The sequence below is a fragment of the Flavobacterium nitrogenifigens genome, from assembly GCF_003254565.1.
Taxonomy (GTDB): domain Bacteria; phylum Bacteroidota; class Bacteroidia; order Flavobacteriales; family Flavobacteriaceae; genus Flavobacterium; species Flavobacterium nitrogenifigens.
Genome location: NZ_QJRI01000173.1, coordinates 1 through 57,671, shown reverse-complemented (window position 1 = coordinate 57,671; position 57,671 = coordinate 1). Strand labels below are relative to the sequence as shown.

At 33.0% G+C, this 57,671-nt stretch carries 58 protein-coding genes, 2 tRNA genes and 1 pseudogene (1 of these 61 running past the window's edge); 36 read left to right on the top strand and 25 right to left on the bottom strand.

All coding sequences use genetic code 11. The features are described from left to right. Positions 1–151: the start of a cytochrome c oxidase assembly factor Coa1 family protein gene (locus DM397_RS24215; RefSeq protein WP_394364556.1), read on the bottom strand. Its footprint begins 152 nt before the window's first position; 151 of the gene's 303 nt are visible here — the first part of the coding sequence; the start codon lies at positions 149–151; its stop codon lies beyond the left edge, outside the window. 142 nt (positions 152–293) lie between these two features. Continuing rightward, positions 294–1,982: an Ig-like domain-containing protein gene (locus tag DM397_RS10420; protein WP_111377475.1), complete on the bottom strand. Its 1,689-nt coding sequence runs from the start codon at positions 1,980–1,982 to the stop codon at positions 294–296. Between the two features lie 273 nt (positions 1,983–2,255). Here DM397_RS10420 and DM397_RS10415 point away from each other — a divergent pair, with 273 nt between their 5' ends. From DM397_RS10415 to DM397_RS10380, 8 genes and pseudogenes are all read left to right on the top strand, one after another. Continuing rightward, positions 2,256–3,161, top strand: a complete 906-nt coding sequence (locus DM397_RS10415; protein WP_239457837.1) for a hypothetical protein — start codon at positions 2,256–2,258, stop codon at positions 3,159–3,161. Further along, a complete protein-coding gene (locus tag DM397_RS10410) occupies positions 3,121–5,481 on the top strand; it encodes a hypothetical protein (protein WP_111377474.1) in 2,361 nt (786 codons plus the stop codon). The genes DM397_RS10415 and DM397_RS10410 overlap by 41 nt, the downstream gene beginning before the upstream one ends. Positions 5,482–5,489: 8 nt before the next feature. Then, positions 5,490–5,894, top strand: a complete 405-nt coding sequence (gene mce, locus DM397_RS10405; RefSeq protein ID WP_111377473.1) for a methylmalonyl-CoA epimerase — start codon at positions 5,490–5,492, stop codon at positions 5,892–5,894. A gap of 146 nt (positions 5,895–6,040) precedes the next feature. Then, positions 6,041–6,114 (top strand) — tRNA-Ile (locus DM397_RS10400). Positions 6,115–6,273: 159 nt separating this feature from the next. Beyond that, positions 6,274–7,212: a GapS4a family protein gene (gene gapS4a / locus DM397_RS10395; protein ID WP_111377472.1), complete on the top strand. Its 939-nt coding sequence runs from the start codon at positions 6,274–6,276 to the stop codon at positions 7,210–7,212. Positions 7,213–7,214: 2 nt separating this feature from the next. Further along, positions 7,215–8,327, top strand: a complete 1,113-nt coding sequence (gapS4b, locus tag DM397_RS10390; protein ID WP_111377471.1) for a GapS4b family protein — start codon at positions 7,215–7,217, stop codon at positions 8,325–8,327. Between the two features lie 196 nt (positions 8,328–8,523). Continuing rightward, positions 8,524–8,929: pseudogene (locus tag DM397_RS10385) on the top strand (helix-turn-helix domain-containing protein). A 164-nt stretch (positions 8,930–9,093) separates the two neighbouring features. Then, positions 9,094–9,513 (top strand): very short patch repair endonuclease, encoded by a 420-nt coding sequence (locus tag DM397_RS10380; protein WP_111377470.1) that lies wholly within the window; start codon positions 9,094–9,096, stop codon positions 9,511–9,513. Here the strand turns inward: DM397_RS10380 and DM397_RS10375 are convergent. Continuing rightward, positions 9,510–10,496, bottom strand: coding sequence for a DNA cytosine methyltransferase (locus DM397_RS10375; protein ID WP_111377469.1), 987 nt, complete (start codon positions 10,494–10,496; stop codon positions 9,510–9,512). The two genes, DM397_RS10380 and DM397_RS10375, sit on opposite strands and share 4 nt — an antisense overlap. Positions 10,497–10,913: 417 nt before the next feature. Between DM397_RS10375 and DM397_RS10370 the strand changes: the two genes are divergently transcribed. Continuing rightward, positions 10,914–11,201 (top strand): hypothetical protein, encoded by a 288-nt coding sequence (locus DM397_RS10370; protein WP_111377468.1) that lies wholly within the window; start codon positions 10,914–10,916, stop codon positions 11,199–11,201. Between the two features lie 32 nt (positions 11,202–11,233). Here the strand turns inward: DM397_RS10370 and DM397_RS10365 are convergent, their stop codons facing one another. Beyond that, positions 11,234–11,824 (bottom strand): riboflavin synthase, encoded by a 591-nt coding sequence (locus DM397_RS10365; RefSeq protein WP_111377467.1) that lies wholly within the window; start codon positions 11,822–11,824, stop codon positions 11,234–11,236. A gap of 57 nt (positions 11,825–11,881) precedes the next feature. Between DM397_RS10365 and pdxA the strand changes: the two genes are divergently transcribed. From pdxA to DM397_RS10305, 12 genes are all read left to right on the top strand, one after another. Then, the gene (gene pdxA, locus DM397_RS10360; RefSeq protein WP_111377466.1) at positions 11,882–12,931 is read left to right on the top strand and encodes a 4-hydroxythreonine-4-phosphate dehydrogenase PdxA; all 1,050 of its coding nucleotides are present in this window, start codon (positions 11,882–11,884) and stop codon (positions 12,929–12,931) included. A 105-nt stretch (positions 12,932–13,036) separates the two neighbouring features. Next, entirely contained in the window at positions 13,037–13,579 is a 543-nt protein-coding gene (locus DM397_RS10355; RefSeq protein ID WP_111377465.1) for a YceD family protein, read from the top strand. A 9-nt stretch (positions 13,580–13,588) separates the two neighbouring features. Next, a complete protein-coding gene (gene rpmF, locus DM397_RS10350; RefSeq protein ID WP_008465217.1) occupies positions 13,589–13,783 on the top strand; it encodes a 50S ribosomal protein L32 in 195 nt (64 codons plus the stop codon). A gap of 175 nt (positions 13,784–13,958) precedes the next feature. After that, on the top strand, positions 13,959–14,957 hold the full coding sequence (locus DM397_RS10345) for a beta-ketoacyl-ACP synthase III (RefSeq protein ID WP_111377464.1): 999 nt from the start codon (positions 13,959–13,961) through the stop codon (positions 14,955–14,957). Positions 14,958–14,980: 23 nt separating this feature from the next. After that, entirely contained in the window at positions 14,981–15,466 is a 486-nt protein-coding gene (gene accB / locus DM397_RS10340; protein ID WP_111377463.1) for an acetyl-CoA carboxylase biotin carboxyl carrier protein, read from the top strand. A 108-nt stretch (positions 15,467–15,574) separates the two neighbouring features. Next, a complete protein-coding gene (gene accC, locus DM397_RS10335) occupies positions 15,575–16,921 on the top strand; it encodes an acetyl-CoA carboxylase biotin carboxylase subunit (protein WP_111377462.1) in 1,347 nt (448 codons plus the stop codon). 363 nt (positions 16,922–17,284) lie between these two features. Continuing rightward, on the top strand, positions 17,285–17,581 hold the full coding sequence (locus tag DM397_RS10330) for an RNA-dependent RNA polymerase family protein (RefSeq protein WP_111377461.1): 297 nt from the start codon (positions 17,285–17,287) through the stop codon (positions 17,579–17,581). Between the two features lie 76 nt (positions 17,582–17,657). Beyond that, the gene (locus DM397_RS10325; RefSeq protein ID WP_111377460.1) at positions 17,658–17,954 is read left to right on the top strand and encodes a hypothetical protein; all 297 of its coding nucleotides are present in this window, start codon (positions 17,658–17,660) and stop codon (positions 17,952–17,954) included. Between the two features lie 26 nt (positions 17,955–17,980). Further along, the gene (locus DM397_RS10320) at positions 17,981–18,271 is read left to right on the top strand and encodes a hypothetical protein (RefSeq protein ID WP_111377459.1); all 291 of its coding nucleotides are present in this window, start codon (positions 17,981–17,983) and stop codon (positions 18,269–18,271) included. Positions 18,272–18,288: 17 nt separating this feature from the next. Then, complete coding sequence (locus tag DM397_RS10315) at positions 18,289–18,582, top strand: PepSY-like domain-containing protein (RefSeq protein WP_111377458.1); 294 nt, start codon at positions 18,289–18,291, stop codon at positions 18,580–18,582. Between the two features lie 14 nt (positions 18,583–18,596). After that, positions 18,597–18,893 carry a hypothetical protein gene (locus DM397_RS10310; protein ID WP_111377457.1) on the top strand — a complete coding sequence of 99 codons (297 nt, stop codon included), beginning with the start codon at positions 18,597–18,599 and terminating at the stop codon, positions 18,891–18,893. Between the two features lie 137 nt (positions 18,894–19,030). Beyond that, entirely contained in the window at positions 19,031–20,389 is a 1,359-nt protein-coding gene (locus DM397_RS10305; RefSeq protein ID WP_111377456.1) for a sigma-54-dependent transcriptional regulator, read from the top strand. A gap of 27 nt (positions 20,390–20,416) precedes the next feature. On the opposite strand, the gene DM397_RS10300 is transcribed toward DM397_RS10305, so the two are convergent. Beyond that, positions 20,417–22,858 (bottom strand): hybrid sensor histidine kinase/response regulator, encoded by a 2,442-nt coding sequence (locus DM397_RS10300; RefSeq protein WP_111377455.1) that lies wholly within the window; start codon positions 22,856–22,858, stop codon positions 20,417–20,419. Positions 22,859–23,032: 174 nt separating this feature from the next. Continuing rightward, the gene (locus tag DM397_RS10295; protein WP_111377454.1) at positions 23,033–24,934 is read right to left on the bottom strand and encodes a S9 family peptidase; all 1,902 of its coding nucleotides are present in this window, start codon (positions 24,932–24,934) and stop codon (positions 23,033–23,035) included. Between the two features lie 205 nt (positions 24,935–25,139). Here DM397_RS10295 and DM397_RS10290 point away from each other — a divergent pair, with 205 nt between their 5' ends. The 4 genes from DM397_RS10290 (at position 25,140) to DM397_RS10275 (ending at position 28,481) form a co-directional block, all read left to right on the top strand. Continuing rightward, positions 25,140–26,252, top strand: coding sequence for an NAD(P)/FAD-dependent oxidoreductase (locus DM397_RS10290; protein ID WP_111377453.1), 1,113 nt, complete (start codon positions 25,140–25,142; stop codon positions 26,250–26,252). Next, positions 26,252–27,043 carry a monofunctional biosynthetic peptidoglycan transglycosylase gene (mtgA, locus tag DM397_RS10285; RefSeq protein ID WP_111377452.1) on the top strand — a complete coding sequence of 264 codons (792 nt, stop codon included), beginning with the start codon at positions 26,252–26,254 and terminating at the stop codon, positions 27,041–27,043. The genes DM397_RS10290 and mtgA overlap by 1 nt, the downstream gene beginning before the upstream one ends. After that, positions 27,018–27,989 (top strand): lipid A deacylase LpxR family protein, encoded by a 972-nt coding sequence (locus DM397_RS10280; RefSeq protein ID WP_111377451.1) that lies wholly within the window; start codon positions 27,018–27,020, stop codon positions 27,987–27,989. Before mtgA ends, DM397_RS10280 begins: the two co-directional genes overlap by 26 nt. Positions 27,990–28,271: 282 nt before the next feature. Next, positions 28,272–28,481, top strand: coding sequence for a hypothetical protein (locus tag DM397_RS10275; protein WP_111377450.1), 210 nt, complete (start codon positions 28,272–28,274; stop codon positions 28,479–28,481). Here the strand turns inward: DM397_RS10275 and DM397_RS10270 are convergent. From DM397_RS10270 to DM397_RS10260, 3 genes are all read right to left on the bottom strand, one after another. Continuing rightward, positions 28,478–29,509: an oxidoreductase gene (locus tag DM397_RS10270; protein ID WP_111377449.1), complete on the bottom strand. Its 1,032-nt coding sequence runs from the start codon at positions 29,507–29,509 to the stop codon at positions 28,478–28,480. The genes DM397_RS10275 and DM397_RS10270 overlap by 4 nt on opposite strands. Before the next feature lie 180 nt (positions 29,510–29,689). Further along, positions 29,690–30,097, bottom strand: a complete 408-nt coding sequence (locus DM397_RS10265; protein ID WP_239457835.1) for a hypothetical protein — start codon at positions 30,095–30,097, stop codon at positions 29,690–29,692. A 179-nt stretch (positions 30,098–30,276) separates the two neighbouring features. Beyond that, positions 30,277–30,720: a hypothetical protein gene (locus DM397_RS10260; protein WP_111377447.1), complete on the bottom strand. Its 444-nt coding sequence runs from the start codon at positions 30,718–30,720 to the stop codon at positions 30,277–30,279. 199 nt (positions 30,721–30,919) lie between these two features. Between DM397_RS10260 and DM397_RS23915 the strand changes: the two genes are divergently transcribed. After that, positions 30,920–31,096, top strand: a complete 177-nt coding sequence (locus DM397_RS23915; RefSeq protein WP_008465182.1) for a hypothetical protein — start codon at positions 30,920–30,922, stop codon at positions 31,094–31,096. A gap of 93 nt (positions 31,097–31,189) precedes the next feature. Further along, the gene (locus DM397_RS10255; RefSeq protein WP_142479089.1) at positions 31,190–32,197 is read left to right on the top strand and encodes a hypothetical protein; all 1,008 of its coding nucleotides are present in this window, start codon (positions 31,190–31,192) and stop codon (positions 32,195–32,197) included. A gap of 65 nt (positions 32,198–32,262) precedes the next feature. Here DM397_RS10255 and DM397_RS10250 read toward each other — a convergent pair. Further along, positions 32,263–32,336 (bottom strand) — tRNA-Ala (locus tag DM397_RS10250). Between the two features lie 105 nt (positions 32,337–32,441). Here DM397_RS10250 and DM397_RS10245 point away from each other — a divergent pair. The 4 genes from DM397_RS10245 (at position 32,442) to DM397_RS10235 (ending at position 34,805) form a co-directional block, all read left to right on the top strand. Beyond that, positions 32,442–33,206, top strand: a complete 765-nt coding sequence (locus DM397_RS10245) for an enoyl-CoA hydratase/isomerase family protein (RefSeq protein ID WP_111377445.1) — start codon at positions 32,442–32,444, stop codon at positions 33,204–33,206. Positions 33,207–33,298: 92 nt separating this feature from the next. Further along, positions 33,299–33,475, top strand: coding sequence for a hypothetical protein (locus DM397_RS23910; protein WP_167511651.1), 177 nt, complete (start codon positions 33,299–33,301; stop codon positions 33,473–33,475). Positions 33,476–33,508: 33 nt separating this feature from the next. After that, the gene (locus DM397_RS10240; protein WP_111377444.1) at positions 33,509–33,961 is read left to right on the top strand and encodes a 6-pyruvoyl trahydropterin synthase family protein; all 453 of its coding nucleotides are present in this window, start codon (positions 33,509–33,511) and stop codon (positions 33,959–33,961) included. Between the two features lie 100 nt (positions 33,962–34,061). After that, positions 34,062–34,805, top strand: a complete 744-nt coding sequence (locus DM397_RS10235) for a UDP-2,3-diacylglucosamine diphosphatase (protein ID WP_111377443.1) — start codon at positions 34,062–34,064, stop codon at positions 34,803–34,805. Between the two features lie 95 nt (positions 34,806–34,900). On the opposite strand, the gene DM397_RS10230 is transcribed toward DM397_RS10235, so the two are convergent. From DM397_RS10230 to DM397_RS10180, 11 genes are all read right to left on the bottom strand, one after another. Then, complete coding sequence (locus tag DM397_RS10230; protein ID WP_111377442.1) at positions 34,901–36,112, bottom strand: cytochrome c3 family protein; 1,212 nt, start codon at positions 36,110–36,112, stop codon at positions 34,901–34,903. Between the two features lie 83 nt (positions 36,113–36,195). Next, the gene (locus DM397_RS10225; RefSeq protein ID WP_111377441.1) at positions 36,196–36,552 is read right to left on the bottom strand and encodes a hypothetical protein; all 357 of its coding nucleotides are present in this window, start codon (positions 36,550–36,552) and stop codon (positions 36,196–36,198) included. An 87-nt stretch (positions 36,553–36,639) separates the two neighbouring features. After that, positions 36,640–37,503, bottom strand: a complete 864-nt coding sequence (locus tag DM397_RS10220; RefSeq protein ID WP_111377440.1) for a carboxypeptidase-like regulatory domain-containing protein — start codon at positions 37,501–37,503, stop codon at positions 36,640–36,642. A gap of 114 nt (positions 37,504–37,617) precedes the next feature. Further along, on the bottom strand, positions 37,618–37,974 hold the full coding sequence (locus DM397_RS10215; RefSeq protein WP_111377439.1) for a hypothetical protein: 357 nt from the start codon (positions 37,972–37,974) through the stop codon (positions 37,618–37,620). A 159-nt stretch (positions 37,975–38,133) separates the two neighbouring features. Next, entirely contained in the window at positions 38,134–39,048 is a 915-nt protein-coding gene (locus DM397_RS10210) for an alpha/beta fold hydrolase (RefSeq protein ID WP_111377438.1), read from the bottom strand. After that, positions 39,049–40,332 (bottom strand): MFS transporter, encoded by a 1,284-nt coding sequence (locus tag DM397_RS10205; protein WP_111377437.1) that lies wholly within the window; start codon positions 40,330–40,332, stop codon positions 39,049–39,051. After that, positions 40,319–42,022, bottom strand: coding sequence for a single-stranded-DNA-specific exonuclease RecJ (gene recJ / locus DM397_RS10200; protein ID WP_111377436.1), 1,704 nt, complete (start codon positions 42,020–42,022; stop codon positions 40,319–40,321). The genes DM397_RS10205 and recJ overlap by 14 nt, the downstream gene beginning before the upstream one ends. A gap of 132 nt (positions 42,023–42,154) precedes the next feature. Beyond that, positions 42,155–42,499, bottom strand: coding sequence for a HopJ type III effector protein (locus DM397_RS10195; protein WP_008465164.1), 345 nt, complete (start codon positions 42,497–42,499; stop codon positions 42,155–42,157). 14 nt (positions 42,500–42,513) lie between these two features. Further along, a complete protein-coding gene (locus DM397_RS10190; protein ID WP_111377435.1) occupies positions 42,514–42,912 on the bottom strand; it encodes a hypothetical protein in 399 nt (132 codons plus the stop codon). Next, positions 42,912–43,634 carry a 16S rRNA (cytidine(1402)-2'-O)-methyltransferase gene (gene rsmI, locus DM397_RS10185; RefSeq protein ID WP_111377434.1) on the bottom strand — a complete coding sequence of 241 codons (723 nt, stop codon included), beginning with the start codon at positions 43,632–43,634 and terminating at the stop codon, positions 42,912–42,914. The genes DM397_RS10190 and rsmI overlap by 1 nt, the downstream gene beginning before the upstream one ends. A 112-nt stretch (positions 43,635–43,746) precedes the next feature. Continuing rightward, on the bottom strand, positions 43,747–44,826 hold the full coding sequence (locus tag DM397_RS10180; protein ID WP_111377433.1) for a hypothetical protein: 1,080 nt from the start codon (positions 44,824–44,826) through the stop codon (positions 43,747–43,749). Between the two features lie 237 nt (positions 44,827–45,063). On the opposite strand from DM397_RS10180, the gene DM397_RS10175 reads away from it, so the two are divergent. Further along, positions 45,064–45,654 carry a thymidine kinase gene (locus DM397_RS10175; RefSeq protein ID WP_111377595.1) on the top strand — a complete coding sequence of 197 codons (591 nt, stop codon included), beginning with the start codon at positions 45,064–45,066 and terminating at the stop codon, positions 45,652–45,654. 43 nt (positions 45,655–45,697) lie between these two features. Then, positions 45,698–46,117 (top strand): hypothetical protein, encoded by a 420-nt coding sequence (locus DM397_RS10170; protein ID WP_111377594.1) that lies wholly within the window; start codon positions 45,698–45,700, stop codon positions 46,115–46,117. 591 nt (positions 46,118–46,708) lie between these two features. On the opposite strand, the gene rpoN is transcribed toward DM397_RS10170, so the two are convergent. The 4 genes from rpoN to DM397_RS10150 all read right to left on the bottom strand — a co-directional run bounded on the left by rpoN (position 46,709) and on the right by DM397_RS10150 (position 53,322). Beyond that, positions 46,709–48,169 (bottom strand): RNA polymerase factor sigma-54, encoded by a 1,461-nt coding sequence (rpoN, locus tag DM397_RS10165; protein WP_111377432.1) that lies wholly within the window; start codon positions 48,167–48,169, stop codon positions 46,709–46,711. A gap of 132 nt (positions 48,170–48,301) precedes the next feature. Continuing rightward, the gene (gene asnS, locus DM397_RS10160) at positions 48,302–49,747 is read right to left on the bottom strand and encodes an asparagine--tRNA ligase (protein ID WP_111377431.1); all 1,446 of its coding nucleotides are present in this window, start codon (positions 49,745–49,747) and stop codon (positions 48,302–48,304) included. Between the two features lie 199 nt (positions 49,748–49,946). Continuing rightward, positions 49,947–50,930 (bottom strand): PDDEXK nuclease domain-containing protein, encoded by a 984-nt coding sequence (locus DM397_RS10155; RefSeq protein WP_111377430.1) that lies wholly within the window; start codon positions 50,928–50,930, stop codon positions 49,947–49,949. 25 nt (positions 50,931–50,955) lie between these two features. After that, on the bottom strand, positions 50,956–53,322 hold the full coding sequence (locus tag DM397_RS10150; RefSeq protein ID WP_111377429.1) for an efflux RND transporter permease subunit: 2,367 nt from the start codon (positions 53,320–53,322) through the stop codon (positions 50,956–50,958). 287 nt (positions 53,323–53,609) lie between these two features. Between DM397_RS10150 and DM397_RS10145 the strand changes: the two genes are divergently transcribed. The 3 genes from DM397_RS10145 (at position 53,610) to DM397_RS10135 (ending at position 57,437) form a co-directional block, all read left to right on the top strand. Further along, complete coding sequence (locus DM397_RS10145) at positions 53,610–54,371, top strand: sensor histidine kinase (RefSeq protein ID WP_111377428.1); 762 nt, start codon at positions 53,610–53,612, stop codon at positions 54,369–54,371. Beyond that, positions 54,334–55,053: a LytR/AlgR family response regulator transcription factor gene (locus tag DM397_RS10140; protein WP_111377427.1), complete on the top strand. Its 720-nt coding sequence runs from the start codon at positions 54,334–54,336 to the stop codon at positions 55,051–55,053. The genes DM397_RS10145 and DM397_RS10140 overlap by 38 nt, the downstream gene beginning before the upstream one ends. A 113-nt stretch (positions 55,054–55,166) precedes the next feature. Next, positions 55,167–57,437 (top strand): cation:proton antiporter, encoded by a 2,271-nt coding sequence (locus DM397_RS10135; protein WP_111377426.1) that lies wholly within the window; start codon positions 55,167–55,169, stop codon positions 57,435–57,437. Positions 57,438–57,671: the final 234 nt, after the last annotated feature.

Below are 57,671 nucleotides of genomic sequence, written 5' to 3'. Positions count from 1 at the left end.
ATTTGTTGTTGTTGGAGTAAGAAGAATTGCCTTCTAAAATTGCTAACTTGTCAACGGGGGAGATTTTTCCAATAGTTTGTATGACTTCTGGGTTTTTATTAGCATGATCTATTGCCTTTTGGTATAAAGAATTTTCTTTAAATGCTGTTATAGTGTCAGATAAGCCATTTTTGGAGTTTGAATTTAATGCAACAATTACAATGAATATTGCTGAAAGAACTCCTAAGAGTAGCCAAATCCAATTTTTACTAAACCAATTTTTTCAATAATTAACTCCTCCCTATCCATAAACTTTAAAAAGCTTTGCGTTTCTTTTCTGCTTCTTTTCTCTTTTTATCGTCTTGTTTTTTCTCGACTTCTGGATTAAACGGAATGCTTAGGTCAATGGTTTCGTTTCGATCCCAATTGGCACGGACATCAAACTCTTCCTGATTATAAAACACCTCTTCGGCATATCTCTTTTCTAGGAAATTTCCAGTGTCGTACATTTTATTTTTATTGTCATCATAAATAATGCGGACAGTAAAAACGTCAGGTTGCAATAAATTGAATTCGAGAGTAGTTGCGCCTTCAGAATATCCTTCGGCTAAAACAACATCTCCTTTTTTATTGGTCAATTCGACAATGATAGGAAAACGTTTTACATTTTTCAGATTCAATATAATATTTCCGTAATCGGCATATTCTTTAGTGCTGAGTTTGTATGATAAAGTATCGTTTGTTTTTTCGTAGAAATCGGTCAAAGCGCCTGGTAAGAAAGTAAAATTATATTTATCTAAAGGTTCTTTTTTGAAATCAAAATACAATTTCTGATCAAATTCGTCGTATTCTGTAGTGTAAGGAACAGCAACAGAATCTTTGTTAACCAATCTGATTTTAGATTTATCGAATTTTACTAAAGGAGTTTCACTTTCCAATGTAAAACGGTCTCTAAAATTAAGCTGGCTATTTTGTGCAGCTTTAATATTTAAAGTGTCTTTTTTCAAGGCTTTAATTTTGAAAGAAAACTTTTTATTGTAGCTTCCTTTTTCAACTTCCATTGATAACGAATCGGCCTTAACAGGTTTGTACCAAACTTGAAGCGAATCTTTTTTAGGAAATTGCGTGACGATAGTTTCTAAAACTTCGCTGCCGTTTTTTAGTGTAATTTTTGGTTTTGAATTTTTGAAATTCTGTTTCCCTTCATACGGAAGATACAAACGGTTTCCAGAAGCCTGAATTGGTTTGAAGGTTTTTAGCGGAAGCGTTTCTTTAAACAATTCTAACTCGTAAACAGTATCTGTTGGAATTGTGATATAGCTTTTTAAAAAACCGATTTTATCATCTTTCGGATTAAATTTATTGTTTGATCCTTTGTCTTTTAAAGCAACCAAAAGATATTTTCCTTCTTTTAAATTTTCAAACTGAAAAGTTCGCATACTATCCAAAGTGTTGGTGATATATCGCGGAAACTCTTTGTAAATGGTAGAATCTTTAAATTTATCATTTACTTCGTACAGCATTACAGAAACAAAATTGTCAACATATTTTCCGTAAGAATCTTTAATTTTTCCGCTCAATTTAAGCGAATCTATATAAGCTCCTGTAGAAAACACGTATTTAAATTGATTTAAAGCATTTCCTTCGTTATTATCCTGAATCGCTTGTCCGAAATTTAAACTGTAAGTAGTGTTTGGCTGTAAAGTATCTCGAATTTCGATCTTTATAAATTTATTAACACTTTGAGGCGTGATTAATGGTTCGTTTTTAAACGGAGGAGAAATGATTAATTGTTTATTGGTGTTTTTCAGTTTGATATATTCATCAAAATTCAGAGTAATTGTGTTTCCTTTAAAATTTGTACTGTAATTTTCAGGAAAACTCGAAATTAAAACAGGAGCAAGAGTGTCTTTTAAACCGCCGGTAATACTGCCTCTTTTGGCACAGCTTATCATTGATATTAAAATTATAAATGCAATATATTTAAGAGTGTTTTTCAACATAACGGTTTTTCAGTTTGATTGCACAAAATAACGATTATATTTGCTTTAATTGAAATTTTTTATCCATTTATTAGGATTTGGAGTTTTTGCGAATCTTTTAAAATTTTGGTGTTTCAAACATTTTAAAATGATATAATTTCTTACTTTTGAACTAAAATGTAATTTTCCTAAGTTTTGTTCAAGCGATTTTTTCCAGTTTTGTTTCTTTTTTTAATGCTATCATGCAGTAAAAACGAAAAACCGATTATCTCCTTTTATTACTGGAAAACAATATTGAAATTTTCTGAAACGGAAAAAGAAGCATTGAAAGAAAACAATGTTCAAAAACTCTATGTAAGATATTTTGACATTGGACTTCATCCAGAATCTAATTTTCCAATTCCGATAAGCCCAATTCGATTTGAGGAAAATCTAAAGGGATATACTATTGTTCCCGTTGTTTTCATTCAGAACAAAGTCATGTTGCAACCTAATCTTGATGTAAATGATCTGGCTCAAAAAACGTTTGGTTTTATAGAACAAATCAATTCTAAAAATAAAATTGTAAGCCAAGAAATTCAAATTGATTGCGATTGGACATTAAAAAGCAAAGAGAATTATTTGAAATTTATAGAAGTTTTTAAAAAACTTTCGAAAAAGAAACTTTCAGCAACAATCCGTTTGCACCAGGTGAAATACTTCAAAAAAACAAAAATCCCAAATGTAGATTCTGGAGTTCTGATGTATTACAATATGGGATCGATTGCTCCAGATTCGCTAAATTCTATTTACGATCAGAAAGTAGCAGAGCGATATCTTAAAAGTTTAAAGAAGTATCCGCTGCATCTCGATTTTGCATTTCCAATTTATTCTTGGGGAGTTCACATCAGGGAGAATAAAGTGATTGGACTCCGTTCTAAAATGAGCAGTGCATCATTAGAAAAAGATTCCAACTTTGAAAAAACAAGTCCGATTTTTTTCAGGGTAAAACATTCCAATTATAAAAATGGTGTTTTTTATGAAGAAAATGATCTTTTGAAAATAGAGGAAATAAAACCCGAAGATTTAAAAGAAATGGCAGAAGATTTGCAAGGTCATCTTGTCGAAAAGCCAAACGAAATTATATTTTACGATTTAGACGAATTCAATTTAAACAATTATGAAAAGAATATTTTTAAGCAGATTATTTCTTGCTTCTAGTGCCGTTTTGCTTTCTGCATTCGGAATTGCATACGCTTGCGCAGACGGAGATTGGGATTCTTTTGGTTCTTATAACTCAAATTTTACACCAGAAACTTTTGCTGACAAATCGTACTCGCCTTTGTTTTTATCTGGTGGGATTTTTTACGGAATTGGTTTTGATACCCAGCATAATTCTCGTTTCAATAAAAACATAAAATCAGATTGGGCAGATTATCTTAAAGGAAAAGCAGATACAACAACTGTCAATTATTTTTTGATTGGTGATGAAAAGCCGAGATATTATTCTGATGAAAAAGATGCTATCAAAAACAAAGAAGAAATTGAAGGTTTGCATGTTTATTATAAAACAAAAAAGGAAAATAAAAGCTCTCAGAAATGGAGCAAAAAGCTGAATTTGAAAGATGAGAAAGTAAAAAACTTTGTCGAATTTTTGTATTTGGCTCAAAAGATAGAAACGGTTTCAATTGGAGACGATTATTGGAGTTATGATCCTGTTGTGGCAAAAACTTTCAATGATGCCAAAATGATTCAATCTATCGAAAATGTGTACAATACTTTGTCGGATCCATTTTTGAAAAACAGATATTGGTTCTTGACGATGAAAGCGCGTTTTTATAGTAATGACAAACAAAAAGCGATTGACTTTTTTAATAAAACCGAAAGTTCTGTTGCAAAGAATACTTTGTATTATCGTGCTTTGGCGTATGTTGCTGGAATTAATTATAAACAGAAAAAGTACGCGACTTCTAATTATTTATATGCTCAAGTTTTTGATAAATGTCCAGAATTAAGAGTGGTTACAGCTTATAGTTTCAAACCAAAAAATGAGTCAGATTGGACTAAAGCTTTGGCAATGGCAAAAAACAACAAAGAAAAAGCAGCGCTTTGGGCAATTCATGGATATTACAAAGATGAAAAACAAGCAATTGAAAAAATCTATGAATTGGATCCAAAAAGTGAGCATTTAAATTATTTAGGAACAAGATTGGTTAATTCGCTGGAAGAAAAAATAAACAACTCATTTCAGGTGAGCAGCGGAGATTATAGCAAGCCGCCTACGCCACAGACTGTTGCAGAAAACAAAACGGAGAACAAAGCAAAAATTGACAATAGCGCAGTCGATTTAATTGCGAAAATTTCTGCTGCAGGAAATACCGAAAAGCCATATTTATGGGATATTGCAACGGGATATCTTCAAACACTAAAAGGTGATTATGCCAATGCAGAAAAGAATTATAACAAAGCAGAAAAGACACTTCCGAAAACAGAATTGGCAGGAATGCAGCTTCGTTTATTGCGTTTTGTAAATAACTTAAGCAAGATCGATAAGCTGACAGATAAAAACGAGAAAACTATTCTGGCTGATTTGGATTGGCTGTATTATGAACTTCCTAAAAATTATAAAGGAAGCGAATTTCGTTATCAAAATGCTTCTTCATGGAGCAGAAGCTATTTGTCGCATCTGTATAAAGAAAAAGGAGATCAGGTTATGGCCGAGATTTATGGCGAATCACGCTATAGTTATTGGAACGACGGAAATGCTTATTATGACAATGAAAAGAATTTGCTGGCATTAAAAAGCTTTTTGGAAAAATCTAATAAATCTGAAATCGAAAAAATTGGTGCGGGAATTTATAGTTTAAAACTGAAAGATATTAATAATTTTCAGGCGGTTCAGGCGACATTTAAAAATAAAATTCCAGAAGCGATTGAATTTATGAAACAAACCGATTCTGTTCAGTATGTTAAATTCTTAGGAAATCCGTTTAATGGAAATATTAAAGATTGTCACGACTGTGAGCATGCGGCGTACCAGAAAAGAAAATATACTTATATGGATTTCTTAACTACAATAAAAGAAATGCAAGATAAACTGGCTCAGAAAGAAGATGTTTACACGAACAGTCTTTTGTTAGGAAATGCGTTTTATAATATTTCTCATTTTGGAAACGGAAGAACTTTTTATGAAATAAGTATTGTGGGTTATGGTTCAAGTCCTTATTCATTTAGAGATTCGATGAAAGAAATGATTACCAACAATTCGGTTTCTAAAATGTATTATCAGAAAGCTTTTGAAGCGGCTTCAAACAAAGAGCAAAAAGCAAAATGTTTGTATTTGATTTCGAAATGCGAAAGAAATGATTATTACAATAAAAAGTACAACGCCTTAAAGAGCTATTGGGAAATTCAAGATGATAAAGTTAATTTTATTGCCTGGAACGCATTCAAAGCTTTAAGAAAAGACTATTCTGATACCAAATATTATCAGGATGTAATTGCAGAGTGTGGTTATTTTAGAACATATACAAATCAATAATTGAAGTAATGGTAAACAAAATAGAACATATCGGGATTGCGGTAAAAAACATGGATGATGCCAATGTTTTGTTCGAAAAAATGCTTGGCGTTCCGTCTTATAAAATGGAAGCCGTAGAAAGCGAAGGTGTTTTGACTTCTTTCTTTCAAACAGGAAATAATAAAATCGAACTTTTGGTGGCAACAAATCCTGAAAGTCCGATTGCTAAGTTCTTAGAGAAAAAAGGAGAAGGAATTCATCACATTGCTTTTGATGTTGATGATATCGAAGCCGAAATTGTACGTTTAAAAAATGAAGGTTTTGTCTTGATTAATGAGATTCCGAAGAAAGGTGCTGATAATAAATTGGTCGTTTTTCTGCATCCAAAGAACACAAATGGTGTTTTGGTGGAGCTTTGCCAAGAAATTAAATAAAAAAATGTCATTTTAATTTTTGAATAAGACGTTGAAAATCAATTTCGTTTTTGAGATTCAAAAAAAGATTTAAAATAAAATACAAATGATGTCTTAAAATATTTGGAGTGAATGAAAAATAGTAGTAATATTGCATCCTCTAAACCGGTCCTATAGCTCAGCTGGTTAGAGCACCTGACTCATAATCAGGTGGTCCCTGGTTCGAGCCCAGGTGGGACCACAGAGAATACTTAAAAAGCCTTATAAACATTATGTTTGTTAGGCTTTTTTGCTTCTACGGACAAGTGAAGGGACGAAAAAATTAATAATTATAGATTTGTTTTTTTTGTACGGATTTTATTCTTAATATTAGCATTTATTTTAAAAACTGATTGTTAATATGGGAGAATGGTCTAAGTCCGTAGGAGAAAAAGGAGAAAAAATAGTTGATTACTTTTTTAGAGATATTTTAGGGTATGGCAATGTATTGCATGGAGAAACTATTACTTGCAATAAGCCTGTTAAACACAAAGATAAAAATGCTCAAGGAAATAAAACAACACATGGAATAGATGCATTTGTTAGTATGGTCAGTCCTATGGAAGATCAAACCCTTGATGTAGGTGTTATTTCATCTAAGTTTACCTCAAAACCTTATCCTAACTCCCCTAAAGCAACTTTTAAAGAGCATTTTATTGATTTAGCTCATACACTTGAATGTTTTAAAAACTCGAAATTATCGGCAGATACAAATTTTGGTTTTTCGAATGTAAATAAAACAGAGGTCGTAGGTATACTAGTTTGGGCATCTAACAAAAGCGATGAAGGTAAAAATATAATATCTGAGGTTTCAAATATTCAGATAGATAATAATTTATTATTTGATAAAATAATTGTTTTAGATAACAATAGATTAAGCTTTTTTGTTGACACAATTCAAAATGCTAAAAAAGAATTTGGAAAAGAAAATTTAAAGTTTGTTTATCACAATACCGGATTAAATAATATTAATCTACAATCACAAAGCTTTGGCGACTTTTTACCTCTACAATATCTTTTTTCAGATATAATACCTGTTCGTATTGAGAAAGATGGGAAAGTTGAGCTTTTGATTTTTTCAAAAGATGAGTTTTCAAGTAGCAATTTTACTAAACTATTAGATTTTGCAAAAGGGTTTGATCATTTGGGATCTATATCAGCTACAGTAATGTCGTTTCCCGATTTTAATGATTTAGAACATTCGCCTATTGTGAAAAAGGAGTTAGCAAGATTTGGAAATTATATTCATGAGAAAAATTTGTTTTTGAAAAAGCATACTGAGGATTTTAGAAATTATTAATTATGAAGAAAGATATTTTACCACAAGGTGATAGGATTAGGCAATTTTTAACAAATGGAAGTATTACTTCTTCTAATCTTAATACAATACTTAGAGAAAAAGGTGTTTTCTTGGGGCATTCAGAAAAAAATTCCTCTGTGCCATTATTGATGAAAACATTAATAAGTCCCAGCGAATTTGATGATTTGTGGGAAGTGCAAAAAGTTAAGGACGAAACTGTAAAGTATAGGACAGCTACAATAAAATGCACTACAGATTTAGATTTAATGGATGTTTTTTCGGAAAATATTAATTTAAATAAATTGATAAACGATGCACATCAGTATGACCCAGGTTTTAGTTTAGTTGGAACACCTCATTTTTATTTTGAGGATGATGAGGCAGTTTTTAGTTATCAGATTAAGAAACAAAACCTACTTGAGAACTGGAATGAAAGTGAAAGTTTGCATAATGGCGCAATTTATATTAGTAAGTCTAAAGAGGGCGATATTGAACTTTCAGTAAAGCAAGATTCCACATCTAAAGAAACTATTTTTATAAATAGTATTTTAGGGGGTGAGGTTAAGAAAATTTTAAAAGAAAAAAAGATTATAAAGCCTGATGATGATTTTATTAGAATAAAATTTAATGGCTTCACAAATGAAAATAGAATACAGTTTTTGTATGCATTTACGGCAAAATTCTCTATTTATTTGGATTATGTTTCCATTACTGATATTGATTTGTATTTAGATGAAAATGAAAAAGCTCATGCTGATGTTAAAGATTTTTTAGATGAAATAGACTCTTTAAAGCTAAATGGAAAGGAATTACAAAATCATATTTTGCTTAAAAATAATTTATATCATTCCAAGCTAATTTTTGCTTCTGTTTCTTTAAAGTATAATTTTGACATTGATGGAGTTAAGGGAACATGTATAATTGATATTTCTTTTCCTGACTATATAACAAAGAAGGATGTGAATGCTGAATTGCAGATTTCATACAATTTTAAAATAAATAGAGAGGATAAGAGAAAAGCAACGGAATTACAGCTTAGAAAAAAGGTTTACAAATTTGTCGAAAAAGTAAAGGCAAGCAGTTATGAAAAACATAAAAAGCTAATCCTTAATTAGGTTAGTTTTTTTAAATTTAGAAGTTTATTCCTAGTGAGTTCCAAAGGAAATAAATCTAATGCTATAGAAATACCTCTTTGCAATGCCGATGATATCTGAAAAAGAGTGTTTTAAAGGATATTTTTCTATCTTTGAAAATCAGATTTTTAATTCGCGAGGCTTTGTATTTAGGGCTTTAGAAAAATTAATATTCATTATGGAACAAAAAATACATCAGGGAAGAAACGTAAAACGTTTCAGAGAAATGCTTAATATAAAGCAAGAGGCATTGGCTTATGATTTGGGAGAAGAATGGAATCAAAAGAAGATTTCTATGCTGGAGCAGAAAGATGTAATTGAAGAAAGCTTGCTGAAACAAATCTCGGCTGTATTAAAGATTCCTGTTGAAGCTTTTCAGAATTTTGATGAGGAGCAAGCTATAAATGTTTATTTCTAATACTTTTCACAATGAAGCATTCATCGGTAATTCTGGTGGCACTTATAATGTTAATCCATTACAAGAAATTTTAAAACTTCACGAAGAAAAAATTGCTTTGTATGAGCGCATGCTGAAAGAGAAAGACGAAATGATGCAAAAGCTTGAAAAGCTAATCGATAAATAATTTAGGAATAATTCTAATCACAAAGCCTTTACAGAAATGTAGAGGCTTTTTTGTTTTTTGATATTTTTCAAATGTGAAAATTGAAATTTTTCAGGTTAATATTTAAATTTCCTTTTCTGTAAAATGCATTAACTTTATCCGTCCGAAACAAATTTAATCTTCAGATGGATAGATTAACTCCCGAACAAAGGAGGAAAACTATGCAGGCGATAAAAAGCACTGCTACAAAAGGCGAAGTAAGGCTTGCTAAAGCATTATGGAAATTAGGCCACAGATATCGAAAAAACAATAAAAAGATATTTGGAAGGCCAGATCTTACTTTTGCCAAATATAAAATTGCCATTTTTGTCGATAGTGAATTTTTTCACGGAAAAGATTGGGAAACGGAACAGTTAAGAATTAAAACGAATCGAGAATATTGGATTCCAAAAATTCAAAGAAATATACAGCGAGACGAAGAAGTCAATGCGTTTTTGATTTCTAAAAATTGGACCATTCTTAGGTTTTGGAGCAAGGATATTGAGAAAAATTTAGAAGTTTGTCTCGCTAGAATTGAAGGAACAATAATGCTTTTGAGTATTTAGACCTTTTCTGCTTTTAATTGTTTGGCTTCTATTTTTTCAATGCATTTGAATATTTCTGACGCTAGTCTCTCTATAACCGGCATGCTTACCGAATTTCCTGCTTGCTTGTAAAGGCTAGAATTGGAAATTTTAGGTAATTTATAGCTGTCAGGAAAACCTTGAAAACGAAAACATTCTCTTGGAGTTAATTTTCTAAAACCAAATTCAGTTGTAATAATTGGAACATTATGTCCGCCAGTTCCCATATTGGCAGTTAAAGTAGGGCAGACTTCTTTTTTGTTTTCTCGTACGTAATGTCTCCTGAACTGATAAATTCTGTCTTCTCTAACGACAGATTCTTTCAGCGTGTTGTACATGTATTTGTCTTCGTTGTAATAGAATTTTTTATCGACTTTTTCTTTTGTGATCAAATCGGTTACCTTTTTGGTTAATTCTTCTTTTTCGGGGAAATTAAATTTAAACCCTTTTTTAGCGAAATTCTTATCAAAAGCAATCATGAAAATGCGTTCTCGACTGTGTGGAATATTACCAAAATCTTTGGTGTTCAGTATAGCGCTATCAAAAGTATAATTGCGTTTTTTGATTTCGCGCTGAATCACTTTCATGGTATTTCCTTTGTCGTGTCCTTTAAGATTTTTGACATTTTCTAGAAATACTACTTTAGGTCTCATTTCATCAATAAAATCTAGTATTTTGAAGAAATGATTTCCTCTACTGTCGTTAAAGCCTTTTCTATGGCCAGCAAGAGAAAAAGGCTGGCATGGAAAACCAGCGGTAAGAATGTCAATTTTGTTAAAGCCTTTTACGTCAAGCTGCATTACATCGCCTTCGATAAGAGTATGTTCAAAATTATTTCTGTAAGTGACGCAGGCTTTTTTGTCAAATTCATTTGCCCATTCTAATTTGAATCCGGCATTTTCAAAACCTAAACAAATACCGCCCACGCCTGCATATAAACTTCCGACTGTATATTTGTTTTTCATTTGCTTGACTATAGATGAGATAGAATTGAATTGTACAAATATATTAATTTGAGTATATTTTATTTGCGTGATTAGAAACGAATATAAAATTCTTCTTTGATGTAAATTGAATGTATTAGTTTTATGGGAAAAAGAGAGCTTCTTGAAATCAGGGAATTCTTATAAGCTTGTAGTTCTTGCAAATGGTGGTAAAAAGGAAGGTTGTCTCTTAGAGTGTTTTCTGGAAAGGATTAGCGGAATTTTGGGGTAAAAATGTTAAAATTTATTTTGTCTTTTTCAGTTTAAAAGTTGCTTTTGAGCAAAAAACTTATACTTTTGTTCCAAGATTTTGGAGATAGAAAATGTTTGTGAGAAATTTCTATTGAAGAATATTTGTCAATAATTGTCTAGACTTGCATTTTGCAATAGCTCGAATTTATGAAAAATCTAAAAGCCCCATTTTTAGTAATTGCCTTATTGTTGTTGTTAAACGTTTCTGTGCTCTTTGCAAAAGATAATCCTCTGCCGGTACCAACGCAGAAAGTGCAAACGCAAGATGTAAATCCAGGAGATGCAGATCCAGAAGATTCTGAATGTCCGCCTGGGAGTCCTTGTGGTCCTGAAGATTTTCCAATAGATCAAAATATTAGTTTTCTACTTGCAGGTGCTTTGGCCTTAGGAGGGGTAGTTTTATATAAAAATCAAACAAAAAAAGCTTCAATTTAAATTGAAGCTTTTTTTGTGAAAAATCTAGAATGTTATTTGTTTATTGAATAAAGTCTAGAAATATATTTTCCAACGACATCAAATTCCAAGTTAATTTTTGTTCCAACTTTGAAATCTTTAAAATTTGTGTGTTCGTAAGTGTATGGGATAATTGAAACGCTGAATTCATTCGTTTTAGAATTTACAACCGTAAGGCTAACTCCGTTTACTGTGATTGAGCCTTTTTCTATTGTAATGTTGTTTTGGTTTTTGTCATACTCAAAAGTATAATTCCAGCTTCCGTTTGCTTCTTCAATTTTGATGCAAGTTCCAGTTTGGTCTACGTGACCTTGTACAATATGTCCGTCTAAGCGGTCTCCAAGCCTCATCCCTCTTTCTAAATTTACAATGTCGCCTGTTTTCCAATCGCCAATATTGGTTTTTAGAATGGTTTCGTCTATGGCGGTTACGGTATAAAGAGAATCTTTAATAGCTACTACTGTAAGGCATATTCCGTTGTGCGAAACGCTTTGGTCTATTTTTAATTCGTGGGTTATTGATGCGTCAACTGTTATGTGAAGATTGTTTTGATCTTTTTTGATTTCGTGAACCTTACCGAGTGTTTCTATAATTCCTGTGAACATTGTGGTTTTATTTTACTAAATTTGCACATCAAAATTAGTAATAAATAAACTGAGCTCATGAATAAAAAAGCAGAAAATATAATTGTTGGAATTTCAGTAGGAGATTTAAACGGTATTGGAAGCGAAGTTATACTGAAAACATTCGAAGATTCTCGTATGTTGGAATTGTGTACGCCGGTTATTTTTGCAAATGCTAAAATTCTTTCTTTCGTTAGAAAAAGCTTTACATCGACAATTCAATTTCACGGAGTTGATAAAATAGATCAAATTATTCCAGGGAAGGTAAATGTTTTGAATCTTTGGAGAGAGGGTGTTGATATCAATTTTGGAGTAAATGATCCTAAAATAGGAGAGTATGCCATTAAATCTTTTACAGCAGCAACAAAAGCTTTGAAAGATGGAGAAATTGATGTTCTGGTGACGGCTCCTATTAATAAGTATAACATACAGTCTGAAGATTTTAAATTTCCAGGCCACACCGATTATTTGAATCAGGAATTAGAAGGCGATGCGCTTATGATGATGGTTCAGGATAATTTGCGTGTAGGTTTAATTACAGATCATGTTCCTTTAAATGAAGTTGCTTCTCATTTAACAGAAGAATTGATCACTAAAAAAATAGAAACTATTAGAAAATCTTTAATTCAGGATTTTAGTATAGTGAAACCAAAAATTGCTGTTTTAGGATTGAATCCGCATGCAGGTGACGGTGGTGTAATTGGGAAAGAAGATGATTTGATTTTAAAACCAACATTAAAGAAAATATTTGATTCTGGTACAATGGCTTTTGGTCCATTTCCTGCAGATGGTTTTTTTGGAAGTTCTCAATATGAAAAATATGATGCTATCGTGGCAATGTATCACGATCAAGGATTAATTCCATTTAAGACGCTTTCTTTTGGAAAAGGAGTGAATTACACAGCAGGTTTAAATAAGGTTAGAACCTCTCCAGATCATGGCACAGCCTATGATATAGCAGGAAAAGATATGGCAGATTACAATTCGTTTAAAGAAGCAGTCTATCTTGCGATCGATATTTTTCGCTCGCGTAATCAGTATGAGGAGATTAGCCAAAAACCTCTTAAAATAAAAGAAAAACAGTTATAAACAAAAAAAGGTGAATAAGATTATTAGATTTGTAATAATTTTATATCTTTGCACCCCAATTCAGATATCTAGTTTTAGAATCGAATTGATCAAATTGATGTTGAAATGAGCAAAACAAAAGAATTTTTAATTCCTTTCGTAGGATTAAAACTAGGAAAACACCATTTTGAGTATCAAATAAATAACACGTTCTTTAAGAACTTTGAGTACGATGAGTTTCAAAGTTCAGATATTAAAGTCAATTTACTTTTCGATAAGAAAAGTAATATGTTAGAGTTAGAATTCAAACACAAAGGAACAGTAAATGTGCCTTGTGATCTGACAGGCGAGGATTTTGATTTACCTATAAAAGGGAAAATGAAACTGATTGTTCGCTTTGGAGAAGAATTTAATGATGATAATGAAGAGTTGTTGATTTTACCACATGGTGAACATGAAGTAGATATTGCACAATATATTTATGAAATGATCGCGCTTTCTGTTCCGCAGAAGAGAATCCATCCAGGTGTTAAAGACGGAAGTCTGCAAACAGAAGCTTTAACAAAACTGAATGAGTTAAGTGTAAAAGAACAAAAAGAAGAGAGTAACAAAGAAGAAGATATTGACCCGCGTTGGGAAAAATTAAAGAAACTATTAACGGATAAATAATATAGTAAAATGGCACATCCTAAGAGAAAAACCTCGAAAACAAGAAGAGATAAGAGAAGAACACATTACAAAGCTACTGTAGCTCAAATCGCTACATGTCCTATTACAGGTGAGGCGCATTTATACCACAGAGCTTACTGGCATGAAGGTAAAATGTACTACAGAGGGCAAGTTGTTATCGATAAATCTGAAGCGGTTGCTTAATACGTTTTTGTAAATTATACTAGAACTCTCACATAGTGAGAGTTTTTTTTGTTGGTTATAATTTTCGTTTTTTAGGAAAATATAGACAAATTCGTTACGTTTTTTTTTGTAATTTTCGGGTCTTTTAAAAATTTTTCAAATTATCATTAATTTGAAAGGAAAATAATAGAATATAATGAATACAATCACAGCCGCAATTACCGCTGTTGGAGCTTATGTTCCTGACTTCGTTCTTTCGAACCAAGTATTAGAAACAATGGTTGATACCAATGATGAGTGGATTACCGCTCGAACAGGAATTAAAGAAAGAAGAATTCTTAAAGATGCTGATAAAGGTACATCTTACCTTGCAATACAAGCAGCAAAGGATTTAATTGCAAAAGCAAACATTGATCCGCTTGAGATTGATATGATTATAATGGCAACTGCGACACCAGATATGATGGTGGCTTCTACAGGAGTCTATGTTGCGACAGAAATTGGAGCAACAAATGCATTTTCATACGATTTACAGGCTGCATGTTCAAGTTTCTTGTACGGAATGTCAACGGCTGCTGCATATGTTCAGTCAGGACGTTACAAAAAAGTGCTTTTAATTGGTGCTGATAAAATGTCATCAATTGTAGATTATACAGACAGAGCAACTTGTATTATTTTTGGTGATGGAGCTGGAGCAGTTCTTTTTGAACCAAACTATGAAGGTTTAGGTTTGCAAGATGAATATTTAAGAAGTGATGGTGTAGGTCGCGACTTCCTTAAAATTCCTGCAGGAGGTTCTTTGATCCCGCCTTCAGAAGAAACTATAAAAAATAGACAGCACAATATTATGCAAGACGGTAAAACTGTTTTCAAATATGCTGTAACCAATATGGCTGATGCCAGCGAATTGATTTTACAAAGAAATAATTTGACAAATCAAGATGTTGACTGGTTGGTGCCACACCAAGCTAATAAACGTATTATTGATGCTACGGCTGGAAGATTAGAATTAGACGAATCTAAAGTTCTAGTAAACATTGAGAGATACGGTAATACTACTTCTGGAACTTTGCCATTAGTATTGGCTGACTTTGAAAGTAAACTTAAAAAGGGAGATAACATTATCTTTGCCGCTTTTGGTGGAGGATTCACTTGGGGATCTATCTATTTAAAATGGGCTTACGATAAGAAATAAATTAAAACTAAAAACGAATCATTATGGATTTAAAAGAAATTCAAAACCTAATCAAATTTGTTGCAAATTCGGGCGTTGCAGAAGTGAAGTTAGAAATGGATGATGTAAAAATCACGATCAGAACAACTTTAGAAACAAATGTAACTGAAGCAACTTATGTACAGCAATTACCAGCTCAGGCTGCTTTACCTCAAGCTACAGCTCCACAGGTTACAGCTCCAACAGTTGTAAGTGTAACTCCAGAAGCGCCAGCTGCAAACGATTCTAAATATGTTACTATAAAATCTCCAATCATTGGAACATTCTATAGAAAACCATCTCCAGATAAACCAGTTTTCACAGAAGTTGGAAGCACTGTATCTAAAGGTGATGTTCTTTGCGTAATTGAAGCAATGAAATTATTCAACGAAATCGAATCTGAAGTTTCTGGTAAAATTGTAAAAATTCTAGTTGACGATATGTCTCCAGTAGAATTTGATCAACCTTTATTCTTAGTAGATCCATCATAAATAAATTTAGATTTTAGATTTTAGATTTTAGAATGGTTCGAAAGAAAATTTTTTAACCATCTAAAATTATCTAATTATCAAATTGTCTAATTATCTAATTAAAATAAGATGTTTAAAAAAATATTAATTGCGAATAGAGGAGAAATTGCACTTCGTGTAATTCGTACATGTAAGGAAATGGGAATCAAAACTGTTGCAGTTTACTCTACAGCCGATGCAGAAAGTTTGCATGTTAAATTTGCAGACGAAGCGGTTTGTATAGGTCCTCCTCCGAGTAACTTATCGTATTTGAAAATGTCAAATATTATTGCAGCTGCAGAAATTACAAATGCAGATGCAATTCATCCAGGTTATGGATTTCTTTCTGAGAATGCTAAATTCTCTAAAATCTGTCAAGAGCACGGAATTAAATTTATCGGTGCTGCTCCAGAAATGATCGACCGTATGGGAGATAAAGCTTCTGCAAAAGCTACAATGAAAGCAGCAGGAGTACCATGTGTACCAGGTTCAGATGGATTATTAGAATCTTACGAACATGCACAAAAAGTAGCTGCAGAAATTGGTTACCCAGTTATGATGAAAGCTACTGCTGGTGGTGGTGGAAAAGGAATGCGTGCCATCTGGAAAGAGGAAGAGCTTCAAAAAGCTTGGGAAAGTGCGCGTCAAGAAGCTGCTGCAGCATTTGGAAATGACGGAATGTACATGGAGAAACTTATTGAAGAGCCACGTCATATCGAAATTCAAGTTGTTGGAGATTCTTACGGAAAAGCATGTCACCTTTCTGAGAGAGATTGTTCTGTTCAAAGACGTCACCAAAAACTTACTGAAGAAACACCTTCACCTTTCATGACAGATGAACTTCGTACAAGAATGGGAGAAGCTGCTGTAAAAGCTGCTGAGTTTATTAAATATGAAGGAGCTGGAACTGTAGAGTTTTTGGTTGATAAACACAGAAACTTCTACTTCATGGAAATGAATACTCGTATTCAGGTGGAGCACCCAATCACAGAACAAGTTATCGATTATGATTTGATCCGTGAGCAAATTATGGTTGCTGCTGGAATTCCAATTTCTGGTAAAAACTACCTTCCGCAATTACACGCTATTGAAGTTCGTATTAATGCAGAAGATCCTTATAACGATTTTCGTCCTTCACCAGGAAAGATTACTACGCTTCATATGCCAGGAGGACACGGAGTTCGTTTAGATACTCACGTATACTCAGGATATAGCATTCCACCTAACTACGATTCGATGATTGCTAAGTTAATTACAACAGCGCAATCTCGTGAAGAAGCTATCAGCAAAATGCGAAGAGCTTTGGATGAGTTCGTAATCGAAGGTGTGAAAACTACAATCCCTTTCCACAGACAATTAATGGATGATCCAAAATATATTGCAGGAGATTATACAACTGCATTTATGGATACATTTAAAATGAACAGTCCAGAATAATTATAAAGGCTTCCAAATTTGGAAGCCTTTTTTTTATAAGCCTTTATAAATTCCAATATTCAAATTCCAAATTCCAATATTGGAAATCTAAACTTTAAATTAAGAGCTTAAAACTTCATTGTAAACTTTGGAATTTGGAATTTGATTTATTGAGATTTTTCTAAAGGTTACACTATAAGTGTTTACTTATTACACACCTTTTTTCTCTTTTACACACCTTTTTATTTTTCTCTTTTTTTGCTATATTTGATGTAAAGTGTTTAAATATAGGTTTTTACGGTCTTTGGCATGGCTCTTTTCTTTTACGGCATAATAATTTCATTACTTCAAGCGTAAACAACTATTAATTTAAATATATACGTTATGAAAAATTTATTTTTATCAGCCGCAATTGTTTTAGGAGGTTTAACTTCATTCGCTTCAACTACACAAGTAGCAAACACAATCGTAAAAACGATTTCTATCGAAGACGAATACACTGAAATCAAATTAGAAGAATTACCTGTTGCTGTTACAGACGCTTTGAAAAAAGCTTATCCAGAAGCTGTAATTACTAAAGCATACAAAAACGAAAAAGCACAGTATAAACTTGATGTGACTGTTGGCGATAAAGTGGGAAATCTTTTCGCAAATGCAGACGGAACTTGGATTAAACAATAATATTAAACTTGAGTTCTTGTGAAAATCCGTATCAAGAATACTAAGATCAAATTAACTATATTAAAAAACAACTATCATGAAAAATTTATTTTTATCAGCCGCAATCGTTTTGGGAGGTTTAACATCATTTGCTTCAACTTCTCAAGTATCAAATACAATCGTAAAAACAATCTCTATCCAAGATGATTATACAGAAATTAAATTGGAAGAGCTTCCAACAGCTGTAACAGACGCTTTGAAAAAAGCATATCCAGATGCTGTGCTTTCTAAAGCATTTAAAAACACAAAATCTGAATACAAGCTTGAAGTAACTGTTGGAGATAAAACAGGAAATCTTTTTGCTAACGCAGACGGAACTTGGATTAAAAAATAATGAAGTCTAACCCTTAAACTATAACTATGAAAAAGTTAATCTTATCGGCAGCAATTGTCTTAGGCAGTTTGTCGATGCATGCAGAAACCGCTGCTGTAACTAACCCAATGGTACAGACAGTTAATGATCAGGATGGATATAAAGAAGTAGACGGAGTTCCGGCAGCTGTAAAGAAAGGCTTAGATGAAGCTTATCCTGGTGTAGTGCTTGAAAAAGCATGGGTAAATGATAAAAAGGAGTATAAAATTGAGATAACCGTTCGAGGAGAAAAATCGATCGTTTATACAGATGCTTCTGGTAATATTCTTAAAAAATAATTTAAACCACAAATATTATGAAAAAGTTAGTTTTATCAGCAGCGATTGTTTTAGGAAGTTTTTCAGTAAATGCTGCAGTTCTTCCAGCAATCTCAATTACTCAATCAGTAATTTTTCAAGATGCATTTACAGAAGTAGCCGCAGACCAAATACCGGCAGCGGTGAAGTCTACAGTCGAAAAATCGTTTCCAAATACTAAGCTAGAAAAAGCTTATAAAAACGATAAAAATGAGTATAAACTTGAAATTTCAAGTGGAGACAAGAAGTACACCATTTTTACGGATGCTTCTGGTAACATCATCAAGAAATAATTAAAATCAGCATCATGAAAAAATTAATCTTATCGGCAATAGTGGTTTTAGGAACTATGTCAATTCATGCAAATGTATTGCCTGTTTCGCAAAACACTAATGCAACTGTAACTATTCAAACAGAATATACAGAAGTTACAGCAGATGCTGTGCCTGCAGCTGTAAAAACAGCCTTGCAGACCGCTTATCCAGGAGCAAAACTGGACAAAGCATTTGTAAATGAAAAAAAAGAGTATAAACTCGAAATATCAGTTGGAGACCAAAAGGCTACTGTATACTCAGATGTCAATGGTAACTGGTTGAAGATATAAATTAGGTGAATTTAGATTTATGTTTTTGGTGAAAAAGAGATTGCGTCGTGCAATCTCTTTTTTTTTACATATTTTACATATTTTTATGAAATAACAAGTTTAATAATATTATTTTAGCAAAAAGTCCCTAAAAGCAGATGCCGAAGATATTAGTAATAGAAGATGATATTGCGTTTTGTAAATTATTAGAAAAATTTCTAATTAAAAAAGCGTACGATGTAACGATAGCTTTCTCCGCAGCAGAAGCGCGTGAAGCAGTTAAAAATGAATCTTTTGATTTGATTTTGACAGATCTTCGCTTGCCTGATTCTGATGGTATTGGATTGATGTCTGAATTTAAAAACTCGCATCCTCATATTCCTGTTATTTTAATGACGGGCTACTCTGATGTAAACACTGCTGTTAAAGCCATTAAAAATGGAGCGGCAGATTATATTTCTAAACCGTTTAATCCAGATGAGGTTCTTCTGGTTATCACCAATGCTTTACAGACTCCAAAAGCTAAAGAAGAAGAATCGGAAACTCCAGAAAAAAAGAAAAAAACAGTCAAAAAGCCAGTTGCGACAGAAAACGAATTTGTTAAAGGAATTTCTGTGGCATCCAAAAAACTTTTAGATCATATTCAATTGGTAAGCCCAACGGATATGTCTGTTCTGATTATTGGCGAAAGCGGAACAGGAAAAGAGATCATTGCCAAAAGCATTCACCAGCAGAGCAGAAGAAAAGACAATAATTTTATTGCCGTAGATTGTGGCGCGATTCCGAAAGAATTGGCGGCGAGTGAATTTTTTGGGCATTTAAAAGGATCTTTTACTGGAGCAATCAACGATAAAAAAGGTTATTTTGAAGCCGCTAATGGAGGAACTTTATTTTTGGATGAAATTGGAAACCTTTCGTACGAGAATCAAATACAATTGTTGAGAGCACTTCAGGAAAGAAAAATTAAACCTGTTGGAAGCAATAAAGAAATAAACGTCGATATACGCATTATTACGGCTACCAACGAAGATTTACGCGAGGCAGTAAAAAACGGCGATTTTAGAGAAGATTTATACCATAGAATCAATGAATTTTCTATTCAGTCACCATCTTTAAAAGATCGTGGAGAAGATTTAATGGTTTTTGCTGATTATTTCTTAGAAAAAGCCAATCAGCAGTTGAATAAAGAGGTTATCGGATTTTCTCCAGAAGTAGTTTCTATTTTTCAGAATTACAATTGGCCAGGAAATTTACGAGAATTGCAAAATTGTGTAAAACGAGCTACTCTTTTAACTCGTGGTGAATTTATAGAAAGCGATGTGCTTCCGGCAGAATTCTTTCAGATTCAAAAACAGCAGCCTTCAGCAAACGAAGTTTTTTCATTATCTGAAAATGAAAAAGAAACCATTATTCAGGCGTTATCAAGAACACAGAATAATAAATCTGAAGCGGCAAAACTGCTTAAAATTACGAGAAAGACACTTTATAATAAATTGAAACAATACAATATTGAGTAAAAAAGTACTTTTCTAGAAAGCAGTATTTTAAATTTCTTGCTTCAATTCCTTAAAAAGAATTTTTATTTTTCCTTCTAAATCTGAAAATGTGGTTTTTAGATCAATAGTGTTTAAATCTTCTTTTTCCAGATCTTTTAAAAGTTCACCAATTTCGTTCGACTGAATTTGTTTGAACATGGGGGCAATACGATGTGCAATAGATTTTATTTCGTCATGATTTTGCTCTTTAACAGCAGTTTTTAAAACCTCGATATTTTCTATAGTAGTGTCTATAAAAGATTTTAAAACTTCTTTCAAGGCAGATTCGTCTTGTCCTAAGAAATCTTTTAAAGTTTCTAAAGAATACAATTGAGGATTGCCTTTGCTGACAGTTTCTGTAGATTCGGTTACAAGAACTTCTTCATGATCCAAGATATGCTGAATCGTTTCCAGTAAAATTTTAGGAGAATAAGGTTTTTTTATAACCGTAGTAAAACCAGCATTTTTATATGCCGAAAGATCCAAATCTGTTCTTCCAGTAAGTGCAATTACAGGCTGATTTTTAAAGATAGTTTCTGGAAGTTCACGAAGTTTTTCTAAAAACAGAAAACCGTCAATTTCTGGCATTTGGATATCAGTAATCACAAAATCGAAAGGTGTACTTTTGATTGTTTCTAAAGCTTTCGTTGGATTTGTAAACGAAAATACCTGATGCTGTTCCTGTTTTAAAACACCACTTGTTAGATTCAAAAGATTGATGTCATCATCAACAACAATAAAAGTTTGTTTTTTAGTGTTTTTTGATGGTCTGCCTTTGATTCCGTTTAAAGGCATATTTCCTTGGCTACTATCAAATAATAATGGCAGCTGAATAATAAAGGTGCTTCCTTTTCCAAAAATACTTTCTAAGCTTAAACTTCCGCCCAAAATAGAAATAATCTTCTGGCAGATTGATAATCCCAAGCCGGTTCCGCCGTATTTCTTTTCTATGCCTTCATTTGCCTGCGCAAATTCTTCGAAAACCAATTTCTGATTCGCTTTTTCAATTCCAATTCCTGTATCTTGAATCGAAATGGTAAAAAATTGGTCGTCATTCGCGTAAGCGGCAATTCGAATATGACCTTCTTCGGTAAATTTATAAGCGTTTCCAATAATGTTGGTTAGGATTTGCTTTAAGCGAAAAGGATCTCCAACAATACGTTGCTGAAATTGGTCATCCACATTTATAATAAGATCAATGTCTTTTTGTTTGTAAACCGTTTGAATATTTCGGGCAACGTCTTCAATGATTTCGGGTAATGAAAATGGAACTTTTTCTATAGAAATTTTTCCGGCTTCGATCTGCGAAAAATCTAATAAATCTTGAACAAGCTGCGTAATATATTCAGAAGAATTTTTAATGTTTTTGACAAAATACGATTGCTTGGTATTAACGTCTGAATTGCCCAAAAGTTCAGAATAACCCACAATAGTGCTCAAAGGTGTTTTCAAATCGTGACTTACGGTTGAAATTAATTGTTCTCGGCTTTTGAGCAGATTTTTGGTTTTGAAATTGGCAATTTCCAGCTGTTTCTTGTACAACTGAGATTTTGAATAATCGCTGACAATTAGAATGGAGAAAAAGACCGTCAGCAATAAACCAATAACAGCAGAAGCCGTCACAATTTCATTGACTCTTTTTAGTGATTTTTCTTTTAATGAATTGTTTTTTATCGAATTGATGATAATTTCTCTTTCAATAATTCGAAGTATTTTTCTAAGCTGATCCGAAATCGCAATTTCATTTTGAAGTAGTTTGTTTTCTTCAAAATTCAAAGACTCTTTTTTCTTTTCAGCTTTTATTTTTACAGAACTCAAAAGCTTTTTAGAGTTGGCCAAAATAGAATCAGAAGCTTTTTTGCTTAGCGTATTGGTGCTGTCATCAGGAATATTCGAATTTAAATAATCAACATAACGCTGCAGAACACTTCGCTGATAACTTCCTAACTGATTTGGATTTTTGGTAAAATCCTGAAGTTCAAGTTTTCTAAGATTAAACTCCATTTTAGTGATTTCGTCAATCGCATTATTTACCGAAGTTTCGTCATCAGCTTTGTTTTTTATTTCTCGCAACTGCTTGATGTTTTCTGTCTTTTCGGCTAAGAAATAGGTAACACTATCCAAAAGTTTTTTTTGGTATTCTGTAGTAACGATTTGTTTTAAAGTGTCAATTCTTTTGCGAAGCGAATCGGTTTCAATTAAATAGTTTTTGAAATCTTTCTCCGAATTATTCTGAATCGTTTGTCTAGCTAAACTCTCAGTTTTATATACATTCGAATACAATCTGCTGACTCTAAGAATTTTGATTTTTTCTAAAGCAATCTTATCTTCCAGTTTGTTGTAAACTACATTTTCAGAATACAGAAACCATCCAACTGTAACAACCAAAGCCAATAATGCAACGTAGCTGAATAAAACTTTGATTGCGGTGTAACTTCTTTTGGTCTCCATATTTTGCTGAAAGATTTGAGGGAATTGGGGATTATTAAAACATCGCAATTTATCTAAAAAAATCTGTTTTACGAAGAGTAAAACTGTCCAATATGTTACATAATTGTAAGGTCTACAAAGAAAAACAGCCGTAGATTATGTAAATCTACGGCTGTGAATATTATTTTTTATTTGTTACAAAGTCTCATCTAACCATTTGAAGAATTCACCTTGCCAAACTTGAGCGTTCTGTGGTTTTAAAACCCAGTGATTTTCGTCTGGGAAATACACAAAACGGCTTTTGATTCCTCTTAACTGAGCTGCTTGGAAAGCTTCTTGTCCTTGTCCGATTGGCACACGGTAATCTTTTCCTCCTTGGAAAATTAAAATTGGTTTATTCCAGTTTTGTACCAAAGTTGCAGGGTTGAAAGTAGTATATGCTTTTTGCGCTACTGCATTATCTTTTTCCCAATAAGGTCCACCGAAATCCCAGTTATTAAAGAAAACCTCTTCAGTAGTTCCTAACATAGAAACGGTGTTGAAAACTCCATCATGAGCAATAAAAGTTTTAAAACGGTTTTTGTGGATTCCTGCTAAATAAAATACAGAATATCCTCCGTAACTAGCACCAACACATCCTAAACGGCTTTTGTCAACATAGCTTTCTTTTGCCACATCATCAATTGCAGAAAGGTAATCGTCCATAACTTGTCCGCCCCAATCTTTACTGATTTGCTCATTCCATTCAACACCATGTCCAGGCATTCCACGACGGTTTGGTGCAACAACTACATAACCTTTTGCCGCCATCAAAGAGAAATTCCAACGGAAAGAATATGATTGTGTCAATGCACTTTGAGGTCCGCCTTGGCAAAATAGCAAAGTTGGATATTTTTTAGAAGCATCAAAATTTGGAGGTAAGATTACCCAAACCAACATTTTTTTACCGTCAGTTGTAGTAACATAACGTTTTTCTGTTTTGCTTAAAGCTAAAGTTTTGTACGTTTCTGTATTTACATTTGAAAGTTGTTTCCAGCTGTTTTTCTTCAAATTAAAAGAATAAATTTCTGGAGCATGATTCATATCGTTTCTAGTTACGATAATATCGTCGCCAGCAAAACCTACTAAATCATTTACATCAAAATCTCCGTTTGTCAACTGACGAACGTTGATTGCAATTTTAGTCAAACCTGGAAAATTAACAGAGAAAATTTGTTTTGTTCCATCAACTGGAGCAACAAAAAACACTGTTCTACCGTCTTTGCTCCAGATAAAATTATCTACAGTTCCGTCCCAGTTTGCTGTTAAGTTTGTTTTGATTCCTTTAAACTCAACAATAAGGTCATTTTTATCAGCTTCATAACCGTCACGTTTCATTTGCAACCAAGTTAAATTTCCTGTCGGAGAAAATTGCGGCGCTGTATCGTAACCTAAATTACCTTCAGTTCTATTAGTTGTTTTTTGAGTTTCTAAATTGTACTCATAAATATCTGTGTTGGTAGAAATTGCATAAGCGGTTCCTGCTTTTTTCTTGCACACATAAAGAATGCTTTTGCTATCTGGAGACCAGATATAATCTTCGTCACCGCCAAAAGGTTTTTGCGGAGAATCGAAAGTTTCACCTTTCATGATGTCTGTTCCTTGCGCTCCGTCTTTGTTTTCTTTATAAAAAACATGATTAAATTTTCCTTCGTTCCAAGTATCCCAGTGACGGTAATCTAAACCATCATAAATTTGAGCATCAGATTTTGTTAGACTCGGGTAGAAATCTTTACCTAAAACTTTATCAATTTTTACTTCTTCATTGTAAACGATAAATTTTCCGTCTGGCGAAATATTTTTATCAGCCAAAATTTCTTTAGTGTCTTTAATTTCGGTTGCAGTTCCTCCGTTTACAGGAATTGTGTAGATTTTAGAAGTCGATTTGTTATCGGCGACAGAAGGCGTTGAAACTTTAAAAACGACATTTTTCGCATCTTTAGAAATGCCAAGAGGTGTCACTCTTCCTAATTTCCATAACAATTCTGGGGACATTACATTCTGTCCGATAGCATTTAAACTCATCATTATTAAGGTTGTTAATACTACTTTTTTCATAATCAAATTATTCTATTTTTTGTGATGCTAAAAATACAACATTTAAAATCCAAGTTGTTAAATTCTAAATCCCAAAATTTGTTAAAATTCTGTGATAATTTTTTTGCCACGAATTCACGAATTATTTTTTGATAATCTTTGAGAATAAAAATTCGTGAATTCGTGGCTATTAAAAAATCATTATTTTTATAAAAAAACTCTGAAAATGGAACTAAGCTATTGGGAACTTAAAAACTGGTTTACGAATGTAGATTACACAATTGTGGGCAGCGGAATTGTTGGTCTTCATACTGCATTACGCTTACGCGAAAGATTTCCTGCTGCTAAAATTTTGGTTCTCGAACGCGGAATGCTGCCACAAGGAGCGAGTACAAAAAATGCTGGTTTTGCTTGTTTCGGAAGTCTTTCTGAAATTATGGATGACTTAAAAACGCATTCAGAAGAAGATGTTGTGGCACTTATAGAAAAACGTTGGAAAGGTTTGCAATTGCTTCGAAAAAGGTTGGGAGATCAAGCAATCGATTTTAAGCCTCATGGTGGATATGAATTGTTTTTGAAAGAAGATGAATTTGGTTTTAACGAATGCGTTTCTAAAATTCCGTTTATTAATGAAGTTTTGAAACCACTTTTTAAAGCCGACGTTTTTTCGAAAGAAGTAGACCGTTTCGGATTTCAAAATATTCACGAGTATTTAATTTTTAATCCGTTTGAAGCACAGATTGATACGGGAAACATGATGCAGGAATTGCTGAGACAATCTGTTTCAGAAAACATTTTAATTTTGAATCAACAAACCGTAACTTCTTATGCAGAAACAGGAAATTATGTTGAAGTGGTTTTAAATGATTTTAGTTTTAAAACACAAAAACTGCTTTTTGCAACCAATGGTTTTGCAGGTTCTTTGACAAACGGAGCAGTAAAACCGGCAAGAGCTCAAGTTTTAATAACTGAACCAATTCACAATTTAGATATTAAAGGAACGTTTCATTTAGACCGCGGTTATTATTATTTCAGAAATATAGGCGATCGAATTTTATTTGGCGGAGGAAGAAATCTTGATTTTGAAGGTGAAACCACAACCGAATTTGGGCAGACGAAAATTATTCAAAATAAATTGGAAGATTTACTGAAAAATGTAATTTTACCAAATCAGGATTTTCAGATTGCACACCGTTGGAGTGGCATTATGGGAGTCGGAAATAGTAAAAATCCTGTTGTGAGTCAATTGTCTGAAAACGTGTTTTGTGGAGTGCGTTTAGGCGGAATGGGAGTGGCAATAGGAAGTTTAATAGGAACAGAATTAGCAGATTTAATATAATGGCAACAACCAAAAAACCAGCACCAAAAAAAACAACCGCAAGCAAACCAAAACCTAAAACATCTTCGAAGAAAGGAAATCGCACTTTTGGCGAAAAAGTAAAATGGTTCTTTATTAAAGCTGCTTTATGGTTTTTTGGAATTTCTATTGGCTCGGTTATATTTTTTAAATATGTTCCTGTACCGTTTACGCCCTTAATGCTCATCCGTGCCATTGAAAATAAAATGGCTGGAAAAGAAGTTTATTTTGACCACGATTGGGAACCGATTGATAAAATCTCAATGAATTTGCAAAAAGCTGTAATCGCAAGTGAAGATGGAACTTTCCTTACTCACAATGGTTTCGATTTTAAAGCACTTCAAAAAGCATATAAAAGTAACGAACGCGGACGCAGAATTCGTGGTGGAAGCACCATTTCGCAACAAACAGCCAAAAATGTATTTTTATGGCAAGGTAAAAGTTATTTCCGTAAAGGACTTGAAGCGTATTTTACCGTTTTAATTGAAATTATCTGGGGTAAAGAACGCATCATGGAAGTATATTTGAACAGCATTGAAATGGGTGATGGAGTTTACGGCGCTTATGCCGCAACCGAACATTGGTACCGACGAGATGCTTCAAGTTTAACGCCAATGCAGGCCGCGGGAATTGCAGCGATATTACCGAACCCTAGAAAATTCAAAGCTACAGGTTCTTCAAGTTATATTAACAGAAGAAAAGAACGAATTGTACGCGAAATGCGTTACGTCGGAAAAATCAATTATGATGGAAAAGAAGAAAAGAAAAAGTAAAAAACTGCTTTTTGCTTTTCTGATTTTGACTGTAACGTTAACTTTTGGACAAGGAAAAAAAACAGAAATTGGTTTTATATCAGATAATGATTTGTACACATCGTCTAAGTACGATATGTATTATACCAATGGTCTGGAACTTTTTTACCGGTTTTTATCTAAAAACGATAATCCAAAAATCAATAAAAAAATTACCGAATTTAGAATCGGGCAATATCTTTATAATCCGAGGTTTATAAACAAAGAAGCTGTAACGGTAAACGACCGTCCTTTTGCAGGCTATCTTTTTGCCGAAGCCGGAAAAAGCTTTTTTTATCAGAGCGAATCGGTTCTAAAAACCGATTTTCAAATCGGTTTTCTGGGACCAAATGCTTTTGGTGAGGAGTTGCAGGAAGGTTTTCATAAACTTATTGGCTACAAAAAAGTATATGGCTGGGAAAATCAGATTCATAATGCTTTGGGAGTTCAAGCGCATGCAATGTATTCAAAAAAAATGTTTGTGTCTAAACACAGCGACTTTGTAGATCTTCATTGGCAATCAGAAGGTGATTTAGGAACTATCTTTTCAGGAGTTTCAACAGGATTTATGGCGAGATTTGGTTTCAAAAAATTGCTTCCAATTTACGATTCTAATATGCATAATGCTTCAATAAATGCAAATGCACAGCCAAATATTAGAGAGTTTTATTTCTATGCGGCGCCAAGCGTCAATTATCAGTTTTATGATGCTACAATTGAAGGAAGCATGTTTAATGATACAAGTCCAGTAACTTTCGATTTGGAACCACTTCGTTTCAATGCCGAAGCTGGTTTAAAATACCGACACAATAACTTCAACATATCTTATTCCTTTCTTTATCGCGGAAGAGAATTGAATGATCCAGGAATTGATACTAATTCGGGGTATTTTTATGGGTCGATAAGGATGGGGTTTTTGCTTAAATAATAACCATATCTGGGAGTATGAGTCGATTTATATATAAAATATTATCCTTAATTTTTGCAATTTTTTTTATTTATTGTATGGTGCAATTTATTAGTACTAATGCCTTTCAAATTAGATATTTTAGAGGTTATACAGATATAAAACTTGTATCAATTAGAATACTTATTCTTTTAGTAAGTTTGCTTTTGGCATCAGTTTTTTTACTTATTGATAGGAATAAAAACAAATGATATTTTTAAAAGAAATTGCTTATTTTTTCTGATTGAATGAAAAGAATAATAAATGAAAATACTCATTGATACCAATATATTTCTTGACTTTTATCGTTCTAGCGGTACATCAATTCACGTTTTTAGTACTCTGATTGAAAATATTGATCAATTTTATAACAAAAAAGCCATTTCCGGAAAACAGAAACGGCTTTTTCGTTATAATAAATTGAAAGGCTTATTTTCTCTTCAAAATTTTTTAAATTTCGAAGATTGGTCTTAATGACGATTGTCGCATTGAATATTAATTTCTTCATTTGATTTGTCGATTACCGAAATACTCGGACAGCCAAAAGAAACATATTCGAAACCAAAAACAACTTCGGGTTTATTTTTAAAAAGTTTTCCTGTCCATTGGTCAATAGAATTCTCTCCATTTTCATAATTTAATGGAGAAGGAGATGTGCCTTCGCTTTGGCTAAAAAGTTTTTCGATTATAACATCTTTGGTTTTAGAATTAACGACTAAAAGGCGTCTGCCATAAATTGTTTTATTGCTGTCCAGGTAGTCTTGTAAAAAATACTCATAACTATCTGTTTTGTAAAAATACGTATTACCTGTTACTGTGCTCTTTAGCAAAGCTCGGTCATCATTTTTCAATGGTTTTGACGGATAATCCTTTTTTGCGATTTTTTTCCATGAAATGGGTTTCATACGTTCTTTCGAAAACGGATTTTCTTTGCCTACATAAACCAAAGCATCTCTATAATATTCGCTGAATCCGTTTAAATATTTTTTATTGATTTCGAAACCAATCATAAAATCATAATTATGATAAGGCCAATCTTCTTCAGAAGAATATCCGTTTAACATTGCAGCAGTTTTCAGATTTTTTACGGCAAAAGAAATCAGTTTGTTTTTGGCATAATCGTAAACAAATAATGAATCGGTTTCAGAGATGTTAGTTTTAGACAAAAATCTTTTTCTATAGCTTTTATCGAATGTAAAATATTGCGCATCATATTTTCCTATTTTTTCTATGTTGGGCAGAACGAGCGTATCTTTTTCGTCGTTAACAGGATAAATGTCCGAAAGAGAAACAAAAGCAACATCACTGCTGTCTTTTGGAATAACATTAAATAGATAAATGCTTTCTTTTTTTGAAGTTTCTTCGGCTTGAAGAGTATCAGTTTCAGTTTCTGCATGTTCAGTTACTTCAGGGAGTGTGGTTGTTGTGGTATTTTCTTTTTTATTGCAAGCAGATAATAGAATTAAAAAAGTGGTTGATAAAAAGAACGCTCTTGTTGTCATTATTTAAATTTGATTTCGGGTTTCGCTATGTACGAAAGTACTTTAATTTGTTTGAATTAGAAAATCAAAAGTGTAGTGGCTAGATATGTTTTAAAAGCTATTTTTGTCTTTTTTCTTATAAATAAAAGAAAGGTTTTTCGTAATATTTGACGCGATTAACAATTTAAGAGCGAGCATTGGTTACAATTTTTTTATTGCAATAATATTTCCAGTGTTTTTATTAAAAGTTATGGTTTTGTTTGGTCCGCCGTAAAAGAGAGTCAAAGTCAGTGTGCTATCGGTTTCGTTTTTAAAAATAATATCTTTCGCCGCTCTGATTTTAATGTCGAGATTATCGTTCAAAAGCTCCGAATCGGTGCATTTTATAATTCTTTTTTCAAATAATCCTTTCTTTTCAATTACTTCCAGCCATGGACGACCCATCGCGCTGTAGCCCACTATTTGCGCTCTGTATTTTTCATTCAAATCTTTGTTTTGGTACAAACCCAATGATGTGCTTGAAAGCAATAAGGCGAAAAAAGGCATCATCATGGCCATAATGCTTATCGCAAATGTTATTGTTATTGCTGCCAAAAGAAGTTTTGCCATTAGGTTTTTCCAAAAGGTAATTATAATTGCAAAACTGCTTATCAGCCAAAGCCATGATAAAATTACATCGCTATAATAACCGCGAAGACTAATTTCTTTAAAGTAATATAAAAGGCAATCAAGTACAAAAAGTGCACAAATAATAAAATAGATTCGTAAAAGTATTTTTTTGCCCGAACTCATAACTTTCTTAGAATATAGTTTAAAGTAAATACTGTAACGATAGATAGTATTAAAATAGGGAAGAAAGAAAAATGAAGTGTATACATTACTTCTTCTTTAAAAAGATAAGTACTCCAAGAAGATTCACGGTCTACAAAAATGGTATAATTCCAGAAAAACCATATTAAGATTAACAATAGTAATTGAAGTGTAACTTTTAGATTGCTGTTTTTAATTAAAGAAAAAGGCAGAAAAATTATCGATAAGAAAACAGTAGAAAACAAAGTCATTAAATAAGTATCGTCAAAAAAAGAACAATCTAAACAAGCGCTCGATAGTTTATTAGAAAAACTGCCCATTGCCCAATAGATTTCTATTAAAGTAAAGACAAAAAGTATAACTGCAACTATAAGAGGTTTTTTTATGAATGAGAATATCTTGTGTTTTACGGGTTGATTCATTTTGTAACGTTTGATGAGCTATTAAAAATATTGTATTCTGAACTTTGCCTTACGCAAAAATAGAAAACGTTTTTTTAAAGAAATATCTTTCAAAAAATATTATTGTGCCAAAATTAATTTTATGAAAAGATGAAATACTTAACTGTTTGATAACATGAAAGATATTTTTGATTATTTACCTTTAATTAAAAATTAAATTATGGATATCAATTGGAATATAATAGCGATTGTAGCAATACTGGTAATTATTCTTGTTGTGCTAACAATCAGAAAAAATCAGCGAGAGAAAAAGAAATTGGAAAAATTGCTAAACAATGATTTTAAAAAAGCTGAGAAAAAGAGAGTTGATGCAGATGATGCTGCTAATGAGAAATAATTGAAAGTCGAAAATATTGACGTAAAAAACGAGTGAAATATCTGATAAATGTGAGGATAAATAGTATATTAGGGCTCTTAAAAATCGAGCAATATGAAGAGAAAACTACTCAAATTACTACTAGTTTTTACCATTTTATTTCAACTTACTATGATTAGCTGTTCTTCAGATGAAGCACCTGTAGACCCAGAAGTTGTAGTTCCTGTAGACCCAAAACCTGTAGATCCCAAGCCCGTTCTCCCTAAGTCGGAAATGATGAAGCCTGCCATTGTAAATATTAGTTTTTCTAAAACTTCTAAAAGCAGTGAAACTCGAAAACGACTTATTCGATCTACTAAATTTGCTCAAAATTACATGGGCAAAATTTATCAGTATAAACTTGATAGGGATGCAGCTATATATAAAGATCTGCCTTCAGAAAATTTATACGATACAGTAGAAACGGCTTTAAATATAAAAACAGAAAGAGATTATGAACTTGTCTATAAGTACAATAATTTGGGACAGCTTATTAAAATTGAAGCAGATAAAGTCTATACAAACAATGGAAATACCAATACACCCGAAGTATTTAGTTTCACATATAATGAAAATGGTTCGTTAAATGAAATGATCTCATCCTATGCATATGGTAGTAGTTATACATATAACAGCAAGGGATTGATCGATAAACGAATTGAAAAGGACGGTTTTGTAAGTTATAAATATTTTTATGATGAACAAGACAGAATTCTTGACGTTTATTTTTATATACATGATGCTCTTCAAATGCATTATAAATATACTTATCCAGATGATAAAACTTATATTAAAGGTTGGTATAGTGTTAATGTAGATCAAACCGAAACTTTAACGAGTTATGTCGTTTATGCTTTTGATCCTGCTAAAGCTGGAGTTTATAATAAAGAACCCTATTACAGATTGGATAATCAATATCTGCATGTAACAAAAATTTCTGCTAGTATTTTATCTAATGGAACATGGCAGGTACAATTTGAAGTGGTGCCGAAATATTTTTATGATGAAGAAGGTTATTTAATAAAGTATGATGCAGCAGGACTCAATTATACGACAGATATTACTGTTTTTGAATATGAATAAGATTGATTTTTAATCATATAAAAACCCTTGTAAAATAAAAATTTACAAGGGTTTTATGTTTTTAGTGGAGAATACCGGATTCGAACCGGTCACCCCTTGCCTGCCAGGCAAGTACTCTAGCCAAATGAGCTAATCCCCCAAATGCGTTAACAAATAAAGTCAATTAATTCTCAAAAAACAAATTTCGAGAAGTTTCGGATGAATTATTTTCAAAAGCGTAACTTTACCTTTAAATGTAATTTTTATGAGCCTAGAAAATACAAACGGAAGTTTAGAAACTTCTTTTCAAAATACGATTGCGACTGTGCAATTTGGTCATCCAGCAAGTAATTCTTTTCCGCGTGAATTGTTAAACAGACTTACAGCTGAAATTAATTCTTTAAGCAGAAATGAAGAAGTTTCGGTCATTATTTTAAAAAGCGAAGGAGAAAAAACGTTTTGTTCGGGAGCTTCTTTTGATGAACTTTTGAAAGTTGAAAATGAAGAACAAGGTGTAGAATTCTTTTCGGGTTTTGCACATTTACTGAATGCCATGCGAAATTGCAATAAAATTATAATCGGACGTGTACAGGGAAAGGCTGTTGGAGGCGGTGTCGGAATTATTTCGGCTTGCGATTATGTTTTTGCAACTTCTCAAAGCGATATTAAATTATCTGAATTAGCGATCGGAATTGGTCCTTTTGTAATAGAACCAGCTGTTTCTCGTAAAATAGGAAAAACAGCAATGACTGAAATGACTCTAGCTGCTTACGAGTGGAAATCGGCAGATTGGGCTTTTGAAAAAGGTCTTTTTTCTGTTTTATGTGAAGCTGAAAATCTGGATACTAAGGTTGAAAGTTTTGCTCAAAAACTGAGTTCTTATAATCCTGAAGCGCTTTACGAAATGAAAAAGATTATTTGGGAAGGAACAGAGCAATGGGAATCTCTTTTGTTTGAACGTGCAGCGATTACAGGCAAACTTGTTTTGTCTGATTTCACTAAAAACGCTTTGCTGCAGTTTAAAAAATAAGGTATTATATAAGTCATTGGTTTTAGATAAAATAGGAACATAGTTTTGCAAAAGGTTTTAAAATCAAATTTTCACTATATAAATTATTGAACATGACAATTATTTCGTTAATGCAAAAAGTTGACATTGCAGAGAAAATTAAAGATGCTCCAGACAGCGGTTATCAAATTGGTGTTGTCATTGGATCTTTCATTCCGTTTCTAGTTTTGGGCGGAATTGCTTTGTGGATGTATCTTAGAGCTAAAAAAAGAGCTAAAAACGGCAATTAATTTGTAAATTTGCAAGCTTAAAATTAAAAATCGATGAGTAATATCAGAATTACAAAACAATTTAGTTTCGAAACCGGTCACGCTTTGTACGGTTACGACGGAAAATGCAAGAACGTTCACGGACACAGTTATAAATTATCGGTAACAGTTATTGGTTCGCCAATTACTGACCGATCGAATGTAAAGTTCGGAATGGTGATTGACTTTTCTGATCTAAAGAAAATTGTAAAAGAAGAAATCGTCGATCAATTTGATCATGCTACGGTTTTTAATCAGACCACACCGCATATCGAATTGGCAAATGAATTGAAAAATCGCGGTCATCATGTGATTTTGGTCGATTATCAGCCAACAAGCGAAAATATGGTGGTTGATTTTGCTGAAAGAATTAAAAGCCGTCTACCAGAAGGAATTATTCTTTTCTCACTAAAACTTCAGGAAACAGAATCGTCTTTTGCAGAATGGTATGCAAGCGACAATATCTAAAATTCCTTTTTTTTTAAATTCCAAATTCCCAAACTCTTCGACTTCGCTCAGAGAGACAAAAGTCTAAAGTTCAAAGAAGTCTAGTAATCTAAAACTCTAAATGAAAAAAATATATTTTGCTTCAGATCAGCATTTTGGTGCGCCAAGTCCAGAATTGAGTTTACCGCGCGAAAAGAAATTCGTGGCGTGGCTTGATGAGGTAAAGGAAGATGCCGAAGCAATTTTTTTATTGGGAGATTTATTTGATTTTTGGTTTGAATATAAAACGGTTGTTCCGAAAGGTTTTGTTCGGATTTTAGGTAAGCTGGCCGAAATTCGCGACAGCGGAATCCCAGTTTATTTTTTTGTTGGAAATCATGATTTGTGGATGAATGATTATTTTGAAACCGAATTGAATATTCCAGTTTATCACGATAATAAAGAATTTACTTTTAACGGAAAAACGTTCCTAATTGGTCATGGAGACGGAAAAGGGCCTGGCGATAAAGGCTATAAAAGAATGAAAAAGGTATTTACAAATCCGTTTTCAAAATGGCTTTTCCGATGGTTGCATCCAGATGTTGGTGTAAGTTTGGCTCAATATTTATCAGTAAAAAATAAACTGATTTCTGGTGACGAAGATGTGAAGTTTTTAGGGGAAGAAAACGAATGGCTTGTTTTATATGCCAAACGAAAACTAGAAACCAAACATTACAATTATTTCATTTTCGGTCACCGCCATTTACCTATGATTATTCCCGTTGGAGAGAACTCAGAATATGTAAATCTTGGCGACTGGATCGGTTATTTTACTTACGGTGTTTTCGACGGTGAAAAATTCGAGCTTAAAAAATTCGAAAAGTAGTTTAGGCGAAAGTCAAAAGTCGAAAGTTGAAAAGGGCAAGTATTATTATTGAACTTAATTCAAAGTCCCTTGTCAAAAAAAATAAAACAAAATTTTTATTTTGTGTTCGTTGGGTAAATTCCGATTTTATGCGTTCGCAGAATATATTCAGAAAGTTGTTTGCTGTTTGAAAGCTGAAATTTAATTGCTCCAGATGCTTTTTTCGGCATATGGCATTCTACACAATTGCTGGCCAATAACTTCTCAGACATTGTTTTTAAAGTGGTTTCTTTGTGCTTTAAGCCTTGATGGCAGCTCATACAGATCTTAGAATACGAAACCATGTTTTTAGAAGCATTTTCATGAGGATTATGGCAGGTAATGCAATCCATTTTATCGCTTTTTATAAAACATTTACTTTGTGCCATCAATCGATACTGATTGCCATGAACATCAAATTTCGCCGTATCGGTAATGCTTCTCGTTTCACGAAAGAATTCTGATAAATTATCTCCAGGTTTATACTCAAAACGGGATTTTAATTTCATGCCATCATTTCCTGCATGGCATAAAGCGCAAGCGTCTAACTTCTGTTGTCTGTTTAAGGCTTTAAAACTCGTGATGCTATTGGCAACTTTTACGTTTGGATTTTTAAGATGGAACTCAACATGTCTTTTAGCAGGACCGTGGCAACGTTCGCAATCAATTCCGTAAACAATAGTTTTTTTATTAATTACATCTTCAATGTCCATTGACATGAAATTTTTTTCTGCAGAGCTCTGATCAACCGTTCGGGAACTAATGTTAGAACTATGACAGGCATAGCAATCTTTTACTACCATACGGCCAAAATAGGGCTTGTCGGCAGGAAAGCCTGGACTTGTTGCCCAATTGTTTATAGAATGATAAAAAGAAACCGGAAGTTCGTAAGTATTGTTGTTTTTCCAATAAACAGAGGTTTGAGCATGTTTGGTTCCAAAAACAATTTCAAATTTATACTTTGAAACTTCCTTGTTGTTTTTATAAACAACTTGATACAAGCTGTCTCCATGTTTTTCCATGACCAATTTGGTCTCTTTATCATAAATGAAAGTATGGTTTTTAGAATCGAAATCGCCAGAAACATTTCCTAAAATTGCTGGAGCAGTCGCCTTAAAATGCGAACTTTTTAATGCCATTTCAGATTGCACTTTATGACATTGCACACAGCTTTCAGAACCTGCATAATCAGTTCCGCGCGGATCAATATATTCTTCAGATTTATTGTTGCATCCGACAATGAAAATTGTCGCAAGAATAGTAGTAAGTAGAAATACAGCTTTTTTCATTGCTGTAAATATACTTTTTTTTGAGTTGAATCAAAATATATTTCAATAATGAAAGAATGCTGTTAAAATATTTGGAATATTTCTTAATTCATGCCAACTCCATAAATATATTCATCCAGTTCAATTTTAAATAAAGAACCTTCGACCAAATCTTTAATAGATTTTAATTCAGTCATATTTACAGCTAGGTCTATAGAATTGCAAGGTGTTTTCAATAAAAATTTATGGCAGGAATATTTCATTTCGCATGCTTCACAACAAGCATTTTCTATCATGCTATCTTCAATCAAATCGCAAAAATGATTTAATTCCTGAACGGTAAAATAAAAACCAGTTTCTTTAAAAACCAATTGTACTTTATCTGAAATTGTAGTGTTGTGATCTTTCCAGTAAAAAGCAATTCCAAAGTTATTGTGATATATTTGTTCAATTTCTCTCATCGTAAATCCTTTTATTTCAACAAATATAAATATTATTTATATTAATTCTAAATAAAAAAATCATAAAAAAGAATAAAATTTTTCATTTTATTGGCACATCGTGTTGAGGTAAAAAGTCAGGCTTTGTCCGCTTTTAAACCAATTTGCCATATTTTTTTCTCTGTAAAAACTATTTTCGGTGACAGATGCAGATGTAGAAATAGAGAAGAATTTACTTTTTTCATTGGTTTTTATGCTTTCAATCCATTGAATTGTCACAGCAATATCTCCCATTTCTTTATCTAGATAAATATCGTAAGGTTTTAAATCGACTGTAAACAATCCAAGTTTGTTGTCTTTTACTTCAAAAATAATGTCTTTTTCAATTAAGATTTTGGAAGGAAGCCCATTTTCAACTTTATAAAAATTCAATCTGAATTTAACCGATTTAAATTCGTTTGAGGTAATGTTGAAATTAAAGGTCTCTACTTTGCAGTCTTTCTTGATTCTAAATTCCATTCCTCTTTCGCGGCTTAGATAATCGTCGACTGTTTTGTCAAATGCATAGAAAAAATTAGAATGCATAAGGCCAAGTCCTTTTGAACTTCTGCCGAATTGTTTTGGTTTAGGTTTTTTGAAAGAGACCACAACTTCCTTCAAAGAATTTTCAGAAGGAATCATTTCAATAATATTATGGTCAGAATTTAATTGATTGACCAATATTTTTTTGATTTCAAAGCCAATATGAGAAAAGACAATTGTATCGTTAGGATTTACTTTTTCATTAAGTTTTAAAACGAAAATTCCTTTAGAATTTGAAACAGTTCCCACATTTTTATTAGCGATACCGATATTTACATAATCGAGTTCCTCGTTGTTTTGTATGTTTTTTAGTTTACCTGAAATAGTAGATTCTTGAGCAAAAATGGTAGATGTAAAAACAATAGAAAATAAAAATGTGGTATATTTCATTTGCTTGATTTTTAGAATAAAGAAATGAAATAAGATTAAAAATGGATACTATTTTATCCAATTTTTAACATAATAAAATGCAACGATTTAAAAGTTTTGCAAGCCAAGGAAGTTTTAATTCATTCCAGAGCCGTAAATATATTCATTAAGATGAAGTCGAAATAATGAGCCATCAACCAAGTCCTTTATAGAATCTAATTCCTTCGGTGATATTTCTAAATCTATAGCAACATAGGGAGTTTTCAATAAAAATTTATCGAAGGCGCGTTTAACACCACGAGTATCATAATCATTGTGGTCGGTTACGCAGTCTTCAATTAAATCGTGAAATTCATTTAATTCTTGAACCGAAAAATAAAATCCCATTTGTTTAAAAAGCAACTGAATTTTATCTGATATAACTTCGTTGCCTTCTTTCCAATAAAATGAAATTCCAAAATCGTTTCGGTATATCTGCTCGATGTCTTTCATGGCAATTTTTTTAGGCTACAAAGATACATACTCTTTGTATTAATACTTGACTAAGAAAAGCATAAAAAAAAGCTAAAAACCAATATTACTATTTGATTTTTAGCTATTTATAAAGTGTTTCTGATTTTGTTTTTTACGAAATTTTATTTCTTAATAAGATTATTTCAGCCAATTTTTTAGCTTAAAAATAAATGCTGCCTGTTGGTCAACAAATAAATAATGCGAGCAATTATCAAGGAAAGCGAAGTGTTTTTCTCCAGTTATTGCTTTAAGAGAATTAATTTGTGCCGATGAAAAAATACCGTCATCTTTTCCGTAGATTCCATAAATAGGAACTCCAGCAGTTTTGATTTTCTTTAAAACAGGACGTGTATCAATATTATTTTGTTTTTCATTTTGATAAAAAACTAAAGGCGCATTTTTATTTCGAATGTTAGTTTTATAAAATTCGCCAGATTCATAATCTGCATATAGTTTTTTAGATTCTGCTGTTGGATTTGGCATTTTAAAAAAGTCATTTTCTCCCGCAAGGTCATAACATCCTTTTCTGTATTCAGCTGAATTTTTATTTAGATTCTCAGCAATACCGATTTTTTTTAATTGTTCAGAATTGTTGCTGTACTTTTTCTTCAGCGTGTTTAGAATATGGTCGTAAGTTTCCTGTTGTGAAAATAAAGCACCAGCGAGAACCAAAGCGCTTACATTTTGCGGATATTTATTTGTATAAAGTGTCGCCACCAAGCCGCCAAAACTATGACCTAGAATAATAGCTTTCTTTAAATTATATTTTTTATAAAGGGAATTCAAATCCTGAAAAGCTTCTTCAAAAGTGAATTTTGCATTAGGATCTGCAGATCTTCCTTCTCCTCTTCGGTCGTAAGCTATAACATAAAAGCCTTGATCGGCTAGTTTTTGAGCCGTTGTTCCCTCAAATAAGGTTGCATTGCCACTTGGTCCTCCGTGAATAAAAATTATGGGTTTGTTCTTTTCATTTCCGTAAGTTTTGACATAAAGATTTTGCCCTTTGACGAAAAAGGAAAACACGAGAAAAAAAGAAAGAAGAAATGACTTCATCTATTCTAATTTATGATGTTCATCCATATCTCTTTTCAAATCTAAGTTTCTAAATGTTGGCGATTTTAATGCAGTGAAAATTACAGTTAAGAGTGTAACACTTCCTCCAAAAACAACCGATGTTACAGCGCCCATCATTTTGGCAGTCGCACCACTTTCAAAAGCACCTAATTCATTAGAAGATCCAACAAAAATTGAATTTACAGCACCAACACGCCCGCGCATGTGATCTGGAGTTTTAAGCTGTAAAATCGTCTGACGGATAACTACTGAAATTCCATCAGCCAACCCGCTTAGGAATAAAGCAAAAACAGAAAGCCAGAAATAAGTAGAAAGACCAAATAAAATGATCGACAATCCGAAAACAAAGATGGCGATTAGAAGTTTCTTTCCTGCATTTTTATATAAAGGCACATAAGCAGAAACAATCATTGTAATAAAAGCACCCACGGCAGGAGCGGCTCTTAAAATTCCGAAGCCTTCAGAACCTACTTTTAAGATGTCTTGGGCAAAAACTGGTAATAATGCAACGGCTCCTCCAAAAAGTACGGCGATCATATCAAGTGATAATGCACCAAGAACAATTTTGTTTTTAAATACAAAAGTTAAACCTTCTGTAAGACTGTCTTTAATAGATTCGCCAATCTTTGGATTGATGATTGGTTTTTTACTGATTTGCGATAAAGCAATTAAGGAAAGAATCGAGAATCCGAAAACGAGACACATTGACCAGTGAACGCCAATCCAGTTGATTGAGAATCCCGCCAATGCAGGCCCCATAACGGCTCCAATCTGCCAAACCGAACTGCTCCAAGTTGCAGCATTTGGATATACTTTTTTAGGAATAATTAAAGATAAAAGTGAGAAGATAGTTGGTCCCATAAAAGAACGAACGATTCCTCCAAAAAATACTAAAGCATAAATGGAATACAAGATTACATTTGAAGACCAACCGCCAACAATTTTTGGCCAAGTCAATAAAAATAGCCCAAAACTGATTACTGAAAATCCTAAAATACATTTTACCAATAATCCTTTCTTTTCTCTTTGGTCTACAATATGTCCTGCAAACAAAGCCATTCCGACGGCAGGAATTACTTCCATTAAACCAATAATTCCTAGCGAAAGCGGGTTTTTAGTTAAGCTGTAAACTTCCCATTCGATTACAATAAATTGCATTGACCAGGCAAAAACCATTGCAAAACGCAATAATAAAAATACGTTGAATTCTCTATAACGAAGTGCCTGATACGGATCAGGTTTATTGGATTTAATTTCTTCCATCTGTTCTAATATCTTTCAGCATGAGCTGAGTTGAAATGTTGCCGTTCCATTCATTTTCGGCAATGCAATATGCCAATTGAAACGGATTTTGATTTTTTACAATGTTTAATTTTTTTCCTAAGCCAAAACCTATTGCCGCGATTCCGTCGGAGTTGTTTTGTTTGGCAAAAAGCCTTAAATGTTCTTCTTCTGCACCCAAAGTTTTTGCATAACCTGTATCAATCGCATTTTCAGTCATAAATACAGGCGTCATATTTTGTGGGCCGAAAGGTTCAAATTGTTTTAAAATTCGAATTAATTTAGGTGTTATATCAGAGAAATTGATTTCGGCATCGATCTCAATTTCTGGCGTAAGCATTTCGGGCAAGATCGTTTCAGAAACTTGTTTCTCAAAAGCGTCTTTAAAGGTCTGATAATTTTCTGCTTTTAAAGTCATTCCTGCAGCGTACATGTGGCCTCCAAATTGTTCCAAATGTTCGGCGCAGGCATCTAAGGCATTATAAACATCAAATCCTTTTACAGATCGGGCAGAGGCCGCATATTTATCGCCACTTTTTGTGAAAACTAAAGTTGGTCGGTAATAGGTTTCTATTAATCTCGAAGCGACAATTCCGATTACACCTTTGTGCCAATCTTCTTGAAAAACAACGGTCGAAAAACGTTCTTCTTCGTTATTTTCTATAATTTGCTGAAAAGCTTCTTTGGTGATTTTTTTATCTAAATCTTTTCGGTCGGCATTGTATTGTTCAATTTCTAACGCGAATTGCTGTGCTTGTTCAAAATTAAATTCGGTCAATAATTCTACGGCATGATTTCCGTGTTTGATTCGTCCTGCCGCATTAATTCGGGGCGAAATGATAAAAACAACGTCAGTAATATCGAGAACTTTCTTTTTTACTTGATGTGTTAAAGCTTTAATTCCGGGTCTTGGCTCGCTATTAATAACTTTCAATCCAAAATAAGCCAAAACACGATTTTCTCCCGTTATCGGAACAATATCGGCAGCAATTGCGGTAGCCACTAAATCTAAATACGGAACTAAATCTTCAATAGTTTCATTTCGATTCTGACCCAAAGCCTGAATCAATTTAAAACCAACTCCGCAACCGCACAGTTCATCGTAAGGGTAGGAGCAGTCTTCTCTTTTGGGATCTAAAACTGCAACAGCATCAGGGAGAAATTCTCCTGGACGGTGGTGATCGCAAACAATAAAATCGATGTTTTTTGCTTTCGCGTAAGCGATATGATCAATCGATTTGATGCCGCAATCGAGAGCAATAATTAAAGAAATTCCGTTGTCGTCTGCGTAATCAATTCCTTTATAGGAGATTCCGTAACCTTCGTCATAACGATCCGGAATGTACGTAGCAATATGAGGATAATGAGATTTTAAATACGAAGAAACTAATGAAACCGCTGTAGTTCCGTCTACATCATAATCGCCAAATACTAAAATGTTTTCTCCATTTTTGATGGCTTGTTCGATTCTCGCAACGGCTTTATCCATATCTTTCATCAAATATGGATCGTGCAAATGTTCTAATGACGGACGAAAGAAATTCTTTGCTTCTTCAAAAGTTTCAATGCCACGTTGAATAAGTAATGTTGCTACAAAATCTTCTACATTTAAGGCTTGTGCCAGATGCTTGATTTTATCTTCAGAAGGTTTTGGTTTCAATGTCCAACGCATGGTTGATTTTGGATTTTAGATTTTAGACTTCAGATTTTTGAAATCGTTTAATCTGATGGGTAATTTTTTTTGCCACGAATTACACAAATTAACACGAATTTAATTTGTGAATTCGTGGCAGAATATTTCGTTTTATTTCGCTTCTAAAGCATTTCCTTCAAACTGAATTCCGTCCCAGCCTAAATTGATGAAATTTCTAATATTTTGGTGGTTCGTTCCATTTGGATCACCTAAAACTTCTTCAAAATAAAAAGCTCCAAAACACGCTAATGTTTCTTCTTTACTTAAGTTTTGCAATTTCGCGAAAGAAAACAATTTGCAAGAACCAGAATTTTCGCCTGCTGCGTTATGTTGTGTTCCGTTTTGAAAAGCAGTTGGAGTAAAGTTGTAATTTTCTTCGATTACTGCAATAGTTTCAGGAAATGTGATTTGTGTTGGAGTTTGTTTTACTTTTTCTAAAAAGGCTTGAATGCTCATGATTTAATATTATTTTATTCTGGACTTATATATTTTTGTAAAGCGATATAATTGGTATCTGTTTTTATTGATTCGGGTACTTTTTTTAGTAAGGATTTAATTTCTTCCTTGCTGAAACTTTTCTTTAAAAAATTCAATCTTTTTACACCTTTTTCTGTTTTTATAAATTTAATTGCCAGTTTTTTGTTTTTATTGATAGTGTATTCTATTACTATACTGTCTAATGATTTTAGCATTTGTGAGTCAGTAAGTTTTTCTGAGTTTTGCTGGATGAATTTTTTATTTTCAGATTTCCATTCCTCTATTAATTGATCATTTTCTAAAGAAAATTGCTGATCAAGATTTGATTTACAAGATAATGTTACTAAAAGAAGTATAATTAAGACTGTTATTTTACTAAAATATTGTTCCATTAATTATCTTCTTCGTCCTTAGAATACTTACTTTTCTTCGCTTCTTTTTCTATTGTTTTTCCAGCAACGACAACAACGATTTCGCCTCTTGGTGCTGTTTTTTCAAAATGTGCTAGAACTTCTTTTGCCGTTCCGCGTACATTTTCTTCGTGTAATTTTGATAATTCTCTTGAAACGCAAATTTGTCGGTCTTCTCCAAAATATTGCACAAATTCAGCTAAAGTCTTAACGAGTTTATGAGGAGAAACGTATAAAATCATGGTTCGGGTTTCTTCGGCTAAAGCCAAAAAACGAGTCTGACGTCCTTTCTTATCAGGCAGAAAACCTTCAAAAACAAATTTATCATTTGGCAATCCGCTGTTTACAAGTGCGGGAACAAAAGCCGTTGCGCCTGGAAGACATTCTACTTCGATTTTATTTTCTACGCAGGCTCTTGTCAATAAAAATCCCGGATCAGAAATAGCTGGAGTTCCTGCATCTGAAATTAAAGCGATAGTTTCACCCGCTTTCAAACGAGCGATTAAATTTTCGGTCGTTTTATGCTCGTTGTGCATATGATGGCTGTGCATGTGCGTGCCAATTTCAAAATGCTTCAATAGTTTTCCACTTGTGCGGGTATCTTCCGCCAAAATCAAATCGACTTCTTTCAAAACCCGAATGGCTCTGAAAGTCATGTCTTCAAGATTGCCAATTGGCGTTGGAACGATGTATAATTTTGACATAATTTATTTTAAATATTTAACACGGATTGCACTAATTATCACAGATTTTGGATGCTAATAAAAATTTCACAAAGAAAAAAATCGTGTTAATCTGTGAAATTTGTGTTTTGTTTTACGAAAATTTCTTTTCAATAATTCCCATAAAACGTTCTGCGTAATCGTCTTTTCCTTCCCAGTTATTGTAGTCTGGTTTTACCATGTCTTCAATAAAATCTTTTGCTTCGCTATAAGAATCAAAAGTCATTAGTTGGTTTAAAACACGGCTGTAATCTTCTGTGCTGTTTCCAAAAAGATTTTTAGTGAAGGCAATTCTGTCATTCAGATCAATATGAAAACCTCTTGCCAGTTTTTCGTTCAAACTTACCGATTTTGGCTGTGCAGGAGTTTCAAGAATTGCAGTTTCAACTTTTCTCTCTTCCTTTTTTTCTTCTTTAAAATCGTTTATCGAAGGAGTTTTAGCAGGGACTGCTTCAAAACTATCTACTTTAACAAACTGAGCATCGGCATAATTAATTCCGAAATCTTCAAATTGAATAGTTGGCTGTGAAGAAGTTTCTTTCTTAGGTTCTTCTTTAACCTCCTCGATAATTGGTTCAGTTTCCAATTCAAAAGCTGGTTTGAAATCAGGAATAGGTTTCAATTCATTTATTGTTGTGAATGAAAGATCATCAATAGGTTTTTCTGTTTCCTCTACCTTTTCAGCAATTGGCTCAACAATTTCTTCAATAACTGGCTCTTCAATTTCTGCAGCGATTGGTTCAACAGTTTGCTCAATTATTGGCTCTTTAATTTCCGCAACGATCGGTTCAACAGTTTCTTCGATTACTGATTCTACAACTTCAGCGATTGGTTCAGCAACTTCAGCAATTTCTGCTGGTTTTTCCTCTGTAATTTCAGGTTCGTAAGATTCTTCAAGTGCAATAACTTTTTCTTCAGCTGGCGCTTCAAGTTCAATTATAGCAGGAATTGTCTCTTCTTTTTTTTCAAAAATGGTTTCCAATTCAGCTACAATATCATTTTGGCCGATTGTTGGTTTTACAGCGTCGAAATTCTCTTCTACAAATTTTAATACTGCTAATTTCTCGTATAATTTCTGAGTTTCAAGGTACAATTGATTGATATCGGATTTGTTTTTAAGTTTTAGAATTCGATGTGCAATGCTAATTAAATCAGCTTCCAATTTTTTTTTCATAACTGTTGAAAATTATAGTGAATAAGGTATTTTAGTGTATTTGATGTTTTAATGTCTTTTATTCTTAAGGAAATTCAAAAGATAATTTTTAATTTCTGTTAATACGCTTTCGCGAATCTAAGGTTTGGTAAAAATTTTCTACTTTTGAAAAAATGTAAAACAGTACATTTTTACATCAATTTATTGCCAGTACAAAGTAATAAAAACTATTCATTTTTAAAGGTAGAAAAATACAAAATGTTTCTCGAAAATACAGTAAATCACAAAGAACAATTTGGTTGGATTGAAGTTATTTGTGGATCAATGTTTTCGGGTAAAACCGAAGAGTTAATCCGAAGACTAAAACGTGCCCAATTTGCCAAACAAAGAGTCGAAATCTTTAAACCCGCTATTGATACCCGTTATCATGACGAAATGGTGGTGTCTCATGATGCCAATGAAATCCGTTCTACGCCTGTTCCAGCGGCAGCTAATATATTGATTTTAGCTCAGGGATGCGATGTAATCGGTATTGATGAGGCGCAGTTTTTTGATGACGAAATTATTACGGTTTGCAATGATTTGGCTAACCAAGGAATCCGCGTGATTGTGGCTGGCTTGGATATGGATTTCAAAGGGAATCCGTTTGGACCAATGCCTGGACTTATGGCAACCGCTGAATATGTAACGAAAGTTCATGCCGTGTGTACCAGAACAGGAAATTTAGCCAATTATAGTTTTAGAAAAACAGATAATGATAAATTGGTTATGCTTGGAGAAACAGAAGAATACGAGCCGCTTAGCCGTGCAGCGTATTTTAAAGCAATGAAAAAGAATCAGGGAAAATAGATTATTTTATTTATTATAAGCCATGACAAAAACATTAAAAAATATGAGAAAATCGACTGTTTTATTGTTAGTATTAATTGGAATTGCTGTCGCTTTCGTAGTTTATTTTCAATTTTATCTAGGCGAAAAAGAAAATGAAGTAAACACAGAAGTAGTAGAATTAATTGCAAAATATAATAAAAGCTGCCCTTTAAATATTCAGGAAGGAATTCGTTTGGACAGTGTAAGTTTGCATGAAGAAAAAACAGTTCAATACAATTTGACTTTGCTGAATGTTGCTAAAGAAACTGCAGAAATCAATGTGATTCAAGAAGAAATAAGGAAAAGCCTTTTAAGTACGGCAAAAGCAAATACAGGACTTCAGGTTTTCAGAGAAAATGATTATACTTTGAATTATAGTTACAGTGATAAAAAGAAAGTTTTTTTGTTTGATGTGAAGATTTTGCCAGACGAGTATAAATAATTTAATGTTTTACGATGTTGTTAAACCCGACAGTTTTTAAAACTTGTCGGGTTTTTCGTTTAGAAAAAATCATTCCGTAGGAATGTTTGGTCGGTAGAATTTTTTAATTGGATTTAGGTACACGTTCCGTAGGAACGTTTGATTGCGGTTCGAGATATTTATTGATGATTACAAGTGTCCCTACAGGACACAACCTAAATACCGTCAATTTTTTTTTCTACCAACGAAATATTCCTACGGAATAACAAGTTGCATTATTTGAAAATCAATTAATTAATGACAAACAAAACCCGACAGCTTTGCAAAATGAAACCTGTCGGGTTTTGTTTTTAAATATTATTAGTCATTCCGTTAGGAATGTTTTGTTGGTAGTAAAATATTAGGATTTGTATTGTGTCCTGTAGGGACACTTGATTTTTTTTCGAAACGATATATTTATCAAACGTTCCTAAGGAACGTACAATTGTAACGTGATTTATTTTCTACCGACGAAACATTCCTAACGGAATGAAAATAACGAAAAACGCGACAATTTTAATTTGTCGCGTTTTTCGTTTAAATGAACTTATATCTCTTTTATGGTTTAAAAACCTAGATTTTTTTTCTCATTCTTGCTACCGGAATATCTAATTGTTCACGATATTTTGCAATTGTTCTTCTCGCAATTGGATAGCCTTTTTCTTTTAATATTTCTGCCAATTGATCATCTGGAAGTGGTTTTCTCTTATCTTCTTCCTCAATGGTGTTTTGAAGAATTTTTTTAATTTCTAAAGTCGAAACATCTTCTCCTTGATCATTTTTCATCGCCTCAGAGAAAAACTCTTTAATCAGTTTAGTTCCGTATGGCGTTTCTACATATTTGCTATTGGCCACACGTGAAATCGTCGAAATATCCAAACCAACCATATCTGCAATGTCTTTTAAGATCATTGGTTTTAGTTTGGTTTCATCACCGTCTAAGAAATATTCTTCCTGATAATGCATAATCGCATTCATCGTTACAAAAAGTGTTTCCTGACGCTGTCTGATGGCATCAATAAACCATTTAGCCGAATCCAGTTTTTGTTTGATAAACTGAACCGCATCTTTCTGCGCAGTCGATTTATCACGAGATTCTTTATACGTCTGCATCATTTCCTGATAATCTTTAGAAACGTGCAGGGAAGGAGCATTTCTTCCGTTTAAAGTCAATTCCAATTCACCATCAACAATTCTGATGGCAAAGTCGGGAACAATGTTTTCTGTAACTTTATTGTTTCCAGCAAAAGAACCACCCGGTTTTGGATTTAACCTTTCAATTTCATGAATTGCTTTTTTAAGCTGTTCGTTAGAAATGCTGTATTTCTGTAAAAGCTTGTCGTAATGTTTCTTCGTAAAAGCATCAAACTGATTTTCGATTATATCGATTGCTAAATCAACATATTCAGTCGGTGTTTTATGTTTTAACTGAAGCAGTAAGCATTCCTGTAAATCACGTGCGCCAACTCCTGAAGGTTCAAGTTCGTGAATTACCGTCAGCATTTTTTCGACCATTGCTTCATCAGTGTAGATTCCCTGAGTAAAAGCCATGTCGTCTACAATGTCTGGAATACTTCTGCGGATATAACCCATATCATCAATACTTCCAACAAGGAATTCTGCGATTTCGCGTTCCTCATCATTCAAAATAAAAGTATTCAACTGATTAATTAAATCCTGATGAAAACTAATCGGAGCCGCAAAAGGTGTTTCGCGTTCCTCGTCATCGCTATAATTATTTACCTGCGTTTTATAATCAGGTGTGTCGTCGTCGCTTAGATATTCGTCAATATTAATGTCGTCTGCTTCGATTCTGTCAGATTCTGCATCATCATAATCGTCGTAGTCTTCATTAGCGTATTCATCAGCTTCGTAATCGTCTTCTTTTCCAGCTTCAAGCGCCGGATTTTCGTTCATTTCTTCTAATAAACGCTGTTCAAAAGCTTGCGTAGGCAATTGAATTAACTTCATCAGCTGAATTTGCTGTGGAGATAATTTTTGGGATAATTTTAAATTTAAAAATTGCTTTAGCATATAAAAAGGTGCTAAGGTACTAAGGCGCTAAGGCGCTAAGTATCTTATGTTGACGAATTAAATTCGTTTTAATTATTTCGTTTTAATTTTAAACCTTAGAATCTTAGTACCTCAGTACCTTAGAACCTCAGATTAAAACTCTGCACTTCCAGGAGTTCTTGGGAAAGGAATTACGTCTCTAATGTTTGTCATTCCTGTTACAAACAATACTAAACGCTCAAATCCTAAACCGAAACCTGCGTGAGTTGCCGATCCAAATCTTCTGGTATCTAAGTACCAGTATAATTCTTCTTTGTCAATTCCAAGTTTTTCCATTTTTTCGACAAGAACATCGTAACGCTCTTCTCTTTCAGAACCACCAACAATTTCTCCAATTCCAGGGAAAAGGATGTCCATTGCACGAACTGTTTCTCTTCCTGGTTCTGTGTTGTCGTTTAGACGCATGTAAAACGCTTTAATGTTTGCTGGGTAATCGTATAAAATTACCGGACATTTAAAGTGTTTTTCAACCAAGAAACGCTCGTGTTCTGACTGTAAATCAGCTCCCCATTCGTTGATTAAATATTGGAATTTCTTCTTTTTATTTGGAGTTGAATCTCTTAAAATGTCAATTGCTTCTGTATAAGAAACACGCTTGAAGTTGTTTTCTAAAACGAAGTTCAATTTTTCTAACAATGCCATTTCGCTTCTTTCAGCCTGTGGTTTTGATTTTTCTTCTTCAAGAAGTCTTCCTTCTAAGAATTTTAAATCATCTTTACAGTTGTCTAAAGCATATTTAATTACATACTGAATAAAATCTTCAGCCAAATCCATGTTGTCATCAAGGTCATTGAAAGCAACTTCAGGCTCAATCATCCAGAATTCTGCTAAGTGACGAGAAGTGTTTGAGTTTTCTGCTCTAAACGTTGGTCCAAAAGTATAAATCTGACCCAAAGCCATAGCGAAAGTTTCACCTTCTAACTGTCCAGAAACCGTTAAGTTCGTATGTTTTCCAAAGAAATCTTTTTTGAAATCGATGTTTCCTTCTTCATTTTTAGGAAGGTTATCTAATGGCAAAGAAGTTACTTGGAACATTTCTCCAGCACCTTCAGCATCAGCTCCAGTGATAATTGGCGTGTTTACATAAACGAAACCTTTATCTTGAAAATATTTGTGAACTGCATAAGACAATACCGAACGCACACGCATGATCGCACCAAAAGCATTTGTACGAACACGCAAGTGAGCGTTTTCACGTAAAAATTCTAAAGAGTGTTTTTTAGGTTGCATTGGGAATTTCTCAGCATCAGAATCTCCAAGGATTTCAAGTTTGTTTACTTGAATTTCATATTTCTGACCCGCACCTTTGCTTTCAACCAAAGTTCCAATTACAGAAACCGCTGCTCCAGTCGTGATTCTTTTTAAAGTCTCTTCTGGTGTATTTTCAAAATCAACAACACATTGAATATTATTAATTGTAGAACCGTCATTTAAAGCGATGAACTGATTATTTCTAAAAGTTCTCACCCAACCTTTTGCATTCACTTCCTGTAACGTCGTCGTACTGTTTAATAAGTCTCTAACTTTTGTGTGTTTCATTTTTATATATAATTGATATTAAATAATATTCGTTTTGAACAACTGCAAATATAATCGATAATAATTAATTTTTGAAGCTGTTTCTGGTTCCTTTTGTTATTCTGATAATTGTTCGTGTAAATTTAGCCGCCACGAATTCACGAATTATTTGTTTTTTATTCGTGAATTCGTGGCGGATTTTTTTTTGGAATAAAGAAAATTACTCTTCTTTATTTTTACTTTCAAATATTTCATGCAGTTTTTTCTCCAAAAGTTTCTTGTCTGGAAGCTGTGTTTTGTATTCAGAAACTAATGTTGGGGATAAGCTTCTGCTCAAAGCATATTCTACAACTTCGTTGTCTTTATCTTTACAGAGTAAAATACCAATACTTGGATTTTCATTTTGCTTTTTTACATCACGGTCAAGAGCTTCTAAATAAAAATTTAATTGACCTAAATGCTCTGGTTTAAATTTATCTGTTTTTAACTCAAATGCGACCAAACATTGCAGGCCTCGATGGTAAAATAATAAATCAATATAGAAATCACTGTTTCCTACTTGTAATTTGTATTCTTTGTCTATAAATAAAAAATCTTTTCCTAATTCAAGGATAAAATTTTTCATCTGGTTCACAAGGGCTTTCTGTAGATCGCTTTCGTTATGAGAGTCAGGAAGATTTAAAAACTCAAAAATATAATTGTCTTTAAATGAGTTTGTGATGTCTGAGTCAATTTCTCTCAACAGTGGTGAGAGTTTTGAATTGCCGAGCATCGTTCTTTCAAATAGACTTGCAGATATTTGACGATCAAGTTCTCTCTTGCTGTAAGACTCCTGTTTGCTTATTTTTAAGTAAAACTCCTTTTCTTCTATGGTTTTAGTTCGCGAAAATATCAACAAATTATTTGTCCAGCTAATTTCTCTCACCAATGGTGAGAGTTTTGGAAAATCTTTATAGGCTTCATAAAATTGCTTCATGCGCCAAAGATTTTTATCTGAAAATCCTTTTAATTCAGGTTCAGTATCTTGAATGTGATTTGCTAATTGTTTTACAACAGATTGTCCCCAGCTAGCTTCTTCTATTTTTGTATAGATATATTGACCGATATTCCAGTATAAACTAATCAACTCCGCATTAACAATTTTTAAAGTGTTAATTCGAGTCTGTTTAATTAAACTGGTTATTTCTGAAAAACTTTTATCCATATTCAACAGCTATCGGAGATTGCTTTTACTTCTCCAAACTCTCTAATTCCTCTTTCCTTGTTTTCTTCTTCTCAAAAGTTAAAACCAACGATGGTAAAACAACCAAGTTAGCAAACATTGCAAAAACCAAAGTACAAGAAATTAATCCTCCTAAAGCAATAGTTCCGCTGAAGCTTGATAATGTAAAAGTCGCAAAACCTAAAATCAAAACTACAGAAGTATAGAAAGTACTTACTCCAGTTTCTCTCAAGGCGCTGAAAACCGATTTCTTCACTTTTCCTTTGTTTTGCATCAGATCATGTTTGTATTTCGCCATAAACTGAATTGCATTATCCACCGAGATTCCGAAAGCGATACTAAATACCAGAATCGTTGATGGTTTTAACGGAATTCCGAAATAACCCATTAATCCCGAAGTGATGCAAAGCGGTAAAATATTTGTAATCAAAGAAGCCGCTACCATTTTGAACGAACGGAATAAATACAACATCAAAATTGCAATAGTCAAAATTGCAAACAATAATGACTCGATTAAGTTATGCGCCAAATAAGTTGTTCCTTTTTGGAAAACTAATGCTTTTCCTGTAATCGTAACTTCATAACGGTCTTTAGGGAAAATCTCGTCAATTTTTTTACGCAATTTTCCTTCTACTTTTGCCATTTCATCTGTTCCAATATCTTTCATGAAAGTGGTGATTCGGGCATATTGTCCAGTCGAATCCACATACGCTTTCATTAAATTTTCTTTACTGTTTTTGGTTGCATTTTTAGCATAACCCAAAATAAAAGTCTGTTCCTGTGAAGTTGGCAATTGGTAATATTCAGGGTTTCCGTTGTAGAAAGCCTGTTTTGCATATTTAACCAAGTTTACAACAGAAACTGGTTTCGCCAATTCTGGAATTTCAGAAATAGTATTCTGCAATTCATCCATTTTACGAATTGTAGAAGGCTTCATAACACCTTTTTTCTTTTTGGTGTCAATCATGATTTCCAATGGCATTACACCGTTGAATTCTTTTTCGTAAAATAAAATATCTTTAAAGAAAGAAGCGCTTTTTGGCATTTCGCCAATCAAACTTCCTGAAACTTTCATTTGTCTTACTCCATTTAAACTCACAAGAAATAGAACAGCGTAAATGCAATAAACAATTGTTTTTTTGCCTTTAACGATAGTTGTAACTGTATTTAAAAGTGTCGAAATGTAAGTTTTGTCTAAGTGATATAAGTGCTTTTCTTTTGGCAATGGCATAAAACTGTAAATAATTGGCACGATAAAAAGTGTCAAAGTATAAACAGAAAGCACGTTGATAGAAGTTACTAATCCGAACTCAAAAAGAAGTTCGTTTCCTGTAATCATCAAAGTTGCAAAACCAATCGCAGCTGTCAAATTGGTCATCAAAGTCGAAGATCCAATTTTTGAAATCACACGCTGTAAAGCTTTTGCCTGATTGTTATGCAGTTTGATTTCCTGCTGATATTTATTAATCAGGAAAATACAGTTTGTAATTCCGATTACGATAATCAGCGGTGGAATAATTGCTGTTAAAATCGTGATTTTATAACCAAATAATCCAAGTGTTCCAAATGACCAAGTTACTCCGACAATTAAAATGCAGATCGAAATAAAAGTAGCTCTGAAAGAACGGAAGAAGAAAAAGAAAATCAGAGAAACAGTCAATAAAGATGCTCCAATAAAAAGTCCGATTTCACCTTTCATGTTGTCCGCATTGATTGTACGGATGTAAGGCATTCCAGAAACTTTAAGATCGATTCCAGTTGTTTTTTCGAATTTATCGATTTTAGGAACTAAATCATTTAAGATAAAAGTCTTTCTTTCGGCCGTGTTTACTAGGGCTTTGTTCATATAGATTGCAGAGCGAACGCTACCGCTTTCTTTGTTAAACAACAATCCTTCGTAAAAAGGAAGATTGTGAAACAAATCATATTGTACACTTTTTAAATAATTAGCGTCAAGTGCTTTGCTTTCTTCGATAAATGGCGCTAGAACAAACTTTTGATTTACAGTATCTTTTTCAAGTTTCTTTAAATCATTCAAAGAAATTACTAAATCAACTTCTTTGGCTTTTTTCAAACCGTTCATCAATTCGGTCCAAGCGGCATAATTTTTTGGTGTAAAGAATTTAGGATCTTTAAAACCAATAACAATTAAGTTTCCTTCTTCGCCAAATTTGTCTAAGAATTTTTGATAATCTTTATTTGCAATATGATCTTTCGGAAGCAAGTTGGCTTCGGTATAAGTCATAGAAAGATTCTTCCACTGATAACCAAAGAAAAGAGTTAAAGCAGAAAGTATAACCAGAATCGTAATTCGGTTTTTAAGTATAATTCGGGCAAGTTTTTCCCAAAATCCAACTTGGACAGTGTTTTTCATAAAATCTTTAAAAATGGATGCAAATGTAGTGAAAAGTGCTCGAAATCATAAATATTCCGTTCTATTTTACTTAACGTTAACACAAATTTGATAGAGCTGTTTTGGCTATAATTTGCCTTGTTTTATCTGTAAACCGTAAGGTTTTCTCATATTTGCAAACAATTTAGATTTTAGGAAAATTTAGATTGAGTTGTTTTCTTAGTGAAAAAGCTTCACGCAGATTCAACAGATTGAAGCAGATTCAGTAATTTTATTCTTGAATTTGACTTAAATATAAAACCACGCAAATGCAGCAAAACAATACAACCACTTTTATTTTTCTGGCAATTCTATTGCTTTTAGTTGTCATCATTTGTTTTATGGTGTATCAATTAATGCAAACCAAAAAAGCAAAAGAAGATGCAGAAAAAAGTTTTTATGCCTTAGAATCTAAAGTCAATGATTTGCAATTGGAAAATCTAGAATCAAAACTGAATCCGCATTTGTTTAAGAATATTCTAAATTCGATTCAGTCACATGCGTATCAGACGTATTTTGCTCTAGATAAACTGGCAAATGTTTTAGATTATATTTTGTACGAAAGCAAAAAGAAATTTGTAACGGCCAAAGAAGAAATTGATTTTGCGATGAATTTAATCGAAATCAATAAAATTAAAATCAGTCCGCTTTTTGAACTTAAAGTCAAAACCAACATTCATCAGGAAGACAAATTGTATGATCAGCCTTTGCTTGCGCCTTTAATTTCGATTGATTTAATAGAAAATGCTTTTAAACATGCTGACTTACAAAGTGCAGATGCTTTTATTTCGGTAGTTTTCGAATTTAAAAACAATGCTTTTTTTATGACGGTTTCCAATAAAATCTCTGATAAAAAAGTATTAAAAAAAGAACGAAGCGGTTTTGGCCACGCGACTTTAGAACATCGACTGCGAATTATTTACAAGAATAATTTCAAACTTGACAAGTTTATAGAAAATGACGTTTATATTGCTCATCTAAAAATAGATTTACTTGAATACAAAACTGAAATGCTTGCTTCTGGACGATGAAATTCCAGGATTGACTTACCTTAAAATGCTTTGCGAGCAAATTCCAGAACTGGAAATCGTGAAAACATTTAATAATCCTGAAAAACTTTTGTCTGATATTCCCGAACTGGATTTTGATCTCTTAATTTCTGATATCGAAATGCCAGGAATTGATGGTTTGCATTTGGCCGAAATGTTAGATAACAAATTGGTTATTTTCTGTACGGCTTATAAAGAATATGCGGCAGAAGCTTTTAATATTGATGCGGTTGATTATATCACAAAACCTGTGAAATTAGAACGTCTACAAAAAGCAGTTTCTAAAGCTTTTGAACGTTTCGATAAATCAGATAATTCAAAAAAATTCATTCAGCTTAATACAGATAAAGGAAAAACGCTATTGTATTTTAATAAAATTCAATACATCAAAACCGCTTTAAGCGATAGCCGTGACAAAACGGTTTTGCTTACTGACGGAAGTTTCTTGAATTTGAAAAATGTAAAATTCGATACGCTTTTAAACGAATTGCCAGATGCCGATTTCTGCCGAATCAATAAAAAAGAAATTGTAGCGGTGAAGGCGATAAAATTCTTTAATCATAATGAAATTGTGCTTCATCATTTGGAAGAAAACAATAAAAATACGGCTCTAATTCTGAGCGAAACCTATCGTTCTGATTTTTTGAAAAAGGTGAAATTATAAGTTATTACAAAGTTTTTCCGACTTGTTACATACATTGAAAATTAGCTGGAAATTTGCTTCTTCACTTAAAACTCAGTTCTGATATTTGCTGCAATAAATTTAAAGAACGAGTTATGAATAACATTAAGAACTCTTTATTCTATGTAACAATTATTGGTGGTTTTACAGCGCTGATATATTGGGTGATTTCAAAAGGCGTTTCATTAGAAGTGGGACGCAATATTGTAAAGAAAAGTGTTGAAAGCAACCATTGGAAAGACTTTCTTCATTCTATGGTCGATAATTTACAACATCCGTTGGCCATTTTATTGGCGCAAATTATTACCATAATTTTAGTCGCACGTTTATTTGGATGGTTTTTTAGAAAAATAGGGCAGCCGTCTGTAATTGGCGAAATGATTGCCGGAATTGTTTTAGGACCATCTTTGGTCGGAATGTATTTTCCAGAATTTTCGGCAGCTTTATTTCCAAAAGAATCTTTAGGGAATTTACAGTTCTTAAGCCAAATCGGTTTAATCCTTTTCATGTTTGTTATCGGGATGGAACTTGATTTGAAAGTGCTTAAAAATAAAGCGCACGATGCTGTTGTTATCAGCCACGCTAGTATTGTAATTCCGTTTGCTTTAGGATTGTCATTGGCTTATTTTATTTACGAAATCTATGCTCCGATGGGAGTAGAATTTTCTTCTTTCGGATTATTTATGGGTATTGCCATGAGTATTACTGCGTTTCCTGTTCTGGCGAGAATTGTCCAAGAACGAGGCATGCAGAAAACTAGACTTGGAACTATTGCCATTACTTGTGCTGCGGCAGATGATATTACGGCTTGGTGTATTTTGGCAGTTGTTATTGCAATTGTAAAAGCTGGCTCGCTTGCAAGTTCATTGTATGTCATTGGAATGGCGATTTTGTATGTTATTATAATGCTCAAAATCGTTCGTCCGTTCTTAAAAAGAGTAGGAGATTTGAATGCAACGCGCGAAAGTTTGAATAAACCTGTTGTTGCGATTTTCTTTATTACCCTTTTAATTTCTGCTTATGCTTCAGAATTAATCGGAATTCACGCTTTATTTGGAGCTTTTTTGGCTGGAGCAATTATGCCAGAAAACAACAAATTCAGAAATATATTTATTGAAAAAGTTGAAGACGTTTCGATTATTGTTTTATTGCCATTGTTCTTCGTGTTTACTGGTTTGCGCACGCAAATCGGATTATTGAATGATCCTGAACTATGGAAAATTACTGGTTTGATCATTTTGGTCGCGGTAGTTGGTAAATTCTTTGGTAGTGCTTTGGCGGCGAAGTTCATGGGGCAGAATTGGAAAGACAGTTTGTCAATTGGAGCCTTGATGAACACTAGAGGTTTAATGGAATTGGTGGTTTTAAATATTGGTTATGATCTGGGAGTATTATCAACAGAGATTTTTACGATGATGGTCATTATGGCACTGGTGACTACTTTTATGACAGGTCCAGCATTAGATTTTATCGGATTTATTTTTAAAGATAAAGCGACAGCCGTTCCGGAAGAAATTGGAACCAAAAGCAAGTATAAAATTCTGCTTTCATTTGCAACTCCAGAAAAAGGAAAAAAATTGCTTCAAATCGCAAATAGTTTAGTTAAAAAGCAAGCAGATAATTCTATTGTAACAGCAATGCATTTGTCTTTAAGTACAGAAGTGCATTCTTTTGATATAAAAGAGCATGAACGTAAAATGCTAATTCCTGTAATAGAAGAGTCGCAGCGTCTGAATCAGAATGTGGTGAGTTTATTTAAAGTTACTAATGATATTGATTCTGATATTATTGATACGGCAAATCAAGGAGAGTATGATTTACTGCTGGTTGGTTTAGGACAATCTATTTTTGACGGAACGTTGCTTGGAAAAATTCTTGGTTTTACTACTCGAATTGTAAATCCAGATCGTTTGATTGATAAGTTTACAGGAAAAGAAGGGTTGTTTGAGAATTCTCCATTTGACGAAAGAACGCGCCATATTATTGCAAAGTCTAAAATGCCAGTTGGAATTTTTATTGATAAAGATCTAGAAGAAGTCAATCAGGTTTTTATTCCTGTTTTTAATAAAGAGGATGCTTTTTTAATTGATTATGCTAAAAAACTAATCAATAATAACGGCTCTCAGATTACAGTTTTAGATGCTGGTGGAGAAGTGAAAAATACAAGAGAAATTCAAGAAACCATTCGTTCTATTGAGCAGATTGCCCCAAATCACATCATGATTATGAATGACAGAACCTTGAAGAAAGAGTTTTTAGAAAGTCAAGATTTGATGATTATCAGTCTAGAAAGCTGGAAAAAACTAATAGAATCTCAAAGTATTTGGCTGAATAATTCTCCATCAGTTTTAATTCTTAAACCATAAACTTTTTAAATTTCAAAATTTTAAAATCCCAAATTCCAATTTTACCGATTGGAGTTTGGGATTTTTTTAGCCACGAATTCACGAATTTTAATGATTCTCTTTACGTGTTGCTTGTCAATAAATTGCACAAATTTGCCTAGATTAACCTAGAGACAATTTGTGAAATTTATCGGTAAAATTTTCGCAAAGTTTAAGTAGATAAATTTGTGAATTCGTGGCGAAAAGATGAATTTT

Bases quoted from the DNA above. Each gene is read 5' to 3' on its own strand.
- DM397_RS23915 (WP_008465182.1), top strand. From the start codon at position 30,920: ATGGATATCAATTGGAATATAATAGCGATTGTAGCAATACTGGTAATT.
- DM397_RS10275 (WP_111377450.1), top strand. From the start codon at position 28,272: ATGAAAATACTCATTGATACCAATATATTTCTTGACTTTTATCGTTCT.
- DM397_RS10330 (WP_111377461.1), top strand. From the start codon at position 17,285: ATGAAAAATTTATTTTTATCAGCCGCAATTGTTTTAGGAGGTTTAACT.
- DM397_RS23910 (WP_167511651.1), top strand. From the start codon at position 33,299: ATGACAATTATTTCGTTAATGCAAAAAGTTGACATTGCAGAGAAAATT.
- DM397_RS10410 (WP_111377474.1), top strand. From the start codon at position 3,121: ATGAAAAGAATATTTTTAAGCAGATTATTTCTTGCTTCTAGTGCCGTT.
- DM397_RS10240 (WP_111377444.1), top strand. From the start codon at position 33,509: ATGAGTAATATCAGAATTACAAAACAATTTAGTTTCGAAACCGGTCAC.
- gapS4b (WP_111377471.1), top strand. From the start codon at position 7,215: ATGAAGAAAGATATTTTACCACAAGGTGATAGGATTAGGCAATTTTTA.
- DM397_RS10305 (WP_111377456.1), top strand. From the start codon at position 19,031: ATGCCGAAGATATTAGTAATAGAAGATGATATTGCGTTTTGTAAATTA.
- asnS (WP_111377431.1), bottom strand. From the start codon at position 49,747: ATGAAACACACAAAAGTTAGAGACTTATTAAACAGTACGACGACGTTA.
- DM397_RS10380 (WP_111377470.1), top strand. From the start codon at position 9,094: ATGGATAGATTAACTCCCGAACAAAGGAGGAAAACTATGCAGGCGATA.
- DM397_RS10370 (WP_111377468.1), top strand. From the start codon at position 10,914: ATGAAAAATCTAAAAGCCCCATTTTTAGTAATTGCCTTATTGTTGTTG.
- rpoN (WP_111377432.1), bottom strand. From the start codon at position 48,169: ATGCTAAAGCAATTTTTAAATTTAAAATTATCCCAAAAATTATCTCCA.
- DM397_RS10220 (WP_111377440.1), bottom strand. From the start codon at position 37,503: ATGAAATATACCACATTTTTATTTTCTATTGTTTTTACATCTACCATT.
- DM397_RS10270 (WP_111377449.1), bottom strand. From the start codon at position 29,509: ATGACAACAAGAGCGTTCTTTTTATCAACCACTTTTTTAATTCTATTA.
- gapS4a (WP_111377472.1), top strand. From the start codon at position 6,274: ATGGGAGAATGGTCTAAGTCCGTAGGAGAAAAAGGAGAAAAAATAGTT.
- rpmF (WP_008465217.1), top strand. From the start codon at position 13,589: ATGGCACATCCTAAGAGAAAAACCTCGAAAACAAGAAGAGATAAGAGA.
- DM397_RS10355 (WP_111377465.1), top strand. From the start codon at position 13,037: ATGAGCAAAACAAAAGAATTTTTAATTCCTTTCGTAGGATTAAAACTA.
- mce (WP_111377473.1), top strand. From the start codon at position 5,490: ATGGTAAACAAAATAGAACATATCGGGATTGCGGTAAAAAACATGGAT.
- DM397_RS10170 (WP_111377594.1), top strand. From the start codon at position 45,698: ATGAGAAAATCGACTGTTTTATTGTTAGTATTAATTGGAATTGCTGTC.
- DM397_RS10290 (WP_111377453.1), top strand. From the start codon at position 25,140: ATGGAACTAAGCTATTGGGAACTTAAAAACTGGTTTACGAATGTAGAT.
- accB (WP_111377463.1), top strand. From the start codon at position 14,981: ATGGATTTAAAAGAAATTCAAAACCTAATCAAATTTGTTGCAAATTCG.
- DM397_RS10265 (WP_239457835.1), bottom strand. From the start codon at position 30,097: ATGGCAAAACTTCTTTTGGCAGCAATAACAATAACATTTGCGATAAGC.
- DM397_RS10230 (WP_111377442.1), bottom strand. From the start codon at position 36,112: ATGAAAAAAGCTGTATTTCTACTTACTACTATTCTTGCGACAATTTTC.
- DM397_RS10155 (WP_111377430.1), bottom strand. From the start codon at position 50,930: ATGGATAAAAGTTTTTCAGAAATAACCAGTTTAATTAAACAGACTCGA.
- DM397_RS10310 (WP_111377457.1), top strand. From the start codon at position 18,597: ATGAAAAAATTAATCTTATCGGCAATAGTGGTTTTAGGAACTATGTCA.
- DM397_RS10215 (WP_111377439.1), bottom strand. From the start codon at position 37,974: ATGAAAGACATCGAGCAGATATACCGAAACGATTTTGGAATTTCATTT.
- DM397_RS10280 (WP_111377451.1), top strand. From the start codon at position 27,018: ATGGAAAAGAAGAAAAGAAAAAGTAAAAAACTGCTTTTTGCTTTTCTG.
- DM397_RS10190 (WP_111377435.1), bottom strand. From the start codon at position 42,912: ATGGAACAATATTTTAGTAAAATAACAGTCTTAATTATACTTCTTTTA.
- DM397_RS10225 (WP_111377441.1), bottom strand. From the start codon at position 36,552: ATGAGAGAAATTGAACAAATATATCACAATAACTTTGGAATTGCTTTT.
- DM397_RS10295 (WP_111377454.1), bottom strand. From the start codon at position 24,934: ATGAAAAAAGTAGTATTAACAACCTTAATAATGATGAGTTTAAATGCT.
- pdxA (WP_111377466.1), top strand. From the start codon at position 11,882: ATGAATAAAAAAGCAGAAAATATAATTGTTGGAATTTCAGTAGGAGAT.
- DM397_RS10145 (WP_111377428.1), top strand. From the start codon at position 53,610: ATGCAGCAAAACAATACAACCACTTTTATTTTTCTGGCAATTCTATTG.
- mtgA (WP_111377452.1), top strand. From the start codon at position 26,252: ATGGCAACAACCAAAAAACCAGCACCAAAAAAAACAACCGCAAGCAAA.
- DM397_RS10325 (WP_111377460.1), top strand. From the start codon at position 17,658: ATGAAAAATTTATTTTTATCAGCCGCAATCGTTTTGGGAGGTTTAACA.
- accC (WP_111377462.1), top strand. From the start codon at position 15,575: ATGTTTAAAAAAATATTAATTGCGAATAGAGGAGAAATTGCACTTCGT.
- DM397_RS10150 (WP_111377429.1), bottom strand. From the start codon at position 53,322: ATGAAAAACACTGTCCAAGTTGGATTTTGGGAAAAACTTGCCCGAATT.
- DM397_RS10245 (WP_111377445.1), top strand. From the start codon at position 32,442: ATGAGCCTAGAAAATACAAACGGAAGTTTAGAAACTTCTTTTCAAAAT.
- DM397_RS10420 (WP_111377475.1), bottom strand. From the start codon at position 1,982: ATGTTGAAAAACACTCTTAAATATATTGCATTTATAATTTTAATATCA.
- DM397_RS10175 (WP_111377595.1), top strand. From the start codon at position 45,064: ATGTTTCTCGAAAATACAGTAAATCACAAAGAACAATTTGGTTGGATT.
- DM397_RS10180 (WP_111377433.1), bottom strand. From the start codon at position 44,826: ATGAAAAAAAAATTGGAAGCTGATTTAATTAGCATTGCACATCGAATT.
- DM397_RS10135 (WP_111377426.1), top strand. From the start codon at position 55,167: ATGAATAACATTAAGAACTCTTTATTCTATGTAACAATTATTGGTGGT.
- DM397_RS10235 (WP_111377443.1), top strand. From the start codon at position 34,062: ATGAAAAAAATATATTTTGCTTCAGATCAGCATTTTGGTGCGCCAAGT.
- DM397_RS10255 (WP_142479089.1), top strand. From the start codon at position 31,190: ATGAAGAGAAAACTACTCAAATTACTACTAGTTTTTACCATTTTATTT.
- recJ (WP_111377436.1), bottom strand. From the start codon at position 42,022: ATGCGTTGGACATTGAAACCAAAACCTTCTGAAGATAAAATCAAGCAT.
- DM397_RS10320 (WP_111377459.1), top strand. From the start codon at position 17,981: ATGAAAAAGTTAATCTTATCGGCAGCAATTGTCTTAGGCAGTTTGTCG.
- DM397_RS10210 (WP_111377438.1), bottom strand. From the start codon at position 39,048: ATGAAGTCATTTCTTCTTTCTTTTTTTCTCGTGTTTTCCTTTTTCGTC.
- DM397_RS10315 (WP_111377458.1), top strand. From the start codon at position 18,289: ATGAAAAAGTTAGTTTTATCAGCAGCGATTGTTTTAGGAAGTTTTTCA.
- DM397_RS10205 (WP_111377437.1), bottom strand. From the start codon at position 40,332: ATGGAAGAAATTAAATCCAATAAACCTGATCCGTATCAGGCACTTCGT.
- DM397_RS10300 (WP_111377455.1), bottom strand. From the start codon at position 22,858: ATGGAGACCAAAAGAAGTTACACCGCAATCAAAGTTTTATTCAGCTAC.
- DM397_RS10260 (WP_111377447.1), bottom strand. From the start codon at position 30,720: ATGAATCAACCCGTAAAACACAAGATATTCTCATTCATAAAAAAACCT.
- DM397_RS10195 (WP_008465164.1), bottom strand. From the start codon at position 42,499: ATGAGCATTCAAGCCTTTTTAGAAAAAGTAAAACAAACTCCAACACAA.
- rsmI (WP_111377434.1), bottom strand. From the start codon at position 43,634: ATGTCAAAATTATACATCGTTCCAACGCCAATTGGCAATCTTGAAGAC.
- DM397_RS10345 (WP_111377464.1), top strand. From the start codon at position 13,959: ATGAATACAATCACAGCCGCAATTACCGCTGTTGGAGCTTATGTTCCT.
- DM397_RS10375 (WP_111377469.1), bottom strand. From the start codon at position 10,496: ATGAAAAACAAATATACAGTCGGAAGTTTATATGCAGGCGTGGGCGGT.
- DM397_RS10365 (WP_111377467.1), bottom strand. From the start codon at position 11,824: ATGTTCACAGGAATTATAGAAACACTCGGTAAGGTTCACGAAATCAAA.